This window comes from Cereibacter azotoformans (assembly GCF_021391315.1).
GTDB classification, from domain to species: domain Bacteria; phylum Pseudomonadota; class Alphaproteobacteria; order Rhodobacterales; family Rhodobacteraceae; genus Cereibacter_A; species Cereibacter_A azotoformans.
Window position 1 is genome coordinate 57,672 of the sequence record NZ_CP090022.1, and the last position, 56,397, is coordinate 114,068.

Annotated in this window: 54 protein-coding genes (2 of these 54 running past the window's edge); 31 read left to right on the plus strand and 23 right to left on the minus strand. The window is 68.7% G+C overall.

All coding sequences use genetic code 11. The features are described from left to right. On the plus strand, window positions 1–414 hold the 3' portion of the coding sequence (locus LV780_RS15360) for an RrF2 family transcriptional regulator (RefSeq protein WP_011910172.1). 21 nt of this gene lie to the left of the window's left edge; only the last 414 of its 435 coding nucleotides appear in the window; its start codon lies beyond the left edge, outside the window; its stop codon occupies window positions 412–414. Here LV780_RS15360 and rarD read toward each other — a convergent pair. Further along, on the minus strand, window positions 411–1,310 hold the full coding sequence (gene rarD, locus LV780_RS15365) for an EamA family transporter RarD (RefSeq protein WP_101341486.1): 900 nt from the start codon (window positions 1,308–1,310) through the stop codon (window positions 411–413). The two genes, LV780_RS15360 and rarD, sit on opposite strands and share 4 nt — an antisense overlap. Window positions 1,311–1,729: 419 nt before the next feature. Here rarD and bfr point away from each other — a divergent pair, with 419 nt between their 5' ends. From bfr to LV780_RS15460, 19 genes are all read left to right on the plus strand, one after another. Next, window positions 1,730–2,227, plus strand: coding sequence for a bacterioferritin (gene bfr, locus LV780_RS15370; protein WP_011910170.1), 498 nt, complete (start codon window positions 1,730–1,732; stop codon window positions 2,225–2,227). A gap of 389 nt (window positions 2,228–2,616) precedes the next feature. Then, on the plus strand, window positions 2,617–4,707 hold the full coding sequence (locus LV780_RS15375; protein ID WP_108220677.1) for a sensor histidine kinase: 2,091 nt from the start codon (window positions 2,617–2,619) through the stop codon (window positions 4,705–4,707). 30 nt (window positions 4,708–4,737) lie between these two features. Further along, the gene (locus LV780_RS15380) at window positions 4,738–5,844 is read left to right on the plus strand and encodes an NAD(P)/FAD-dependent oxidoreductase (RefSeq protein WP_108220678.1); all 1,107 of its coding nucleotides are present in this window, start codon (window positions 4,738–4,740) and stop codon (window positions 5,842–5,844) included. 268 nt (window positions 5,845–6,112) lie between these two features. Then, window positions 6,113–6,547 (plus strand): ferredoxin-type protein NapF, encoded by a 435-nt coding sequence (locus tag LV780_RS15385; protein WP_233864128.1) that lies wholly within the window; start codon window positions 6,113–6,115, stop codon window positions 6,545–6,547. Next, on the plus strand, window positions 6,541–6,795 hold the full coding sequence (locus tag LV780_RS15390) for a chaperone NapD (RefSeq protein ID WP_011910166.1): 255 nt from the start codon (window positions 6,541–6,543) through the stop codon (window positions 6,793–6,795). The genes LV780_RS15385 and LV780_RS15390 overlap by 7 nt, the downstream gene beginning before the upstream one ends. A 13-nt stretch (window positions 6,796–6,808) precedes the next feature. Continuing rightward, window positions 6,809–9,295, plus strand: coding sequence for a nitrate reductase catalytic subunit NapA (gene napA / locus LV780_RS15395; RefSeq protein WP_108220679.1), 2,487 nt, complete (start codon window positions 6,809–6,811; stop codon window positions 9,293–9,295). A gap of 1 nt (window position 9,296) precedes the next feature. Further along, window positions 9,297–10,088 (plus strand): ferredoxin-type protein NapG, encoded by a 792-nt coding sequence (napG, locus tag LV780_RS15400; RefSeq protein ID WP_108220680.1) that lies wholly within the window; start codon window positions 9,297–9,299, stop codon window positions 10,086–10,088. Continuing rightward, complete coding sequence (napH, locus tag LV780_RS15405) at window positions 10,085–10,993, plus strand: quinol dehydrogenase ferredoxin subunit NapH (RefSeq protein WP_108220681.1); 909 nt, start codon at window positions 10,085–10,087, stop codon at window positions 10,991–10,993. Before napG ends, napH begins: the two co-directional genes overlap by 4 nt. A gap of 17 nt (window positions 10,994–11,010) precedes the next feature. After that, on the plus strand, window positions 11,011–11,457 hold the full coding sequence (locus tag LV780_RS15410; protein WP_108220682.1) for a nitrate reductase cytochrome c-type subunit: 447 nt from the start codon (window positions 11,011–11,013) through the stop codon (window positions 11,455–11,457). A 12-nt stretch (window positions 11,458–11,469) separates the two neighbouring features. After that, window positions 11,470–12,174, plus strand: coding sequence for a NapC/NirT family cytochrome c (locus LV780_RS15415; RefSeq protein ID WP_108220683.1), 705 nt, complete (start codon window positions 11,470–11,472; stop codon window positions 12,172–12,174). A 290-nt stretch (window positions 12,175–12,464) separates the two neighbouring features. Next, a complete protein-coding gene (locus LV780_RS15420) occupies window positions 12,465–13,460 on the plus strand; it encodes an HlyD family secretion protein (RefSeq protein WP_108220734.1) in 996 nt (331 codons plus the stop codon). 3 nt (window positions 13,461–13,463) lie between these two features. Next, window positions 13,464–16,169 carry a ribosome-associated ATPase/putative transporter RbbA gene (gene rbbA, locus LV780_RS15425; RefSeq protein WP_108220684.1) on the plus strand — a complete coding sequence of 902 codons (2,706 nt, stop codon included), beginning with the start codon at window positions 13,464–13,466 and terminating at the stop codon, window positions 16,167–16,169. Window position 16,170: 1 nt separating this feature from the next. After that, window positions 16,171–17,295 (plus strand): ABC transporter permease, encoded by a 1,125-nt coding sequence (locus LV780_RS15430; protein ID WP_011910158.1) that lies wholly within the window; start codon window positions 16,171–16,173, stop codon window positions 17,293–17,295. 110 nt (window positions 17,296–17,405) lie between these two features. Further along, complete coding sequence (locus tag LV780_RS15435; protein WP_233864130.1) at window positions 17,406–19,004, plus strand: sensor histidine kinase; 1,599 nt, start codon at window positions 17,406–17,408, stop codon at window positions 19,002–19,004. Window positions 19,005–19,064: 60 nt separating this feature from the next. Continuing rightward, a complete protein-coding gene (locus tag LV780_RS15440) occupies window positions 19,065–19,757 on the plus strand; it encodes an NAD-dependent deacylase (protein WP_108220686.1) in 693 nt (230 codons plus the stop codon). 118 nt (window positions 19,758–19,875) lie between these two features. After that, entirely contained in the window at window positions 19,876–20,898 is a 1,023-nt protein-coding gene (locus tag LV780_RS15445; RefSeq protein WP_011910155.1) for a lysine-2,3-aminomutase-like protein, read from the plus strand. An 85-nt stretch (window positions 20,899–20,983) separates the two neighbouring features. Next, entirely contained in the window at window positions 20,984–21,184 is a 201-nt protein-coding gene (locus LV780_RS15450) for a hypothetical protein (RefSeq protein ID WP_101341226.1), read from the plus strand. A 96-nt stretch (window positions 21,185–21,280) separates the two neighbouring features. Further along, entirely contained in the window at window positions 21,281–21,832 is a 552-nt protein-coding gene (locus LV780_RS15455; RefSeq protein WP_108220687.1) for a hypothetical protein, read from the plus strand. Between the two features lie 147 nt (window positions 21,833–21,979). Beyond that, window positions 21,980–23,086, plus strand: a complete 1,107-nt coding sequence (locus tag LV780_RS15460) for an alpha/beta hydrolase (RefSeq protein WP_108220688.1) — start codon at window positions 21,980–21,982, stop codon at window positions 23,084–23,086. Between the two features lie 13 nt (window positions 23,087–23,099). Here LV780_RS15460 and LV780_RS15465 read toward each other — a convergent pair whose 3' ends face one another. Further along, entirely contained in the window at window positions 23,100–24,260 is a 1,161-nt protein-coding gene (locus LV780_RS15465) for a glycosyltransferase family protein (RefSeq protein WP_108220689.1), read from the minus strand. Window positions 24,261–24,618: 358 nt separating this feature from the next. On the opposite strand from LV780_RS15465, the gene hpbA reads away from it, so the two are divergent. Further along, window positions 24,619–26,655, plus strand: coding sequence for an N-methyl-L-proline N-demethylase HpbA (gene hpbA, locus LV780_RS15470; protein WP_108220690.1), 2,037 nt, complete (start codon window positions 24,619–24,621; stop codon window positions 26,653–26,655). Between the two features lie 200 nt (window positions 26,656–26,855). Here hpbA and LV780_RS15475 read toward each other — a convergent pair whose 3' ends face one another. From LV780_RS15475 to LV780_RS15485, 3 genes are read right to left on the minus strand one after another with little or no spacing between them, the layout of a single operon-like run. Further along, window positions 26,856–29,072 carry a xanthine dehydrogenase family protein molybdopterin-binding subunit gene (locus tag LV780_RS15475; RefSeq protein WP_108220691.1) on the minus strand — a complete coding sequence of 739 codons (2,217 nt, stop codon included), beginning with the start codon at window positions 29,070–29,072 and terminating at the stop codon, window positions 26,856–26,858. Continuing rightward, window positions 29,069–30,052: an FAD binding domain-containing protein gene (locus LV780_RS15480; RefSeq protein ID WP_108220692.1), complete on the minus strand. Its 984-nt coding sequence runs from the start codon at window positions 30,050–30,052 to the stop codon at window positions 29,069–29,071. Before LV780_RS15480 ends, LV780_RS15475 begins: the two co-directional genes overlap by 4 nt. After that, the gene (locus LV780_RS15485) at window positions 30,049–30,570 is read right to left on the minus strand and encodes a 2Fe-2S iron-sulfur cluster-binding protein (RefSeq protein ID WP_108220693.1); all 522 of its coding nucleotides are present in this window, start codon (window positions 30,568–30,570) and stop codon (window positions 30,049–30,051) included. Before LV780_RS15485 ends, LV780_RS15480 begins: the two co-directional genes overlap by 4 nt. Window positions 30,571–30,699: 129 nt before the next feature. On the opposite strand from LV780_RS15485, the gene LV780_RS15490 reads away from it, so the two are divergent. Together LV780_RS15490 and draG are read left to right on the plus strand one after the other, a co-directional pair. Then, window positions 30,700–31,497 carry an NAD(+)--dinitrogen-reductase ADP-D-ribosyltransferase gene (locus LV780_RS15490; protein ID WP_108220694.1) on the plus strand — a complete coding sequence of 266 codons (798 nt, stop codon included), beginning with the start codon at window positions 30,700–30,702 and terminating at the stop codon, window positions 31,495–31,497. Beyond that, on the plus strand, window positions 31,490–32,374 hold the full coding sequence (draG, locus tag LV780_RS15495; RefSeq protein WP_108220695.1) for an ADP-ribosyl-[dinitrogen reductase] hydrolase: 885 nt from the start codon (window positions 31,490–31,492) through the stop codon (window positions 32,372–32,374). Before LV780_RS15490 ends, draG begins: the two co-directional genes overlap by 8 nt. Here draG and LV780_RS15500 read toward each other — a convergent pair. From LV780_RS15500 to rsxA, 10 genes are read right to left on the minus strand one after another with little or no spacing between them, the layout of a single operon-like run. Next, window positions 32,371–33,093: a hypothetical protein gene (locus tag LV780_RS15500; RefSeq protein ID WP_108220696.1), complete on the minus strand. Its 723-nt coding sequence runs from the start codon at window positions 33,091–33,093 to the stop codon at window positions 32,371–32,373. The two genes, draG and LV780_RS15500, sit on opposite strands and share 4 nt — an antisense overlap. Before the next feature lie 12 nt (window positions 33,094–33,105). After that, window positions 33,106–33,672: a cyclin-dependent kinase inhibitor 3 family protein gene (locus LV780_RS15505; protein WP_108220697.1), complete on the minus strand. Its 567-nt coding sequence runs from the start codon at window positions 33,670–33,672 to the stop codon at window positions 33,106–33,108. 52 nt (window positions 33,673–33,724) lie between these two features. After that, on the minus strand, window positions 33,725–34,741 hold the full coding sequence (locus tag LV780_RS15510; RefSeq protein ID WP_108220698.1) for an FAD-dependent oxidoreductase: 1,017 nt from the start codon (window positions 34,739–34,741) through the stop codon (window positions 33,725–33,727). 48 nt (window positions 34,742–34,789) lie between these two features. Further along, window positions 34,790–35,047 (minus strand): RnfH family protein, encoded by a 258-nt coding sequence (locus LV780_RS15515; protein WP_108220699.1) that lies wholly within the window; start codon window positions 35,045–35,047, stop codon window positions 34,790–34,792. Further along, window positions 35,044–35,778, minus strand: a complete 735-nt coding sequence (locus tag LV780_RS15520) for an electron transport complex subunit E (protein WP_011910140.1) — start codon at window positions 35,776–35,778, stop codon at window positions 35,044–35,046. The genes LV780_RS15515 and LV780_RS15520 overlap by 4 nt, the downstream gene beginning before the upstream one ends. 14 nt (window positions 35,779–35,792) lie before the next feature. Continuing rightward, a complete protein-coding gene (gene rsxG, locus LV780_RS15525) occupies window positions 35,793–36,455 on the minus strand; it encodes an electron transport complex subunit RsxG (protein ID WP_108220700.1) in 663 nt (220 codons plus the stop codon). Then, window positions 36,452–37,534 carry an RnfABCDGE type electron transport complex subunit D gene (locus tag LV780_RS15530; RefSeq protein WP_108220701.1) on the minus strand — a complete coding sequence of 361 codons (1,083 nt, stop codon included), beginning with the start codon at window positions 37,532–37,534 and terminating at the stop codon, window positions 36,452–36,454. The genes rsxG and LV780_RS15530 overlap by 4 nt, the downstream gene beginning before the upstream one ends. Beyond that, window positions 37,531–39,090: an electron transport complex subunit RsxC gene (gene rsxC, locus LV780_RS15535; RefSeq protein WP_108220702.1), complete on the minus strand. Its 1,560-nt coding sequence runs from the start codon at window positions 39,088–39,090 to the stop codon at window positions 37,531–37,533. The genes LV780_RS15530 and rsxC overlap by 4 nt, the downstream gene beginning before the upstream one ends. Continuing rightward, window positions 39,087–39,653: an RnfABCDGE type electron transport complex subunit B gene (locus LV780_RS15540; RefSeq protein WP_101340888.1), complete on the minus strand. Its 567-nt coding sequence runs from the start codon at window positions 39,651–39,653 to the stop codon at window positions 39,087–39,089. Before LV780_RS15540 ends, rsxC begins: the two co-directional genes overlap by 4 nt. A gap of 15 nt (window positions 39,654–39,668) precedes the next feature. Further along, complete coding sequence (rsxA, locus tag LV780_RS15545; RefSeq protein WP_011910135.1) at window positions 39,669–40,250, minus strand: electron transport complex subunit RsxA; 582 nt, start codon at window positions 40,248–40,250, stop codon at window positions 39,669–39,671. Between the two features lie 353 nt (window positions 40,251–40,603). On the opposite strand from rsxA, the gene LV780_RS15550 reads away from it, so the two are divergent. The 7 genes from LV780_RS15550 to LV780_RS15580 all read left to right on the plus strand — a co-directional run bounded on the left by LV780_RS15550 (window position 40,604) and on the right by LV780_RS15580 (window position 46,502). Continuing rightward, the gene (locus LV780_RS15550) at window positions 40,604–41,899 is read left to right on the plus strand and encodes an FprA family A-type flavoprotein (RefSeq protein WP_108220703.1); all 1,296 of its coding nucleotides are present in this window, start codon (window positions 40,604–40,606) and stop codon (window positions 41,897–41,899) included. 17 nt (window positions 41,900–41,916) lie between these two features. After that, window positions 41,917–42,204: a ferredoxin FdxC gene (gene fdxC, locus LV780_RS15555; protein WP_011910133.1), complete on the plus strand. Its 288-nt coding sequence runs from the start codon at window positions 41,917–41,919 to the stop codon at window positions 42,202–42,204. Between the two features lie 54 nt (window positions 42,205–42,258). Beyond that, on the plus strand, window positions 42,259–42,456 hold the full coding sequence (locus tag LV780_RS15560) for a 4Fe-4S binding protein (protein WP_108220735.1): 198 nt from the start codon (window positions 42,259–42,261) through the stop codon (window positions 42,454–42,456). A 5-nt stretch (window positions 42,457–42,461) separates the two neighbouring features. Next, window positions 42,462–42,956, plus strand: coding sequence for a SoxR reducing system RseC family protein (locus tag LV780_RS15565; protein WP_108220704.1), 495 nt, complete (start codon window positions 42,462–42,464; stop codon window positions 42,954–42,956). Between the two features lie 74 nt (window positions 42,957–43,030). Continuing rightward, entirely contained in the window at window positions 43,031–44,050 is a 1,020-nt protein-coding gene (locus LV780_RS15570; protein ID WP_407647925.1) for an FAD:protein FMN transferase, read from the plus strand. Window positions 44,051–44,140: 90 nt separating this feature from the next. Further along, a complete protein-coding gene (locus LV780_RS15575; RefSeq protein ID WP_108220706.1) occupies window positions 44,141–44,683 on the plus strand; it encodes a flavodoxin in 543 nt (180 codons plus the stop codon). Window positions 44,684–44,906: 223 nt separating this feature from the next. Beyond that, complete coding sequence (locus LV780_RS15580) at window positions 44,907–46,502, plus strand: glucan biosynthesis protein (RefSeq protein WP_044249140.1); 1,596 nt, start codon at window positions 44,907–44,909, stop codon at window positions 46,500–46,502. A gap of 165 nt (window positions 46,503–46,667) precedes the next feature. On the opposite strand, the gene LV780_RS15585 is transcribed toward LV780_RS15580, so the two are convergent. The 5 genes from LV780_RS15585 to LV780_RS15605 all read right to left on the minus strand — a co-directional run bounded on the left by LV780_RS15585 (window position 46,668) and on the right by LV780_RS15605 (window position 52,708). Further along, window positions 46,668–48,578 (minus strand): heavy metal translocating P-type ATPase, encoded by a 1,911-nt coding sequence (locus tag LV780_RS15585; RefSeq protein WP_011910127.1) that lies wholly within the window; start codon window positions 48,576–48,578, stop codon window positions 46,668–46,670. A gap of 207 nt (window positions 48,579–48,785) precedes the next feature. Then, on the minus strand, window positions 48,786–49,208 hold the full coding sequence (locus LV780_RS15590) for a DUF4405 domain-containing protein (protein WP_044249137.1): 423 nt from the start codon (window positions 49,206–49,208) through the stop codon (window positions 48,786–48,788). Between the two features lie 239 nt (window positions 49,209–49,447). Continuing rightward, window positions 49,448–49,729, minus strand: a complete 282-nt coding sequence (locus LV780_RS15595; protein ID WP_101340897.1) for a glycine zipper 2TM domain-containing protein — start codon at window positions 49,727–49,729, stop codon at window positions 49,448–49,450. 72 nt (window positions 49,730–49,801) lie between these two features. After that, a complete protein-coding gene (locus tag LV780_RS15600; RefSeq protein WP_233864137.1) occupies window positions 49,802–51,901 on the minus strand; it encodes an alkyl/aryl-sulfatase in 2,100 nt (699 codons plus the stop codon). A gap of 150 nt (window positions 51,902–52,051) precedes the next feature. After that, the gene (locus LV780_RS15605; protein WP_233864138.1) at window positions 52,052–52,708 is read right to left on the minus strand and encodes a hypothetical protein; all 657 of its coding nucleotides are present in this window, start codon (window positions 52,706–52,708) and stop codon (window positions 52,052–52,054) included. Between the two features lie 369 nt (window positions 52,709–53,077). Here LV780_RS15605 and LV780_RS15610 point away from each other — a divergent pair, with 369 nt between their 5' ends. Next, complete coding sequence (locus LV780_RS15610) at window positions 53,078–53,731, plus strand: Crp/Fnr family transcriptional regulator (protein WP_233864139.1); 654 nt, start codon at window positions 53,078–53,080, stop codon at window positions 53,729–53,731. A 161-nt stretch (window positions 53,732–53,892) separates the two neighbouring features. Here LV780_RS15610 and doeB read toward each other — a convergent pair whose 3' ends face one another. The 3 genes in view from doeB to LV780_RS15625 are tightly spaced (at most 43 nt apart) and all read right to left on the minus strand, a layout consistent with a single transcriptional unit that may run on beyond the window. Continuing rightward, window positions 53,893–54,900, minus strand: a complete 1,008-nt coding sequence (doeB, locus tag LV780_RS15615; RefSeq protein WP_108220710.1) for a N(2)-acetyl-L-2,4-diaminobutanoate deacetylase DoeB — start codon at window positions 54,898–54,900, stop codon at window positions 53,893–53,895. A gap of 4 nt (window positions 54,901–54,904) precedes the next feature. Further along, window positions 54,905–56,086 carry an ectoine hydrolase DoeA gene (gene doeA / locus LV780_RS15620; RefSeq protein ID WP_108220711.1) on the minus strand — a complete coding sequence of 394 codons (1,182 nt, stop codon included), beginning with the start codon at window positions 56,084–56,086 and terminating at the stop codon, window positions 54,905–54,907. Window positions 56,087–56,129: 43 nt separating this feature from the next. Next, window positions 56,130–56,397, minus strand: partial view of a cyclodeaminase gene (locus LV780_RS15625; protein ID WP_108220712.1) — the final stretch only. Its footprint extends 716 nt past the window's final position; the window shows 268 of its 984 coding nt (coding positions 717–984); the start codon falls outside the window, past its right edge; its stop codon occupies window positions 56,130–56,132.

Sequence of the window (56,397 nt, forward strand, 5' to 3'; positions counted from 1 at the left end):
GACTATGCCCTGCGGGTCCTGCTCTATGCGGCCAGCATCGAGGACGGCCGGCTGGTGACGATCGGCGAGACCGCCTCGATCTATGGGATCTCGCAGGGGCACCTGAAGAAGGTGGTGATGAGCCTTATCCATGCGGGCTTCCTGCAGGGCACCCGCGGCCGCACGGGCGGCTTCCGTCTCGCCCGCCCCGCCAACGAGATCCGCCTCGGCGAGGTGCTGCGCGCCACAGAGACCGACTTTGCGCTGGTCGAGTGCTTCCAGCAGGGCAACGCCTGCTGCATCAGCCGGCCGTGCCGGCTGCCGCCGATCTTCGCCAAGGCGGTCAAGTCCTTCATGGACACGCTGGATCAGTTCACCATCGCCGATGTGATGATGGCCCCCGAGCAGTTCGGCCTCGAGGCGGAACGGGCCTAGCGCCGGCTTGTCCGCACCAGCGCGACGGTGAAGATCACCAGCGCGACCCAGATCATCGGGAAGGCGATGGCCTCGGCCCGCCCGAACGCCTCGCCGAAGACGAAGACCGCGGTGAGGAAAATCAGCGTCGGCGCCACATACTGCAGGAAGCCGATGGTCGAGAGCTTCAGCAGCTTGGCGCCGTTGGCATAGAGCATGAGCGGGGTGGCCGTGACGAGCCCCGTCCCGAAGAGAAGCGCCTGATCGGCGAGGCTGCCGTGCAGGAAGTGCCCCTCGCCGCGGCTCTCGACCCATCCCACCACGGCCAGCGCGGGCACAAGCAGGATCAGCACCTCGAGCAGGAACCCCTGGTTCGGACCGAGAGGCAGCGACTTCTTGAGGTAGGCGTAGCCGCCCCACGTCAGGGTGAGGCTGATGGCGACGAAGGGAAGCCGCCCGGCCTCGACCGTCAGGACCACCACCGCGGCCACGGCGAGTGCGATGGCCGCCAGTTGCAGCCGCCCGAGGCGCTCTCCCAGCAGGACGGCGCCGAGGAACACGCTGAAGAGCGGGTTGATGTAGTAGCCAAGGGCGGTATCCAGCGCGTGCCCCGCCCCGATCGCCCAGACATAGATCCCCCAGTTGACCGAGATGAGCGCCGCGGTGGCCGCCGCCATCAGCAGAAGCTTGGGCGACCGCAGCGCGGCCTGCAACTCGGACAGCCGACCCAGCGCCGCCAGCACCGCCAGCGCCACCGGCACCGACCAGATCACCCGATGCGCCACCACCTCATAGGCCGGCACATGCGCCAGAGCCTTCATGTAGATCGGCATGAAGCCCCAGAGCAGGTAGGCGGACAGGGCAAAGGCCATGCCGCGCGGGCTGTCCTCGTTGTGGGGAAGGGTCAGGTCGCTCATCGGCTCATCCTTGGGAATCCTTCCGCCATACAGGAGGCGCAACGCGGCGCCAATCCGTTATCGTGACCTCATCCATCGCATTTGCTGATGAGAGGAGGGCGACCCATCCCCGGCGCGACGCGCCATCTCGTCGCAGAGGCTTGACAGTCATTCCGCCAATCGCCGGCTTCGCAGCCGGGGAAATGGGCAGGTTGACGGTACCGCGCCCGACCGTTAGGCCCACCAATGCCGAGAGAAAAGATCAACCTTCTGATTTCCCGCGTATTATTGCCTTCCCGCTCGGTCAGGCCCATCATGGCTCGAGGCGGCGGCGACTCGTTGGCGCCGCCTGACGGGTGGTGAAAGCGGGTGCCGCTGCTGCCAGCCTGCCGACGGGCGGCATGAGGCCGAGAGCCTCAAGGGATCAGGAAAGGACGGACATGAAGGGCGACGACAAGGTCATAGACTATCTCAACCGGGCGCTGCGGTCGGAACTGACAGCGGTCAGCCAGTACTGGCTGCACTACCGTCTCCAGGAGGACTGGGGCTTTGGCGCCATCGCCGACAAGTCGCGCGAGGAGAGCATCGAAGAGATGCATCACGCCGACCGGCTGATCGCGCGGATCATCTTCCTCGAAGGCCACCCGAACCTGCAGGCTCTGGATCCGCTGCGCATCGGCCAGAACCTGCGCGAGACGATGGAGGCCGACCTCGCCGCGGAACATGACGCCCGGACCCTCTACATCGAGGCGCGCGACCACTGCGACAGCGTGGGCGACTACGTCTCGAAGGTGCTGTTCGAGGAGCTGATCGCCGACGAGGAAGGTCACATCGACTTCCTCGAAACGCAGCTCGGGCTGATGGACACGATCGGCGTGCAGAATTACGGCATGCTCAACGCCAAGCCTGCCGACAAGGCGGAAGGCGACGCGCACTGAGTTCCTGCGGGCAACCGCGGTCTCCGCGGTTGCCCCCGATCCCGGCAAGGCCCTTCACGCAGCGTCAGAGCCCGATGAAGGCCCGGGGATCCGTTATCGTCCTTCGTTCCGAACCGATGGCAGCAGCGATTTTCATGCGCGGCCAGGTGCTGAATTTTCGCAACAACGGAAAAGCCCTTGAATAAATCCCGCAATTCAAGGCAATATAATGCTGATCCATGTCATATTGAAAACGCGACCCATCCTGGCACCCCGCGGCGGCCAGTTCTTTCGTCTGTATTGGCCTATGCGAACGTCTGGTTCGCACTGCCTCTTGGGTGGGATTATTTACAGAATACCGCCATGCAGATAAGAGGAGCCGATTGTCTTTTGCTGTTTTCGGAGTGCCCATGGCACGGATTGCGACTGAGCCGGAATCTGAGCCGGTACCCCTGAGCAAGTGGCTCTGGCGCTCCTATCTGAAGGCGGCACTCGTCCCGCTCCTGCTGATCGAATTCGGCTTCATCGGGGTCTATCTCTTGACGAGCCAGGTGGTCTATGACCGCAGCGCCTCGGCGATCACGCGCATCTCGACGACGATGCTGCGCGACGACTCGATCCGCGAGGCCAACATCATCGCCCACCGCCTTCAGAGCATCAGTGCCGCCACCCAGATCTATGCCGATGAATCCGGCCGCGCCCTCGCCACTCCCGCTGACGTTCCCGAGTCGTTGAAGGCCATGCACGGCTATTCGCCGGATGGTGTCTTCTACACCAAGAAGGACACCGGCGGATCGGCGGTCTTCTATTCCGGTGTCGTCCCGATCGGCGAGGCGGAACAGGAAAAGGTCTGGCGCACCGTCCGGCTGGATCCGCTGATGAAATCCATCAAGGAGAGCGATTCGCTCATTTCGCAACTCTATCTCAATACCTGGGATTCCTATAACCGGATCTATCCCTACTTCGACGTGCTGAACATCTACGCGCCGAAGATGGATATCCCCACCTACAACTTCTACTACGAGGCCGACGACGTTCACAATCCGGCCCGAAAGCCGGTCTGGACCGACGCCTATGTCGACCCCGCGGGCGATGGCTGGATGGTCTCGTCGATCGCGCCCGTCCATGGCCCGGAAAAGCTCGAGGCCGTCGTGGGCATCGACGTCACGGTCAAGACGATCGTCGAGCAGGTGCTCAACATCAAGCTGCCCGGTGACGGCTTTGCCATCCTGATCGGTCGCGACGGCACGATCCTCGCCCTGCCGCCCGAGGGCGAGGACGATCTCGGCGTGAACGAGCTGATCGGCCACAGCTATGCCGAGGCGATCCTGCAGGACACGTTCAAGCCGGCCGAGTTCAACATCTTCCGCCGCCCGGACCTGTCGGCCATCGCGCTCGAGATGCAGTCGCAGCCATCGGGCGTCCAGCGCGTCGAGTTGCAGGAGCCGATGATCGCCGCCTGGTCCACCATCGCAGGCCCCAACTGGCGGCTCCTGCTGTTGAGCAGCGAGAAGAGCCTGCTGGCCGAAGCCACCAACCTGCGCAGCCAGCTCGGGTTCGTCAGCACGATCATGGTGGCGATCCTTGTCCTGTTCTATGCCGTCTTCTTTGCCTACCTCTGGCGGCGGTCCATCACGATGAGCGCCCGCGTCGCGCGGCCGCTTGCCGATCTCGAGCAGCGCATGGTGCTGATCAGCGAGGGCAACACCGTTCCGCCCTCGCCGCCCTTCGCGATCCGCGAGCTTCAGACGGTGGGCGAGCATCTGGCCACGATGGGCGACAAGCTCGACGCGGCGAACCGGGCCAAGTCGAACTTCCTCTCGGCCATGAGCCACGAGCTGAGGACCCCCCTGACGGCCATCATCGGCTATGCCGAGCTTCTGGAGGCGTCGGAGGGTCGCAAGCTCGAGGGAGAGCGGATGAACCATGTCCGGGCCATTTCCTCCTCGGGGTGGAGCCTGGTGAAGCTTGTCGATGCGGTGCTCGAACTCAGCCGCCTGGATCACAAGGATCTGCGGCTCTCCACCCGTTCGCTGGACCTTGCCCCCCTCGTGCGGGAAGCCTGCGAGCGTGCACGCCCCGATGCCGACCGGATGCAGGTCACGCTGCGAATCGACGAACCGGACGAGCCGCTGCCGTCGGTGATCGGCGATCCGGGAATGCTGCGGCGCATCCTCGATCAGCTCCTGTCGAACGCGGTGAAATACAACGTGCCGGGCGGCCGGGTCGATGTCGGTTTCGACCTCGCCTCTCCCGACAGCGTGGCGCTTGAGGTCCGCGACACGGGGCTGGGCATCGCGCAGGATCGGCAGTCGGATGTCTTCAAGGCCTTCCAGCGGCTGGGGCACGAGAACGGTGCGATCAGCGGCGCCGGCATCGGCATGACCATCGCCCAGCGACTGGCCGAAGTCACCGGCTGCAACCTGCACTTCGAGAGTGAGCCCGGCAAGGGGTCGACCTTCGTGTTGCGCATTCCCCGCACCCGGCAGGGCCGTGTCTGATGATGACGGCCCGGCCGCGCACGCCACCTCTTGCCAATCCGCACGGCGCGGGCCAGCCTGCGCCGCATGGACAGTGAATTTCTCATCATCGGCGGTGGCATAGCCGGCGTATCCGCGGCAGCCCGCCTCTCGGAGCTGGGCTCGGTGACGCTGCTCGAAGCCGAGGAGGCGCTCGCGCATCATGCGTCGGGCCGTTCAGCCGCCCTGTATGAGCCACGCTACGGCCGGCCGTCGGTGGTCGAACTCTCGCTCGCATCCGGTGACTTCTTCCACGGGGCCGAAGGCGTCCTTTCGCCCCGCGGCCTTCTCGTCGTGGGACGCGAGCACGAGCGCGCACGGTTCGAGGCCGAGGCGCAGGGGATGCACCTGGAACGCATCCCGGCCGAGGCGGCCAGGGCCGAGGTTCCGATCCTGCGCCCCGACATCACGCTGGCCGCCCGCGCGAGCCACGCCCATGACATCGACACCGACCTCCTGCTCCAGCGGTTCGCCCGCGAGGCGCGCGGACGGGGCGCGCAGATCCGCACGAAGGCGCGGGTGAGCGCCATCGCGCGCGACGGCACCGGCTGGCGCGTCAGCGCGGATCAGGAGTATCGCGGACGGATTCTCGTGAACGCCGCCGGCGCCTGGGCGGACCAGGTGGCCGCGATGGCCGGGGTGCGCCCGCTGGGGCTGGTCCCCTATCGCCGGTCGATGGCCCGGATCCCGGCGCCGGGCGGTCACGATGTCTCGCGCTGGCCCATGATCTTCGGCGTCGGCGAAAGCTGGTATGCCAAGCCCGACGCGGGCGCGCTCATCGTCTCACCCGCCGACGAGGACCCGCAGGAGCCGCACGACGCCTGGGCCGACGACATGGTGCTGGCCGAGGGGCTCGCCCGGTACGAGGAGATGGTGACCGAGCCTGTCACACGCCTGCTCGCCTCCTGGGCGGGGCTGCGGACCTTTGCCCCCGACCGTGTGCTCGTGATCGGAGAGGATCCGGCCGCGCCCGGTTTCTTCTGGCTGGCCGGGCAGGGCGGATATGGTTTCCAGACCTGCCCCGCCGCAAGCCGCCTTGTCGCGGACCTCGCGGGCGGGCGTCCGCCCGAGGTGTCGGCCGCGCTCGTGGCGGCCCTGTCGCCCGCACGCTTCGGCTAAGGCTGTGCCTTCCTGATTCCGTCGCCCGGCCATCCCGGCCGCGGTGAGCGATGAGACGCCTGCGCCGCGCCCGGCGGCCGCAGGTATGCCGGCTGCACAGAAAATGCGCCTGCAGCGAATCCGTTGATCCATATCAAGGCTGCGAGGGCACGGCGCCGATACTTCCCGGCAAAGAGGTAGAACGCCTCAACCTTTTATTTGCCAGGTCCGCATGCCCAGCAGCACAAGCCGCCGCGCCGTCCTCCGGGGCCGTTTCACCGAACGAGAGGTGCCACGTCCCCCCGGATCCGGCGCCAGCTTCGCCGAGGCCTGCACGGGCTGCGGCGACTGCGCGCGGGCCTGCCCCGAGGGCATCATCCGGCGCGACGCGGACGGGCTGCCGGTGGTCGATGTCCGCGAGGGCGCCTGCACCTTCTGCGGATCCTGCACCCGCGCCTGCGCGGCCGAGGCGCTGCAACCCGCATCCCCCTGGATGTGGCGCGCCGAGGCCGGCGCGGGTTGCCTCGACATGAACGGCATCCAGTGCCGCGCCTGCGAGGACTTCTGCGACAGCGCCTCGATCCGCTTTCGTCCGCTCACCGGCGGGCGGGCCCAGCCGGTCATCGACCGCGACAGCTGCACCGGCTGCGGCGCCTGCGTCGCCCCCTGCCCGGCCGGCACCCTTCATCTCACCCCCCTCACCCCGGAGACCCGGCCATGCTGAACATCTGCGGCTGCCTCGTCCAGACCATCGCCGAGTTCACGCCGGACGTGATCGCCGCCATCGAGGCCACCGAAGGCGGCGCCGTCCATGCCCACCAGCCCGGCCGCATCGTCGTGACCGTCGAGGACACGGCCACGCGCCGCGCCTCGGACCAGATCATGGACCTGCACCAGATCCCGGGCGTGCTCGGCGTGACCCTTGCCTACCACCATTTCGAGGCGCTCGACGCAGCGCCCGCGACCCTCTGACGGGAGACCCAGAATGACGCTTTCCTCTTCGCGCCGCTCGTTCCTGAAGGCCACCGCCGCGGCGGCGACGGCCTCGGCGGCCGGCATTCCGCTGGCCGGCCCGGCCCTGGCCGAAGCGGCCGACGGCATCCGCTGGGACAAGGCCGCCTGCCGCTTCTGCGGCACCGGCTGCTCGGTTCTGGTGGGCGTGAAGGACGGCCGCGTGGTGGCGACGCAGGGCGATCCCGAGGCGCCGGTGAACCGCGGCCTCAACTGCATCAAGGGCTATTTCCTGTCCAAGATCATGTATGGCAAGGATCGGCTGACCACGCCGCTCCTGCGCAAGACGAACGGCGTCTACGACAAGAACGGCGAGTTCGTCCCGGTCTCGTGGGACGAGGCCTTCGACATCATGGCCGAGAAGTGGAAGGCCACGCTGAAGGCCAAGGGGCCGGAAGCCATCGGCATGTTCGGCTCGGGCCAGTGGACGATCTGGGAGGGCTACGCCGCGGCCAAGCTGATGAAGGCGGGCTTCCGGTCGAACAACCTCGATCCGAACGCGCGGCACTGCATGGCCTCGGCGGTGGCGGCCTTCATGCGGACCTTCGGCATCGACGAGCCGATGGGCTGCTATGACGACCTCGAGGCCGCGGAAACGTTCGTGCTCTGGGGCTCGAACATGGCCGAGATGCACCCGATCCTTTGGTCGCGCATCACCGACACCCGCCTGACGAAGCCCGGCTGCGAAGTCCACGTCCTTTCGACCTTCGAGCACCGCTCGTTCGAGCTGGCCGACAACGGGATGATCTTCACGCCCCAGACCGACCTCGCGATCCTGAACTACATCGCGAACTACATCATCCAGAACGACGCCGTGAACTGGGACTTCGTGAACAGGCACACGACGTTCATGAAGACGAAGACCGACATCGGCTATGGCCTGCGCCCGACCCACGCGCTGGAAGACGGCGTCGATCCCAAGACCACCGGCGACATGGAGCCGATCACCTTCGAGGAGTTCAAGGCCGCCGTCGTCGACTACACGCTGGAGAAGGTCGCGGCGCTTTCGGGCGTGCCGGCCGAAAAGCTGGAACGGCTGGCGAAGCAGTACGCCGACCCGAACCGCAAGGTCATGTCGCTGTGGACGATGGGCTTCAACCAGCACACCCGCGGCTCGTGGGTGAACTCGAACTGCTACAACGTTCACCTGCTGGTCGGAAAGATCTCGGAGCCGGGCAACTCGCCCTTCTCGCTGACGGGCCAGCCGTCGGCCTGCGGCACCGCGCGCGAGGTCGGCACCTTCTCGCACCGGTTGCCCGCCGACATGGTGGTGACGAACCCCGAGCACCGCGCCCACACCGAGGAACTCTGGGGCCTGCCCGAGGGCACGATCCCGGAAAAGCCCGGTGCCCATGCGGTCCTGCAGAACCGGATGCTGAAGGACGGCAAGATCAACGCCTACTGGGTGCAGTGCAACAACAACATGCAGGCCGCGCCCAACATGAACGAGGAAGGCTGGCCGGGCTACCGCAACCCCGAGAACTTCATCGTCGTCTCCGACCCCTACCCGACCGTCACCACGATGGCCGCCGACCTGATCCTGCCCACCGCCATGTGGGTCGAGAAGGAAGGCGCCTACGGCAACGCCGAGCGCCGCACCCAGTTCTGGCGCCAGCAGGTGGAAGCCCCCGGCGAGGCGCGCTCGGACCTGTGGCAGCTGGTCGAGTTCTCGAAGCGTTTCACGGTCGATGAGGTCTGGCCGGCCGAGTTGCTGGACAAGAAACCCGAACTGCGCGGCAAGACGCTTTACGAGGTGCTCTATGCCAACGGCGTGGTGAACCGCTTCCCGCTCGAAGAGACGGCGGAGGGCTTCGGCAACCAGGAGAGCCGCGACTTCGGCTTCTACCTGCAGAAGGGCCTGTTCGAGGAATATGCGGCCTTCGGTCGCGATCATGGCCACGACCTCGCCGACTTCCAGACCTATCACCAGGCCCGCGGCCTGCGCTGGCCGGTCGTGGATGGCAAGGAAACGCTCTACCGCTTCCGCGAAGGCTATGACCCCTATGTGAAGCCCGGCGAGGGCGTGAAGTTCTACGGCAACAAGGACGGCAAGGCCAAGATCATCTTCGCCCCCTACGAGCCGCCGGCCGAGATCCCGGACGCCGAGTTCGACCTGTGGCTGGTCACGGGGCGGGTGCTGGAACACTGGCATTCGGGCTCGATGACGCGCCGGGTGCCGGAACTCCACCGCGCCTTCCCCTCGGCCGTGGTCTTCATGCACCCCGAGGATGCCGAGGCGCGGGGCCTCAAGCGCGGGCAGGAGATCGAGATCTCGACCCGCCGCGGCCGGATGCTGAGCCGCATCGAGACCCGCGGTCGCAACAAGATGCCGAAGGGTCTAGTGTTCGTCCCGTGGTTCGACGAGGGGCAGCTGATCAACCAGCTCACGCTCGATGCGACCTGCCCGATCTCGAAGGAGACCGACTACAAGAAATGCGCCTGCAAGGTGGAGCGCGCCTGACATGCCCGCCCGCCCCGCTTCCCCCATCGACCGACGGCGCTTCCTCACGGATGCGGCCCGCGCGGCGGCGGGTTGCGCGGTGGCGGGCACGCTTCTGGCGCTTTACGCCCGCGACGCGCGCGCGCTTCCGGCCGAGGCGCTGCGCCCGCCGGGGGCGCTGGCCGAGGACGACTTCCTCGGCGCCTGCATCCGCTGCGGCCTCTGCGTCCGGGCCTGCCCCTATGACACGCTCTCGCTGGCCGAACTGGGTGAGGGGCCGGCCACCGGCACGCCCTTCTTCACCGCGCGCCGGATCCCCTGCGAGATGTGCGACGACATTCCCTGCGTCGTGGCCTGCCCGACGGGCGCGCTCGATCCCGGCCTGACCGACATCGACCGGGCCAGGATGGGCATCGCGGTGCTGGTGGATCAGGAGAACTGCCTGAACCTGCTGGGGCTGCGGTGCGACGTCTGCTACCGCGTCTGTCCGGCGATCGACCGCGCGATCACGCTGGAAAGCCAGCACAATCCCCGCTCGGGCCACCACGCGATGTTCCTGCCCACCGTCCACGCCGACCATTGCACCGGCTGCGGCAAGTGCGAGCAGTCCTGCGTCCTGCCCGAGGCGGCGATCAAGGTCCTCCCCGCCCGTCTCGCGCGGGCGACACCGGCCGAGCACTACCGCCTCGGCTGGGAGGAGATGGAAAAGAAGGGCGCGCCGCTGGTCGAGGGGATCGTCGATCTGCCCGACCGGCTGCCCGAAGCGGTTCCCGACTTCCAGCCGCTGATGACATTGCCCGGAGGACAGCCATGAGCGGGCGATACCCCGGCCGCGAGGCCATCGCCCGCAAGGGCCGGCTCGGCGCCCACCGCTGGCTGATCCTGCGGCGGCTGTCGCAAACCGTCTTCCTCGGCCTGTTCCTCCTCGGACCCTGGGCCGGCATCTGGTGGGTGAAGGGCAATCTCGCCGGGTCGATGACGCTCGACCTGCTGCCCCTGACGGACCCGCTGGTGCTGCTTCAGGGGTTGGTCGCCGGGCACTGGCCCGAGATGACGGCGCTTGTCGGGGCGGCCCTCGTGGTTGCCGCCTATCTGCTCGTCGGCGGGCGGGCCTACTGCTCGTGGGTCTGCCCGGTGAACCCGGTGACGGATGCGGCCCACTGGCTTCATGTCCGCCTCGGGCTGCCGAAGGGCTGGCAACCCAAGGCCTCCACCCGGCTCTGGCTGCTCGGCACCGTCCTTGCCGTCTCGGCCCTGACCGGCACGACCGCGTGGGAGCTGGTCAACCCGGTCACGATGCTCCAGCGCGGGATCGCCTTCGGGATGGGCGCGGGCTGGACGCTGATCGGGGCCGTCTTCCTCTTCGATCTGCTCGTGGCGCGGCGCGGCTGGTGCGGGCGGCTCTGCCCCGTGGGTGCCTTCTACGGCCTGCTGGGCAGGACATCGCTCGTCCGCGTCTCGGCCACGAGGCGCGCGGACTGTGACGACTGCATGGACTGCTTCGCCGTCTGCCCCGAGATGGCTGTCATCACCCCCGCCCTGCGCGGCCAGACCGCCGACACGCCGATCATCCTCTCGGGCGACTGCACCAACTGCGGCCGCTGCATCGACGTCTGCGACCGCGACGTCTTCCGCTTCACACACCGTTTCGACACGCGCCCCGCCCCGGGCCGCGATGCTGCCCCCCCTTCCCCGGCCGGCCGCGACCGAGCCGCTTGAGATCACGGAGATCCGCCATGAAACCGCTTGCCTTCCTCGGCGCCCTGACCCTTCCCGTTGCCCTCGTGGCGGGCCTTGCCTTCGCGCAGTCGCAGGTGGGGACAGCCGCGGCGGTGGAGTCGCTCCGCGGCGCCGACCCGGACGTGGATGTCACGACCGCGCCCGTCTTCCACCAGAACAAGCAACGCTTCGTGCGCAACTATCGCCTTCAGCCGCCGCTGATCCCGCACTCGATCGACAAGTATCAGATCGACATGAAGGCGAACGAATGCCTCGCCTGCCACGAATGGCGCAAGTCGGGCGAGCGTGGCGCGCCCACGCTTTCGATGACGCACTACCAGGACCGCGATGGCCTGCAGACCGACACCGTCGCGAGCCGCCGCTGGTTCTGCAGCCAGTGCCACGTTCCGCAGGCCGACGCCCCCGCGCTGGTCGAGAACCTCTTCCAGTCTTCCGGCCAGTAAGGACGCACTCCGATGCCCAGCAACACTCCCCGCCCGGGTCTCCTGCGCCGGGTCTGGCACCTCCTTGTGTCTCCTTCCGGGATCCTGTCGGTCGGCCTCCTCCTGATCGCCGGCTTTGGCGCGGGCATCCTGTTCTGGGGCGGCTTTCACACTGCCCTCGAGATGACCAACAAGGAGAGCTTCTGCATCTCGTGCCACGAGATGAAGGACAATGTCTTTGCCGAGTATCAGGGCTCGGTGCACCAGAACAACGGCTCGGGCGTGCGCGCCACCTGCCCGGACTGCCACGTTCCCAAGGAATGGGGTCCGAAGATGCTGCGCAAGATCAAGGCCTCCAAGGAGCTGTACGGGCACTTCATCACCCATTCGATCTCGACCCCCGAAAAGTTCGAAGAGCGGCGGATCGAGCTTGCGGCAAACGAATGGGCCCGGATGAAGAAGAACGACAGTCAGGAATGCCGCAACTGCCACAGCTTCGGCTTCATGGATTTCACCATGCAGGAAAACCGCGCGGGCGCCGATCACCAGCGCGCGCTGGACGAGGGCAAAACCTGCATCGACTGCCATCAGGGCATCGCGCACGACCTGCCCGCGAACTACCTCGACCGCTACCAGGAAGTGGTGGACGATCTCGAGACCCGCGGCGTCCTGCCCGCGCGAAAGGCGCCCGAACTGGCCGACATCCGCAGCTTCCTTGGCACCGACACGGACGGCTGACCGACGAACTGGCCTTCCGGCACGGGGGCCGCCCATCCCGAGGCGACCGGCGGCGGCATCCATGAAAGGTGCCGCTTCTGCTTTTCCTGAAGTGCGGTTACGCCGTCCGGGCGACGCGACGCAATGCCGCGGGATGACAGGACCCGCTTCGCGTTGCATCTTCGGCCAAAGGGCCCAAGGTCCGAGGCATCCGGGTGCGTCCTGCCCGGAGGAAGCCTGCGCGGCAAGATCCGCCGCGCCGGTCTGGGGATTGATGCGGCCTTGTTCCGCGGATCAGGGAGACCCGGTTGATGATGCGCGTGCTGCTCTCCATTCTGATGGCGACCGCGGTGCTGTCGGGCCCCGCCCACGCCGAGACGCCGTTTGAAAGGCTGAAGGCGCGGTTCTTCGGCAGCGAGACCGAGGGCATCGCCCGCTCGAACGGGCGCATCGAGGCGCAGTCGATCGACGTGGCGGCCAAGGTGGCAGGCCGTGTGATCGAGGTGCCGGTGTCCGAGGGGCAGATCGTTTCGCCGGGCGACCTGGTGGCGCGGCTCGACGACCGCGACGCGCAGGCGCAGCTTCTGGCCGCCAAGGCGGCCCTGATGCGCGCCCACGCCGGCCTGAGCGTGGCCGAGGCGAGCGTCGCCCAGACCGAAAGCTCGCGGACGGTGGCCGAGACGAACCGGGATCGGGTCGTGAAGCTGCACGCGGACCGGCATGTGTCCGACGCGGTGCGCGACGATGCCGTCAACGCGGCCGTCGCCGCCGCGGCGGCGCTGAAGATGGCGAAGGCGCAGGTCTCGGAGGCCGAGGCGCTGATCGCCGCGGCCGAGGCCGATCTTGCCCGCGCCGAGATCGCGCTGGAGGATCTGACGATCACGGCCCCCGTCCGCGGCCGTGTCGTCTATCGGCTGCGCGAGCCGGGCGAGGTGGTGGCGGCGGGCGCGCCCATCGCCACGATCCTCGACCTCTCGGACGTCTACATGAACATCTATCTGCCCGCCGCCGATGTGGGGCCACTCGTCCTGAACGACGAGGCGCGCCTGATCCTCGACCCGGCGCCGCAATATGTGATCCCGGCCCATGTCACCTTCATCGCGCCCGAGGCGCAATTCACGCCAAAATCCGTCGAGACCGCCTCCGAGCGCGAGGATCTCGTCTTCCGGGTGAAGCTGCGCGTGCCAACGGAGCTGCTCGCCCGCTTCGAGGACCAGATCAAGACCGGCGTGCGCGGCATCGGCTTCGTGCGGACCGAGCCGGGGCGGGCCTGGCCGGCCGATCTGGCCGTGACGCTGCCGGACTGACGGATGCGACCGGCCGCCGAGATCGCGGGTGTCTCGCACCGCTACGGAGCCGCGGTCGCGCTCGATGAGGTGAGCCTTGCCATTCCCGCGGGCTGCATGGCGGGGCTGATCGGGCCGGACGGGGTGGGGAAATCGACGCTTCTTGCGCTGATCGCGGGGGTTCGGCGGCGGCAGCGGGGCCGCCTCTCGGTCCTCGGACATGACCTGAGCCGCCGCACGGAACGTCAGGCCCTGTTGCCGCGCATCGCCTACATGCCGCAAGGGCTCGGCCGGAACCTCTACCCGACGCTGACGGTGCGCGAGAACCTCGAGTTCTTCGGCCGGATCTTCGGGCAGAAGGCCGCCGAACGGCACCAACGGATCGACATGCTGCTGCGGGCGACCGGGCTCGATCCCTTCCCCGACCGGCCGGCGGGCAAGCTGTCGGGCGGAATGAAGCAGAAGCTCTCGCTCTGCTCGGCGCTGATCCATGACCCCGACCTGCTGATCCTCGACGAGCCGACGACCGGCGTCGATCCGCTGTCGCGCCGCCAGTTCTGGGAGCTGATCGGCGCGATCCGGGGCCACCTGCCGGGAATGAGCGTCCTCGTCGCCACCGCCTACATGGAAGAGGCCGACCGCTTCGACTGGCTGGCCGCCATGGATGCGGGGCGCGTGATCGCCACCGGCAGCCCGGACGATCTGCGCGCCCGCACCGGGGCCGACACGCTCGAGACCGCCTTCATCCGCCTGCTCCCGGAGGGCGCCGATGCCGCGCCGGTCGTGCTGCCGCCGCGCCATGCGCAGCCGGCCGCCACGCCCGCCATCGAGGCGCGCAACCTGACCAAGCGGTTCGGCGACTTCACCGCCGTCGATGACGTGAGCTTCACCATCCCCGAGGGGGAGATCTTCGGCTTCCTCGGCTCGAACGGCTGCGGCAAGTCCACCACGATGAAGATGCTGACCGGCCTGCAGGATGCGACCGAAGGCGAGACGCGGCTCTTCGGGGAACGGCTGGCGGCCTCGGACATGCAGAGCCGGATGCGGATCGGCTACATGTCGCAGAGCTTCTCGCTCTATGGCGAGCTGACGGTGCGCCAGAACCTGATGCTGCACGCGCAGCTTTATGCGCTGCCTGCGGCGCGGCGCGGGCCGCGGGTGGACGAGGTGATGGACGAGTTCGACCTTGCCGACGTGGCCGGGCAGATGCCCGAGAGCCTGCCGCTCGGCATCCGCCAGCGGCTGCAGCTTGCGGTGGCCACGATCCACGAGCCGCGCATCCTGATCCTTGATGAGCCCACCTCGGGCGTGGACCCGCTGGCGCGCGACGACTTCTGGCGCAAGCTCATCGTGCTCTCGCGCGAGCGTGGGGTCACGATCTTCATCACCACCCACTTCATGAACGAGGCCGAGCGATGCGACCGGATCTCGCTCATGCATGCGGGCAAGGTTCTGGAGGTGGGCGCCCCGGCCGAGATCGTGGCGCGCCGCGGCGCCGCAAGCCTCGAGGAAGCCTTCATCGGCTGCCTCGAGGACCAGCTTGGCCGCGACCCGGCCGCGGGCCCGGTGCTCTCCCTCGACGGACGGAGCGCCCCCGCAGGCCGGGTCCGTCGCGCCTTGACGCGGATGCAGGCCTACAGCTGGCGCGAGACGCTCGAGCTGATCCGCGATCCGATCCGGCTGTTCTTTGCCCTTGCCGCGCCCGTGATCCTGCTGCTGACCATGGGATACGGGATCTCGTTCGACGTGGACCGGCTGAGCTTTGCGGTCAATGATCAGGACCGCAGCGCGGAAAGCCGGGCGCTGATCGAGCAGTTTTCCAGCATCCGCCAGTTCGACCAGCAGGAGGATGTCGCCAGCCGGGCCGATCTCGACGCCCGGATGATGCGGGGCGAGCTGACCGTGGCGCTCGAGATACCCGACGGGTTCGGCCGCGACATCCGCCGCGGGTCGGTTCCCGAGGTCTCGTTCTGGATCGACGGGGCGATGCCCTTCCGCGCCGAGACCGCCCGTAGCTATGCGACGGGGGTGCTGCAGGCCTTTGCCTCCAGCCACCTGCGCGAGGAGGGACGCGCCACCGCCGCACCCGTGACGGTCGAATCCCGGTTCCTCTTCAATCAGGCCTTCCTTTCGGCCAATGCGATGGTGCCCTCGATCATCATGCTGATCCTGATGCTCGTGCCCGCGATCATGGCCGCGGTCTCGGTGGTGCGCGAGAAGGAGAGCGGCACGATCGCCAACTTCCGCTCGACCCCGGTCGGGCGCGCGGAGTTCCTGCTGGGCAAGCAGCTGCCCTACGCGGTGATCGCATGGGGCAGCTTCTGGATGCTGTTCGTCGTGGCCCGCACGCTCTTCGGCGTGCCCTTCAGCGGCAACCTCGGGGCGCTGGCCCTGATCTCGGCGCTTTATGTCGGTGCGGCGACCGGCTTCGGCCAGCTGCTGTCCTCCTTCACGCGGACGCAGGTGACGGCCGTCTTCGCCACGTCGATCATCACCATCATCCCGACCATCAACTTCTCCGGGCTGATCGTGCCGGTCTCGTCGCTCTCTCCGGCCGCACAGGCGGTCGGGCGCGCCTTCCCGGCCGCATGGTATCAGCCCGCCTCGGCCGGCAGTTTCGTCAAGGGCTTCGGCTGGGCCGAGCTCTGGCCGGTGGCGGCGGTGCTGGCGGGCTTCTGCGTCGGCTATCTCCTGCTGTCGGTGCTGGCGCTGCGCAAGCAGGAGGCGTGACATGGCCTTCCAGAGCCTCCGCAACATCCTGCGACTGACGATCAAGGAACTGCGCGCCATCCGCGGCGACCGGGTGATGATCCTGCTGATGGTCTATGTCTTCACCATCGCGACCTGGCTTGTTTCGGATGCGGCGAACACCGACATCCGCAATCTCTCGGTCGCAGTGGTGGACGAAGACCGCAGCCAGCTTTCGGGCCGGCTGGTCGGCGCGATCCGCGAGCCGCTCTTCACCCCGCCCGAGCTTCTGTCGGCGGCCGAGGCCGAGGCGGCGCAGAATGCGGGCCGCAAGGTGCTCGTGGTCTCGATCCCGCCCGGCTTCGAGCGGCACCTGCGGCGCGGAGACGGGGCCAGCCTGATGATCCTGATCGACGCCACGGCCGTGTCGCAGGCCGGCAACGGCGCAAGCTTCCTCAACCGGCTGCTGCTGGACGAGATCGCGGCCTACCTTCGCCCCGGAGAGCCCGCTTCGGCCCTCGTCTCGGTCGAGATCCGCAACCGCTTCAATGAGAACCTCGACGGCACCTGGTTCACCGCCGTCATGCAGCTGATGAACTCGGTCACCATTCTCACGCTGATCCTTGCCGGCTCGTCCATGATCCGCGAGCGCGAGCATGGCACGATCGAGCATGTGCTGGTGATGCCGGTCCATCCTCACGAGATTGTCTTCTCGAAGGTGCTGGCCACAACCGCCGTGATCCTCATGGCCTCGGTCCTCAGTCTGGTCTTCGTGATCAAGGGGGCGATGGGCGTGCCGATCGACGGGTCGCTGCTTCTCTATTCGGCGGGGGCCGCGCTCTATGTGGTGGCGGTGGCCAGCCTCGGGCTGCTGCTTGCCTCGTTCACGCACAACATGGGGCAGTTCGGGCTTCTGGTGCTGCCCGTCATCATCGTGATGTTCCAGCTTTCGGGCGGGATCACGCCGCTCGAATCCATGCCGGTCTGGCTGCAGATCACCATGCGCCTCATCAGCCCCTCGCCGCATTTCGTCTCGTTCGCCCAGTCGGTGCTTTACCGAGGGGCGGGGGTCGAGCTTGTCGTGGGCGAGATGGTGGCCATGGCGGCCATGTCCGGGGTGGCGTTGACGGTGGTCCTGCGGCGCTTCCGCCGGGTGCTTTCCGCCTGACGGCCGGTCTTTTGGAGCACGCCCGCGCCGACACGGCCGCTTGAGCCCGGAACACAGCCGGCGTAGGGTTCGGATATGTGCGTCCCGATCAAAATCCGACAGGCAAGCTCATGAAATCGGCACAGTTCGCGGCGCTGAGGCTGGGTGCCTGCATTCTTGCCGTCTGCGGCATGGCCGTGTGGGGCGTGTGGTCGTGGCGCGAGGAAATCACCACTCTCGAGGAGCAGGGTCTTGCGAAGTCCCGGCTGATTGCACTTTACACCGAGAGGTTGATCCAGACCCAGCTGATCCTGCAAGAGGCTCTCCTGCGCGACCTGTCGGGCCAGCCGGGCCAGCCGGGCGAGTTGCCCGGCTTCGAACGGTTCGGCAGTTTGCTCACGGATATCGAGACGCTGCATAACGCGTCCGGCGGTGTTGCCATTCTCGATACGGAGGGCCGAATCCGGGAAGCGGGCCCGCTCTATCCGCAGGACTACGTTTTCCCGATCGACGACTACCACGCCGCCAGCGCCCAGGGGACGACGGTCTATATCGGCCGGACGAACATGCCCGATGCCGTGTCCGACCGGCTCTACGTGGCCCGTGACTTTTCTGCGCCGGGCCTGGAAGGCATCTTCGTCTCGATGGTGACGCTGGACTCGGTCCGCGCCTTCCTGCAGCAGGTCGCACCCCAGCCCGATGAGGCCGCCTCTCTCCTGCGGGACGACGGATATCTCCTGCTGCGCCGGAATGTCTCGCGGCCGATGATGCTCGATCCCGCCGCTCCGGCGATGCAGGCGCTGCAGGGCCAGCTTGCGGGCAGCTACCGGGCCGTGGCCGTGTCCGACGGGGTGGACAGGCTCTATGCCTTCACCCGCCTGTCCGACCTGCCGCTGGTGGCCAATTACGGGATGCCGGTCTCGGCCGTGCGCGCCGGCTGGCTGTGGCGCGTCGGGCCGATCTGGATGTTCGTCGGGCTGCTCGCGCTCTTCATCTATGTTCTGGCGGGGCGGATCCGGCGCGCGATGGAACTGAATGTCGAGGCGCTCGAGACGCGGCAGAAGCTCGAGGCCACGCAGAAGGTGGCCGAGCAGCGCGCCCGCCTGATGCAGGAGCTGAGCCACCGGGTGAAGAACAACCTCGCGCTGGTTCTGGCGCTGATCGACCGGCAGATCCGCACGCGCGGCCGGATAGAGCCGGCCGAGCTGCGGGGACGGATCATGGCCATCGCCGAGGTCCATTCCATGCTCTTCGCCGCGGGCGACCGCTACGATCTGGACTTCGGGCGCCTCATCGATCGGCTGAGTTCGAGCGAGGCGCTGATCCCGCCGGAACGGGCGCTCACGGTCGAGCGCGACGTCGAGACGGGCATCCGCATCGGGCCGGACAGTGCCGTTCCGCTGGCGTTGGCCGCCACCGAACTGCTGACGAACGCGGTGAAACATGCCCACCCCGACGGCCGGCCCGGCCGCATCCATGTGGGCCTGCACCGGATCGATCCCGACTGTGCGCAACTGACGATCTCGGACGACGGGGTCGGGATCGTCACGGTCAAGGGCACGCGCCACTCAGGCCTCGGCATCGTCGAGGCGCTGGTGGGGCAGGCCGATGCCACGCTCGAGCGTCGGGATGGCGACGGCACCCGGTTCATCCTCACCTTTCCGATCCGCGGCCATGTGACCGTCGATCTGCCTGCCGGCAACGTGGTGCGCATCGCCGCGGCCTCGTGACCACCGGAACGGGCCCGGCGCAGGCTGGCACAGGCGCCGAGGCGCTGCTAGCCTCGCATCATGGACTCGATCTTCATCCTCACCGGGGCCGGCATATCGGCGGAAAGCGGGCTCGGCACCTTCCGCGACAAGGACGGGCTCTGGACGCGCTACGATCTTCGCCGGGTTGCCACGCCCGAAGGGTTCCGCGCCGATCCCGCGCTCGTGCATGACTTCTACAACATGCGTCGGCGAAACTGCCTCGAGGCCACGCCGAACGCCGCCCACGAGGCGCTGGCCCGGCTGCAGCGCCAGCGGCCGGGCCGCGTGACGCTGGTCACGCAGAATGTCGATGACCTGCACGAGCGCGCAGGGTCGCCCGAGGTGATCCACATGCACGGCGAGCTGCTGGGCGCCCTCTGCGCGGCCTGCGGCCACCGCTGGCACGCGCCCGAGCGGATGGCGGCCGATGACCCCTGCCCCGCCTGCGCCCGCCCCGCGACGCGGCCCGACATCGTCTGGTTCGGCGAGATCCCCTACCGCATGGACGAGATCCTCGAGCGGCTGTCCCGTGCCACGCTCTTTGCCGTCATCGGCAGCTCGGGCGAGGTCTATCCGGCGGCAGGCTTTGTCGAGGAAGCGGCTGCACGCGGCATCGCCACCATCGAGATCAATCTCGAACCCGGCAGCCGCAGGGATCTCTTCGATCGCGGCCTCCATGGCCCCGCAAGCGAGACAGTGCCGCGCTGGGTGGAGGAGCTGCTGCAGGCGTGACCCTGTGCCCCGGTCGGAATGAACAGGCAAAATCCTGCCGCATTTATTCAGGATTGCGCCTTGCACCCGGCGGCGGGTGCGACGATAAGGCGCCCTTTCCTGAAGGGAGGTTCCGTTGATGGACCGCGCGCTGGACAGTCTGGATGACCTCGCCACCCTTGGCCTTGTCGATCCGGCCGAGGAGCGGCTGGCCGAGGTGGCGCGCGCCTTCCGCATCCGCGTGACATCCCAGATGGCCGCCGCCGCCGCGGATCCTGCCGTCGCGCGCCAGTTCGTGCCCACGGTGGACGAGCTGGAGATCCGCCCGGAAGAGCTTGCCGATCCCATCGGAGACGAGGCGCGAAGCCCGGTGCCGGGCCTCACCCACCGATACACGGACCGCGTGATCCTGCATGTCACGCGCACCTGCGATGTCTATTGCCGCTTCTGCTTCCGCCGCGAGGTCGTGGGCAGCGAGGGCCTCCTGTCGGATGCGGACTTGACCGCCGCGCTCGACTACATCGAGGCCACACCCGCGGTTCGCGAGGTGATCCTGACGGGGGGCGACCCGTTGACCCTCTCTCCGCGGCGGCTGCGCGGAATCATCGAGCGGCTCGGGCAGATCGCTCACCTCGATCAGGTGCGCATTCACAGCCGCGTGCCGGTCGTGGCCCCGCAACGGGTGGACGAGGACATGATCCGCGCCCTGCTGGGGCCGGTGCCGGTCTGGATCGTGGTTCATGTCAACCACGCGGCCGAGCTGCGGCTCGACGCGCGCGCGGCGCTGGGGCGGCTTGCCGATCGTGGCGTGCCGCTGCTGTCGCAATCGGTTCTTCTGCGCGGCGTGAATGACAGCGCGGACACGCTCGAGGCGCTGTTTCGCGCGCTCCTCCGGCTGCGGGTCAAGCCCTACTACCTGCATCATTGCGACCTCGCCCGCGGGGCCGGCCACTTCCGCACCTCGATCGCGCAGGGGCGCGCGATCATGGCCGAGCTGCGGCGGAGGATCACGGGGATCGGCCTGCCGACCTATGTGCTCGACATCCCCGGAGGCTTCGGCAAGGTGCCGGTCACGCCCGACCATGTCATCCCCGACGGCCCCGGGCGCTGGCAGGTCCGCGACCCCCAGGGCGGCGTGCACCGCTACGAGGACCCTGCCTGAGCCGCGGACGGGCAAAGACCGGCAGCCGTCGATTATCGGCACGATTCCTGCAGGCAAGGGCCGGAACGACGAGAAAGGAACCGGCATGTCCTGCCCTGCCTGCCGCTTAGCCCGCCGTGGACTTCTGTCCGGCCTGCCCCTCTGCGTCCTGCTCTGGCAGCTGGGGCTGCACGAGGCGCAGGGCAACGCGGCGCTGGGGCTGGCGCTGTTCGCCGCGGGCGCGTTCCTGTTGCTTCTGTCGCTGATGATGCGCGCCCTCCGCACCGCGCGGCGTCAGCGCCCCTGACGGGCGGAGATCTGCGGGCCTGCATGGCACGGTGGCGGAACCGGCCGGAACGAAAGTGCATCCTCCCCGGTTTCCGCGCAAAGGAGGAGCCATCCGATGAACGAGATCCTGACCATCACCGCCTTCTTCGACCGGCGCGACGACGCGCGGCGTGCTTCTGACCGGCTTGTCGCGGCCGGTGTCCCCGCGGGCCGGGTAGAGCTGGCGTCGGGCCATCTCGACGAGGAGGGTCCGCAGGAAGGCGGCCGCAGCCTCGGCGACCTCGCCCTAGATTACGTGCTTCCGGCACCCGAGCGGGAAACCTATTCCGAAGGCATTGCGCGGGGTGGCACGCTCGTCTGCATCCGCGACCTGCCCCACGACCTGCACGAAACCGCCGTGGCGCTGCTTGAGGAGGAGGGGGCCGTCGATATCGACGAACGCGCCGTGGAATGGAGGCGCGGCGGCGAGGGGCCGGTGCCGCTGGAACTGCGCGGCACGACACGCGATGCGGCCTGGACGGATCCGCATCAGGACACTCTGCCCAAGGCCCCCGAAGAGGGTGCGTCGGTCGGAGCGAACCTCGGGCACGAGGCACGGCCGCAGCCCGCGGAGTCCGGCAGCCGTTCGGGCCGCCGTGTCCGCTCGTGGCTGCATACCGGGCCCTGAGGGCAGGACCGCTGACCCCGTTCGTGCGCTTTGAGCCAAGGCCCGGGCGCTGATACCATGCCGGAGCCGGAGGCCACGGGCCTTGGCCCCGGCAGAGGCCGGACGGCCCCTCTGAACTGGCCCGCGGTTCAGGGAGTGCGAGGGCCGATGCCAATCATCCATTTTGTCAGCAACAGGAACGTCCTGCACGAAAGCTCGGCCACGGGCCGGCTTCTGGGCGAGCGGTTCAACGCCGGGGGCCCCCAGATCTTTCGCGTCGGCACCGCCGACGTCTCGCTTGCCGGCGGCAACCCGAAGGACGATGACAACTGGCGCGTCGGCGCGACGAAGCTCTACGCCGAGACCCTCGACAGCCGTGCGGGGAAGGAAAAGCTCGGCTCCGCGCGCCTCTTCGAGGAGCTGCGCGTCGCGCTGAAGGACGAAGACCGCGACATCGTCATCTATATCCACGGCTTTGCGAACACGTTCGAGGATTCCGTCCGCCGCGCGGCCTCGCTCGAACATCTCTATTCGTCGGCGGGCCAGCAGGTGACGGTCGTCCTCTTCTCCTGGCCGTCGAACGGGCGGGTGCAGCCCGCCTGGGACTATTTCTCGGACCGGGAGGATGCCGAAGCCTCGGGGCTGGCCATGGGGCGGGCGCTGATGCGGCTGGTGGAGTTCCTCACCCGACTCCGGCAGGAGGATCAGCGCGTGGTGCTCGCCGCCCGCCGCGACGGGCAGGTGCCCGCAAAGGACGCGCTTCGGCAATGCACCCGGAGGCTGCACGTCGTGGCCCATTCCATGGGGGCCTGGGCCCTGCGCCATGCGCTGCGCAAGTTCTCGGAACTCAACGGCGGCCGGATCACGCGGGTGGTGGACTGCGTGTTCCTCATGGCGGCGGACGAGGACAACGACGCCCTTCATGTGCCGCTGAAGCTGCAGCCGCTGGACGGGCTGGCCAACCGGATCTTCGTCTATCACGCCGCCAATGACGTGGCGCTGACCATCTCGGACCGGACGAAGGGGATGCCCGACCGGCTTGGGTCGGACGGGCCGCAGAACCTGGACCGTCTGAGCGAGCGCGTCTTTGCCATCGACTGCCGCCAGGTCGCCGAGACCGAGCCGCTGCATGGCCGCCACCAGTATTTCCGCCTGCGCGACGAGGTGATCCGGGATGTGCATGCGACGCTCGCGGACCGTCCACAGGACGGACGCCCCGGGCGCGAGGTGCTGCGCCCGGGGCGCAGCTGGCGCCTCGCCCCCGACAGGCGGTGAACGCGAGGCCCGGTCAGCCGGCCGAGGTCAGCACCGTCGGCCGCACCCGGACGACCGGCTCGGCACGCTCGATATGGGCGGCCATCTCGTTGAGCTGCTGCAGACGCCGCTCATGCTCCGGCGTGGCCGCGAGGCCCAGTGTGTCCAATACCCTCTTCCAGCGGTGCGCCCAGTCGTGGCGACGCAGCGACTGGGCGATGTTCGTCCGCCGGATGCGCTCGACCCGCGCGGGATTGTCCTCAAGCTCGGCCAGAACCTCGCCGATGTCCCGGTCGAGGGGGATCAGCGCGTCGGGCCAGTCAAAGGCATCGTGATATTCCGGGCAGTCGGGCGCGCTGCCCAGAACCAGCGCCCCACCCGCGGCACCCTCGAAATAGCGCGTGGAAAGGGCCCGGTCGCCGTCGGCAAGTTCGCGCACGGCTGACGGATCACCCGGATCCCAGGCAAGGAAGCAATGGCTGTGGCGGATCAGATCGGCATTGTAACGGCGGACCGGGGCCCAGCCATCGCGCATCTCCTGGCCCTTCCACACGTCATAGACATAGACGAGGTCGCGTTCTGCCGCGAGGTCGAGCAGCCGCTCGTGCACCGCCCCATCCCGCCGCCCGATCACCGTGACGTCGATGGCGCGCTTGGGCAAATGCGGGAACGGGGCCGTCAGCATCGTATCCGTCGCCGTCGAAAGCTGGGTGATCGGCGCGCTCGTGTAGCGGGCCAGGGCCTCCATGCTGGAGCCGTTCAGCACGAATACATGATCGAACCGATCGAGGAGCCGCAGCTTGTCCTTCCACCGTTCGAAGGTCGAGGACCAGCTCTCCAGCAGGAAGATCGCCGCGATCCCCGACCGCTCCCGCCAGCGGCGGATCTGGTCAAGCTCCTCGATCTCATAGACGAACTGGCAGGTGTAGAGGGTGAGGTCGAAATCCTGATCGAGACCCGTGGGCTCCATCCGCGGGATGTAGCCCTGGCGGAACGTCCGGTATTTCAGCTCGAGCCGGTCGCGCAAGGACAGCCGCACCGGGCCCGCGCCGGGCCGGTAGAGCCGGTCGCGTGGCGCCAGGACCCGTGCCCCCTCCAGGCGCGAGACAACGTCCGACCACTCCCAGAGCACGCCGCTCCAGGGTCGGGCATCCATGTTGTGCGTTGAGACCAGCAATGTGCTGCGAATGCTCATGCAGACCGTCCTTGAACAATTTTATGCAGGACCGCTTCGGGAACGAGCGCCCGCCAATAAGAAGAAAAAAGATCTCCCTCAGCATGCCTGTTCGATCCGGGCGTGCAAGCAACGAGTGACGCAGCTCAACCGAAGGGAGTCGCTTGTGCCTTATCCGACGCATCATGCTCGCCCTGAGGTGGAGCAGCCGCATGACGAAACAGCATTTTTGCCCGACACCTGCGAGCTGAAGAAACGGCAGCGAATCGCTGCAGCGGGCCGGGATCGGTCACCGCCGCCGCCTGTTCCACATCGCACACTATCTTGACATCACTGAACATGCAGACCGATGATGCGCAGGCCCGCACGGAGTTTTGCCATGTCGAACGACCCGCTCCTCCAGCCCTACCGCCTGAAGCATCTTGTCCTTCGCAACCGCATCCTCATCACCAGCCACGAACCCGCCTACCCCGAGGACGGCATGCCCAAGGACCGTTACCGCGCCTATCACGTCGAACGGGCGCGGGCGGGCGTGGCGCTGACCATGACGGCGGGCTCGGCCAGCGTGTCGCGAGACAGCCCGCCCGTCTTCAACAACATCCTCGCCTGGAAGGACGAGGTCGTGGGCTGGATGAAAAGGCTTTCCGACGAATGCCACGACCACGGCGCGGCGGTGATGATCCAGCTCACCCACCTCGGTCGAAGGACGCGCTGGGACAAGGGCGACTGGCTGCCCGTGGTGGCGCCCAGCCATGAGCGTGAGGCCGCGCACCGCGCCTTTCCCAAGCGGATCGAGGAGTGGGACATTGCCCGCATCATCGGCGACTTCGCCGACGCCGCCGAGCGGATGAAGGAGGCCGGCCTCGACGGCATCGAACTCGAAGCCTACGGTCACCTGCTCGAGCAGTTCTGGTCCCCCTTGACCAACGATCTGGAGGAGCCCTGGGGCGGCAGCCTCGACAACCGCCTCCGCTTCACCTTCGAGGTGCTTCGGGCGATCCGCGAACGGGTGGGGCCGGACTTCATCGTGGGCGTGCGCTACACCGGCGATCAGGATCTGCACGGCGGGATGCGCGCGGCCGAGGGGCTCGAGGTCTCGCGCAAGCTTAAGGAAAGTGGCCTTGTGGACTTTCTCAATGTCGTCAGGGGGCATATCGACACCGATCCCGGCCTCACCGACCTGATCCCGATCCAGGGGATGCGCAGCGCGCCGCACCTCGACTTCGCCGGCGAGATCCGCGCGGCGACGAATTTCCCCACCTTCCACGCCGCCCGGATACCCGACGTGGCCACCGCCCGGCACGCCATTGCCAGCGGCAAGCTCGACATGGTGGGAATGACGCGCGCGCATCTGGCGGATCCGCATCTGGTGCGCAAGATCATCGAAGGCCGCGAGGCGGACATCCGACCCTGCGTCGGCGCCAACTACTGCCTCGACCGGATCTATCAGGGCGGCATGGCGCTCTGCCTGCACAACCCCTCGACCGGGCGCGAGATCGAGCAGCCGCACGAGATTGCGAAGGCCACGGTGAAAAAACGTATCACCATAATCGGCGCAGGCCCTAGCGGGTTGGAGGCCGCGCGCGTGGCGGCCGAACGGGGCCATGAGGTGACCGTGTTCGAGGCAGCGCCCGAACCGGGCGGTCAGGTGCGCCTGACGGCGTTGCAGGACCGGCGGCGCGAGATGATCTCCATCATCGACTGGCGCATGGAGCAATGCGGGAAACTTGGCGTGCACTTCCATTTCAGCACGGTGGTCGACGGCGCCGCGGTGCTGGCGACCGACCCGGAAGAGGTCATCCTGGCCACGGGCGGGCTGCCGCATACCGAGGTTCTGTCGCATGGCAATGATCTGGTCTGCTCGGCCTGGGACATCCTTTCGGGCGATGTGAAGCCGGGGGCGCAGGTCCTGATCTTCGACGACGCGGGCGACCATGCGGGCCTGCAGGCCGCCGATGCCATCGCCGGAACCGGAAGCGCGGTCGAGATCGTCACACCCGACCGCAGCTTTGCGCCGGAAGTGATGGCCATGAACCTCGTGCCCTACGTCCGCAGGCTCCAGACCCGCGATGTGACGTTTACCGTCACCTGGCGCCTGATCGAGGTGCACAGGGAAGGCAACCGGCTGCGGGCGGTGCTCGGCAGCGACTATGGCGGGGTCCGCCGCGAGCGGCTGGTCGATCAGGTCGTCGTGAACCACGGGACACGCCCGCTGGACGAGTTGTATTTCGAGTTGAAGCCGCTGTCGTCCAACCTCGGCGAGGTGGATTACGAGGCCCTCGCCACCTCCAGTCCTCAGGGCGTCAGCCGCAATCCGGCAGGGCGCTTCCGGTTGTTTCGGATCGGCGATGCGGTGTCGGCCCGCAACACCCATGCCGCGATCTACGACGCATTGAGGCTGGCCCGCGATCTCTGACCGCCTGTCGCAGCGGGCCGAGAAGCGTGCAACGGTCTGAGCCTGCTGCGGTCGGGCGCACCCCGTTCTCAGGGTCCGCGCCGTTCAGCCTGCGCGCCGGGGCACACAGTGTCACCCGGCGCCTCGCCGAGCGGGTGTCCGGGACGCGGTTGGTGCCTCGGATCCCGCCATGAGCCGAGGCACCATGTTGCACGGCTGGCTCAGCCCTGCATCCCGCACAGACCGGCGAGGATCTTGTCCGGCGTGGCGGGAAGTTCGCGGACCCGCACGCCGCAGGCATCATGGATCGCGTTGAGCACGGCCGCCCCCGCACCGCAGATCCCCAACTCGCCGATCCCCTTCGCCTGAAGGGTGCCTCCGTAGGCGTCGCGCTCGTGAAGGAAATGCACCTCGATCCTCGGCACATCGGCGTTGGTCGGGATGTGGTAGTTCGCCAGATCGCGGCTGACCACATGGCCGTGGCGGCCGTCATGGACCATCTCCTCCATCAGGGCCATGCCAAGACCAAAGGTCATCCCACCGATGCACTGCGACCGGGCGGTTTTTTCATTCAGGATGCGCCCCGCGGCGAAGACGCCGAGCATGCTGCGCACGCGCACTTCGCCCGTCACCTCGTTCACCGCCACTTCGGCAAAGTGCGCCCCCCAGGTCGAGCTGCGGACGCGCCCCATGGCCTTGCCCGGTTCGAAAAACCCTTCCGCAACGAGCGGCTCGTGGATGAGTTCGGCCAGATCGTGCGAGCGGTTGCCACACGTTGCGCGGCCGTCCTTGAGGGTAAGATCCTCCTCGGCGCAGCCCAGCCGGCTTGCCAGTTGCCGGCGGATCTCTTCGCAGGCGAGGTAGGTGGCCGAACCGTTCGAGGCCGCACCGATCGAACCGCCGGAGCCCGATCCTTCGGGCAGGTCCGTATCCCCGAGCCGGGTGGTCACGCGCTCGGGCGGGATGCCAAGCATCTCGGCGGCGATCTGGGTGAGGATCGTGTAGGTGCCCGTGCCGATGTCGGTCATGCTGCTCTCGATCGTCAGGCCCTCCGCGCTGAGCGCGACTCGGACCCGGGCCTTGTGCAGGAAGTTGACCCGCACGGCGGCGGCCATTCCGCAGCCGATCAGCCACTCGCCCTCGCGCTGCCGGCCGCGCTGACGGCGCGAGGTCCAGCCGAAGCGATCGGCCCCCTCGCGCAGCGCCTCGGCGAGCATATGCGACGAAAAGGGCTTCCCGCTCTCGGGATCGCACTCGGGAATGTTTCTCAATCTCAGCTCGACCGGGTCGATGCCCGCCTTTTCGGCCAGTTCGTCCATGGCGAGTTCCAGCACCGTGACGCCCACCGCCTCGCCCGGCGCCCGGACCGAGCCGGCACAGGTCAGGTTCACCCGCGCGACCTCGTGGCGGATGCTGCGGTGCTCTCCGCGGTAGGTGTAGTGGGTGGCCTGCTGCACCGGCTCGGAGAAGGTCTCTCCCGGCTGATTGGAAACGCGCGCCTCGTGCCCGATCCCCGTCAAGAGCCCGTCCGCGTCCAGCGCAAGGCGCACCCGCTGCTCGGTCTCGGACCTGCGATGGGCGATCTCGAACTCCTGCTGCCGGGTGAGCGGCACCATCACCGGCCGGCCAAGCCGCTCGGCCGCCACCGCCGCCGCAACCGCTTCGGGCGCAATCCCGAGCTTCGAGCCGAAACCGCCACCAATGTAAGGCGACAGCACCCGCACCTTCTCGGGCGCGATCCCGAGGGCATCCGCCAGTTCCTCGGCATTCTGCGACACCATCTGATAGGCGCCGCAGAGCGTCACCCGGTCACCCTCCCACCAGGCTAGGGCCGCGTGAGGCTCCATTGCCGCGGCCGCCATCGAGGGGGTCCGATAGGTGACATCGAGGGACACCGAGGCATCGCGCATCGCCGCATCGAGATCGCCCTGAGATGACTGCTTCTTCTCGGGCAGATCGGAGGGTGCCGATGCGGGATCGAGCTCTGCGGCGGCCGTCTCATAGTCCACACGGACGAGGCGGGCCGCCTCGCGCGCGGCCTCGAAGCTGTCGGCCACGACGAGGGCGATCGGCTGGCCGAAGCAGGCGACATCGGTTACCTCCTGCGGCGGGGCCTTGCGCGCCATCCCCTGGGCGGGATGGCGGACGAGGCGCGGGTCCTGCAGCACCTCGCGCACGCCGCTTACGGCCAAGGCATCGGCCGTGTCGAGGGACGTGACCCGCCCCCGGGCCACGGTCGCGCGGACGAGGATGCCGAAGAGGCAATCGGTGCGCTGTTCGGACCAGAGGCTCGTGGCCTGCTCGGCGGCATAGACCGCGCGGCCCGAGACCTTCAGCGCGCCCTCGGAGCGGTCGATGGGACGGCCGATGATGTCCTGCGCCATGCTGTCCAGACGGTTGCGATCATCCGGCTCGTCAAAGATGAGATGGGCGGTCATGCCGTGCCTCCGGTTGCCTCACGCAGCACGGAGACAAGCGTGCGCCGCGCCAATGGGATCTTGAAATCGTTGTCGCCCTGCCCTTGGGCTCGATGAAGAAGCCGGTCGGCCGCCATGTCAAAAAGGTCGTCGGACGGCCCCTGCCCCACGAGGCAGGCCTCCACATCCGGGTCCCGCCAGGGCCGTGGCGCAAGCCCGCCAAAGGCCAGCCGCGCCCCGGCGACCCGCCCGCCCTCCATCCGCAGGACGGCCGCGATCGACACCAGCGCGAAGGCATAGGAGGCACGATCGCGGATCTTGCGATAGATCTGTTGCTCGCCCGGCGGAGGCGGCAGCACGACCGCGGTAATGAGATCGCCCGGATCGAGGCAGGTCTCGATCTGCGGCGTCTCGCCCGGCAAGCGGTAGAAGTTCCCGATCGGCACATGGCGGCGCCCCCCGCGCGGGGCCTCGATCTCGACCACGGCCTCGAGCGCCGCCATGGCCACGGCCATGTCGCTCGGATGCGTGGCGATGCAATGATCCGACGCTCCGAGGATCGCGTGATTGCGGGTGAAGCCGCCCATGGCCGAACAGCCCGCGCCGGGCGTGCGCTTGTTGCAGGCCATGGCCGTGTCGTGGAAATAGGGGCATCGCGTGCGTTGCAGCAGGTTGCCGGCCGTGGTCGCCATGTTGCGAAGCTGCCCGCTCGCCCCCGCCAGCAGCGCCCGCGACAGGACCGGATAGGACCGCCGCACCCGTTCATCCGCCGCCAGATCGCTGTTGCGCACGGTGGCCCCGATGCGCAGCCCGCCGTCGCGCTCCTGGATGGTGCCCAGATCCAACCTGTTCACATCCACCAGCCGCGCGGGCGCCTCGATCCCCAGCTTCATCAGATCAAGCAGATTGGTGCCGCCGGCCAGGAAGGCCGTGGCCGGTTCCTGCGCCTCGGCCGTGGCTTCCTCGCAGGACGAGGCCCGGAGATAGACGAAATCCCTCATTGCGCCGCCTCGGCCAGACGGGCTTCGGCCACCAGGGCGATGGCATCGACGATGTTGGGATAGCAGGCGCAGCGGCAGAGATTTCCGCTCATCCGTTCGGCGATCTCCTCGCGGGTGGGCGCGGCCTTGCCCTCGAGGCTCTGCGACACCCAGCTCGGCCAGCCCCTCTCGATCTCCTCAAGCATGGCGGTTGCCGAGCAGATCTGGCCCGGCGTGCAGTAGCCGCACTGGAACCCGTCCTGCGACAGAAAGGCCGCCTGCAGGGCCGAGAGCCGGTCCGGCTCGCCCAGGCCCTCGATCGTGACCACCTCGGCGCCCTCGTGCATGCAGAGCAGCGTCAGGCAGGCGTTGATCCTGCGACCGTTCAGGATCACGGTGCAGGCGCCGCACTGGCCGTGATCGCAGCCTTTCTTGGTGCCGGTAAGCCCCAGGTCGTGCCTCAGGGCGTCGAGCAGCGTCACGCGCGCTCCGGCCTCGATCTCGCGGCGTTCGCCATTGATCGTGAGCGTGGTCTTCATGCGGGCCCTCCGGCTGGCTGTCCAGCCGGGCCAACAGACAAGGGCGCCCGAGGTTCCGCAGCCGGAGCGCCAACGGGTCGCTGTGCGCGGGCCTTCCCTTTCACCGACGGTCCCCGCATCCTGCCGGGGATGAAGGACAGGCGCCAGGACAGACCGCAGGGCATTGCCCGCTCGACCAATCGGGTGGGGCGCGCTTCGGACTGGCTTGGCAGCGCCGCCTTCAACGAGGCGCCGCAGCCCCTTCATATCTGGGGCATCTGCGAGACGAACCGCAGCCTGTTCGCGATGCTCGCGCGCGCGCGCGACCTGCCGGAAGCCGGAGAGGCCTTTCTCGGCTACATGACCGCGGTGTTCGGCATCGACCCCGAACAGCGGGAAGAAGCCAGCGGGCGGCGGCCCTTCCGCTCGTCCTTCCTGAGCCTGATCCAGGGCTGGTCCTTTGACAGCAATGGCCCCGAGGGCGCGGTGCTGAAAGGCTGGGTCGAGAGCCGCTTCGGCCTCGGCCCCACCTTCCACAAGGCGGTGATCGAGCGAGAGGCCGGCACCGCATGGCACGCCTATGTCGAGGAGAAGATGGCCAGCCGGTTCCACGACAACTCGATCTGGAGCCAGCTGGACCTGCTGTTCGAGTTCTGCCAGTGGGCGATCCGACGCTTTGCCTGGCCGGGCAGGTCCCATCTCACGCTCTACCGCGGGGCGAACGACATCGCAGACCGGCGCGCTTCCGTGGTCCGTCTCAACAACCTCGTCTCCTTCTCGTCCGAGCGGAGCGTGGCGGACTGTTTCGGCGATGCGATCCTGACGGCAGAGGTTCCGCTCTGCAAGCTCGTCTGCTTCAGCGGGCTTCTGCCCTCGCGCCTTTTCCGCACCGAGCGGGAGTTTCTGGTCATCGGAGGGGATTATCGGGTGAGTGTGGATTATGTCTGATCATCAGGAGATGGCCAACCGGGCCCTTGCGGCCTATCTGGGGCTTGCGGTCGGGGATGCGCTCGGCGCCACCGTCGAATTCATGACCCGAGGCGAGATTGCGGCGCTGCACGGCACGCACCGCGAGATCACCGGCGGCGGTTGGCTGAAGCTGCGGCCCGGACAGGTGACGGACGATACCGAGATGTCGCTGGCGCTCGGCCGGACATTGCTTCGGCGGCAAGGGCTCGATCCGGCCGGGCTTTGCACCGAATTCGCGGCATGGCTGAAAGGCGGCCCCGTGGATGTGGGCAACACCTGCCGCCGGGGCATCCGCCGGTTCCTGACGGACGGAACGGTCGAGGCGCCCTTCTCCGACGGTGACGCGGGGAACGGTGCGGCCATGCGCGTCCTGCCGGTTGCGCTGGCGACGCTCGGCGCGCCGCAACGGGCCGAGGAATGGACGCTCGCCCAGGCGCGCACCACCCACTGCCACCCGCTCTCGGATGCGGCCTGCCTCGCGCTGGTGCGGATGGTGCATCGGCTGATTGCCGGCGAAGGGCCCGAAGCCGTGCGCCATGAGGCCCTGACGCTCGTCTCGCGCGAGCGTGCCTTCCGGTTCGAACCCTATCCGGGGCAAAGCTCGGCCTATGTCGTCGATACGATGCAGACCGTCCTGCACCATTATCTTGCCTCGGACGGGTTCGAGACCTGCCTTGTCCGCACCGTGAACCAGGGCGGTGACGCCGACACGACCGGGGCGCTGGCCGGAATGCTCGCCGGCGCCACCTGGGGTCTGGAGGCGATCCCGCGGCGCTGGCTGGAGCGGCTCGACCCCGAGGTGGCCGAGACGATCCGGGCGCAGGTGCCCGACCTGCTGGCCCTTGCGCGCGGCTAGCGCCGATCAGCCCGTTGCCCAAGCCGCGCCGCCATGTCGGCCTTGCGCGCGACCAGCTTGTCGGCCAGCGCCGCCGCGCCGCCCTCCTCCGCCACCACCTGACGAATGCGGTCATCGGCCAGGCGCGTCACCACGCGGATCGCGTCCCGGACAGCGCCCTCGGCCATGTCACCGAAAAGCCGCACCGCATGGGGATTGTCGGGATCGTTCCGCAAGCTGTCGAGTTCGCGCACCTTCGGACCGAAGGCCCGCCCCTTGGGGTCGCCCTGCGCCCGAAATTCGAGGGCGCCGCCCAGGTCGAGCGTCAGCACGGTGCCTCCAGCCACTCCCTGATTGTCCCCGTCATGGCCGGCGGCATCCCAGTTGGCCGTCCAGGCGTGAACCCCCAGCCAGTGCTGCGCCGCCCTGCGCTCGGCCTCGGAAAAGCGCGAAAGGCGGCGCTTTTCGAGCGTGACGAACAGGGTGGCCACCTGGGCGGGATCCTGCGTCGGAAGATAGAGAAGCGTCGGCGCACCCGCGAGCCGGTAGAGGCGCGCGGCCAGACGCTCGTTCCGCGCGATGTCGGGGCTCTCGAGACTCTTGACGTAGAAGGACCGGCCCTCATCGTCGCGGTAGATCCCGCCCGGATTGCTGCCCAGCCGGCCCCCGATCCGTTCCATGCGCGAGATGTCGATCACAGGGCCAAGCGGGCTTCCGGCGCGTGGGTCAGATGCGCTCAAGACCGGCTCTCCTCATCCGGTCGCCTCCTCGGGGATCGCTCGTGTCCTTCGCACCAGCGCGAGTTGGGCGGGCGTCTCTATGGCGCCCCGGCGCACGCCGCGCACGTCGCGGATGGCCTGCTCGGGATCGCGGCCAAGCTCGACCAGCAGGCGGGCGGCGATCATCCCCGCCCGGCCCAGCCCGCCCCGGCAATGAACCAGCACATCGCCGCCCGACCGCAGCAGGGCCCGGATGGCCCGCCCCTCGACCTGCCATTGCTCCTCGAACGAGGGCGCGGGCACGGAATAATCGGCAATCGGCAGATGGCGCCACTCCATTCCCCGCCGCCGCACCTCGGCGCCAAGATCCCCCACCCGCAGGGCGAAAAGCTCGGCCGGCTCGACCAGCGTCACCACGAGCCGGGCGCCCCAGTCCGCGATCACATCGAGATCGGCGCCAAGATCTCGCGCCCAGGCACCTGTTGCCGCCGCAACATCCTGCTTGCCAGGGCAGAAGGTGATGCCGATCCGCCCTTGCGAGCAGCCCACGGCCAGCTCGGCGATCTGCAGCGGATGGGTCGCGCTCGTGCGTGGCGTCATCGTTCCTTCCCCAGCCTCGCGCCGGCCGCCGCCTGCGCATCGCGTCAGAGGATCAGGCGAGGGCACCCGTGGCAAGCCGCGCCGACTGCAACGCGCCCGCCACGGTGCGCAGCGCCTCCTTCCTCGCATCCCCGAGCACCGTGGCTTCCGCTCGAAGATGCGAGCGCCCGCTGTCGTCGCACGGGCACCAGCCGCTGTCGTCGGCCAGCCCCGCCGCCCGGGCGATCGCGCCGGCCTCGAGCCTCGGCACGAAGTTCACCACATCCGCGCGGATCGCACCTGCATCGGTTTCAAGCACCCCAGCCCTTGCATCGACCGCACGGACAAGGCCGCCCCGGTCCGCCCCGATCCACGCAACCCGATCGCGCTGCCGGGCGGGCACTGCGGCGGCGAAGGCGCGCGCAAGCCGGTGGTCGGGGGTGCCGTCGAGCACCGTCAGCCGCGCCCCCGGCCGGGACGCGACAAGGCCGGCCAGGGCCAGCGCGCGGGAGACGGCCGCCGTCGGATGGGCCGCCTCGCCCGCAGGCAGCCGCAGGACCACATGACCGCGCTCGGGCAGTGCCTCGAGCCGTGCCATCAACCGGCGCGCCTCGCGCTCGCTGCCCCAGGCGGCCGGCCAGGCATGGCGAGCGGCCGCGTCGAGGCCGGGGATGGCCTCGTCGCGCGCGGCCGTGCCGGGCGCAAGGAGCAGCCGGTCGAAGGCGAGAGTCCGGCCCGAGAAGAGGGTCAGCCGCCCGCCGGACCAGTCGATGCCGGTCACATCGTCGAGAACCAGTTCGACGCCGGCGGCTTTCAGCGCCGCAAGACCCGCGCCCGCGCGCGGGCGCAGGAACGGGGCGCCGGCCCCTCCCTCGCCGCGCGCGAGCCGGGTCGGGTCGCGCTCGACCAGCAGCACCGAGGCGGCCGGGTGAGCCGCCCGCAGGGCGAGGGCGGCCTCCGCCCCGGCGGGGCCGCCGCCGACGATCACGGCACGCGTTCCGGGGCGCAGCGACAGGGCAAGCCCGCCCGTCGCCGCCAGCGAGGCTGCGGCAAGGCCCAGGGTGAAACGGCGGCGGCTGAGGCTCTGCATCTTCGGATCTCCTTGCGGGCGGGCTCCGGTCGGCCGGAGCACCTGGGGTCAGCTTTTCTTTTCCAGCAGTTCGGCCTCGGGATGGATCGGGCGGTAGATCTCGACCCGGTCCCCTTCCTTCACGGTCCGGTCGAGTGGGCAGATCGCGCCGAAAATGCCCACCTTGTTCACCGCAAGGTCGATCTCGGGGAACTGCGCGAGCAGCCCGGAACGCTCGATCGCATCGCGCGCCGTTGCACCCTCGGGCACATCGACATGCTTCCAGACCTGAACCGTCGGCTTGGCATAGGCGACACCGACAATCATTCGTCATCCTCCGCGGCCTGCAGCCTGGGTTTCAGCACACCCGCGGCCGTGAAGACGCGCTCGACGCGCATCTCCTTGATCTCCTGCTCGAGGCTCTTCCCGCGGCTGTCGATGAGCGACTTGAGCGCGAGCAGGATCCCCACGAGGATGAACCCGCCGGGCGGCAGGATCGCCAGCAGGAAGCCCGGATAATCGGGGAAGAGCGTAAGCTCCAGGAAGGCGAACTGCGATCCGAGCAGCACCGAGGCCTGCGCGAACAGCGTGCCGGAGCCCAGGATCTCGCGCAGCGCCCCCACCAGCATCAGCGCCAGCGTGAAGCCCGCGCCCATCGTCAGCCCGTCGAAGGCCGAGACTGCCACCCCCTTGCGCGAGGCGAAGGCCTCGGCTCGGCCCAGGATGGCGCAGTTCGTCACGATCAGCGCGATGAACAGGCCCAGGACCTTGTGCAGGTCATGCACCCAGGCGTTGAGGGCGAGATCCACCACCGTCACGATGCAGGCGATGATGAGGACGAAGACCGGGATCCGTATCTCGGGCGCGATGACGCGGCGCAGCGCCGAGATGGCCACGTTCGACACGATCAGCACGGCGGTGGTGGCAAGCCCCATCCCGAGGCCGTTCGTCGCCGTGCCGGTGATGGCCAGCGCCGGGCAGAGCGCGAGCATCTGTCCGAAGACGATGTTCTTGTCCCAGAGCCCGTCGCGGGCGATCTTGCCGTAGCTGTCGGACATGGCCGTCTCCTCCCTCAGGACCTTGCTGGAAGCGGTGCGAGAAGCTCCGCGCGGTGACGCTCGAACAGGTCAAGGCCGCGGCGGATCGTGGCCACCACGGCGCGCGGGGTGATCGTCGCGCCGGAGAACTGGTCGAACACGCCGCCGTCGCGCCGGACCTTCCAGCCGTCCGGGCCGGGGTCTGCGAGCGAGCGGCCCGAGAAACCCGCGATCCAGTCGCTCTTGCCGATCTCGATCTTGTCGCCCAGGCCGGGCGTCTCGGCGTGCGACAGCACCCGCACCCCGAGGATCGTGCCGTCGGGCGCAAGGGCCATCAGCACGCGGATGGCCCCGCTGTAGCCGTAGCCGGTCAACTCGTAGGCAAGCCCCGTCACCTCGCCCGCGCGGGCGGCGACATGGACCCGCACCCGCCCTTCCTCGGCATCCGAAAGCAGCCGGATGTCGGCGGTCGGATCATTGTCATGCAACTCCCCCGGCAGCACCTGCGCGAGCGAGGCCAGCAGATCCTCGGCCGCACGGGCGGCGATGGGCGCGCGGGTCACGTCACTGGCAAAGGCGAGCAGCAGCGCCGAGAAGAGCGAGAAGAACCCGAGCATCAGGCCCAGGACGATGGGCGAGGTCTTCCACCCGGAGGTCCCGGCCTTGGAAGGGGGCGCGGCAGGGTCGGCCTGGCTCATTTCCGTCCTCCCTTCGGCGACTTGACGGACAGGGGCTTGCCCGTCCGGGTGCGTCCGAAGACGCGGGGACGCACATAGGTCTCGATCAGCGGTGTGCAGGCGTTCATCAGAAGGACGGCAAAGGCCACCCCTTCGGGGAACGAGCCCCAGGTGCGGATCACGAACACCAGCGCGCCGATCGCCACGCCATAGACCAGCTTGCCCATCGCCGTGACCGGAGAGGTCACATAGTCGGTCGCGATGAAGAAGGCGCAGAGCATGGTCGAGCCCGCCGTGAGATGCAGGATCGGCGGCGGGAACCTGTCCGGTGCAAGGAACGAGCAGAAGCCGGACAGCGCCGCGATCGTGCCGAGCACCGCGAGCGGAATGACCGGTGTGATGATGCGCAGCGCCATCAGCGCCACCCCGCCGAGGAGGAGAAGGGCCGCGCTCGTCTCACCCAGGCTGCCGGGAACGAAGCCGAGGAACCGCGCCTCGAGATCGGCGAGGTCCGGCAGGATCTGCGACATGGTCGCGCCCGCGCCGATCTGGCTCTTGATGTGGCTGAGGGTCGAGGCGCCCGAGATCGTGTCATAGGCGGTCGAACCGGCGAAGGTGATGGAGAGGCTGTCAAGGAAGCCCGGCCCCTCGAGCAGTCCGACGGGCGCCACCCATGTCGTCATGTGAACGGGCAGCGCGATCAGCAGCATGGCCCGCGCGACCATCGCCGGATTGAAGAGGTTCTGCCCGAGACCGCCGAAGAGATGCTTGGCGATCACGATGGCGATCCCGGCGCCGAGCACCCCCACCCACCAGGGCGCATAGGGCGGCAGGGTCATCGCGACGAGCCATCCCGACAGGATGGCGGACCCGTCGCCCGCAAACCGCGCCACCGGCTTGCCCGCGATCCAGAGGCAGAGCACCTCGAACAGCCAGGCCGAGACCACCGTCACGAGAAAGAGGAAGATCGCCGGCCAGCCGAACTGCCAGAGCCCGAAGACCGTGGCCGGCGCGAGCGCCGCGCTCACCGTCAGCATCGTGCGCGAGACGGTGAAGAGCGTGTGGGTGTGCGGCCCCGAGATGATGAGCGGAGCGGTCATTGCGCGGCACCTCCCTGCGTGGCCGGCTGCGGCTCGGGCGGTGGGGGGGCCGCGCGCGCCGCCTCGGCTTCGCGCTTCTTCTTGGCCTCCATCTCGGCCTTGCGCTTGGCCATCATCTGCCGCTTGGCCTCGGCCGCGGCCTCCTCGCGCGCCTTCCGGGCGGCGGCGAGGCGCTTCGTTTCCTCCTGCTGATGCTTGCGTCCCTCCGCCTCGGCCAGCTTGCCCTTGGCGTAGTGGATCGTCTGCACGAGGGGGATATTGGCCGGGCAGGTAAAGGCGCAGCAGCCGCAGGTGATGCAGTCCAGCAGCCCGATCCGCCCTGCCCCCTCCAGATCGTCGGCCTGGATGCGGGCGTTGAGTTCGAAGGGCGTGAGGCCCACCGGGCAGGCTTGCGAGCAGCGCCCGCAGCGGATGCAGGGCATGGTCTCGCAGCCGGGCGTCTCGGATGTCGTCAACGCGAGGATCCCGCTCGTGCCCTTGACCACGGGCACCCTCAGATTCTGGATGGGCTGGCCCATCATCGGCCCGCCCAGAAGCAGCCGATCGGGTTCTTCGGTCAGGCCACCGCAATGGGCGATCACTTCGGCCACCGGCGTGCCGATCAGGACGCGGACGTTCGCCGGGCGCCGGATGCCGCGGCCCGACACGGTCACCACCCGCGACAGGAGCGGCTCGCCATAGCGCACAGCCAGATGGACGGCATGGGCGGTCGCGGCATTGTGGACGACGACGCCCAGATCCGCCGTCAGGGCGCGGGCGGGCGTCTCGCGTCCGGTGAGGATCTTCACCAGGTGTTTCTCGGACCCCATCGGATACTGCGTCGGCACCACCTGCACCCGCATCGGCAGATCGAGGGCCCGGTCGAACCGCTGCATGGCCGAGATCGCCTCGGCCTTGTTGGACTCGATCGCCACCACGATCTGCCGCACGCCGAGCGCCCGCGCCATGATGCCGATGCCGTCCGCAATCTCCTCGGCACGCTCGCGCATCAGCCGGTCGTCGCAGGTCAGGTAGGGCTCGCATTCCGCCCCATTGATGACCAGCGTGTGAAGGTCGTAGCGCGCACGCAGGTTCAGCTTGACCGCCGAGGGGAACGTGGCGCCCCCCATGCCGACGATGCCCGCCTCGGCCACCTTGGCCGCGATCTCCTCGGGCGTGGCATTCTCGGGCCGCAGGCGGCCGAGGCGCGGGCCCCAGCTGTCCTGCCCGTCGGTGCGGATGGTGATGGTCGGGATCGGCAGCCCCGAAGGATGGGGCGCCGCGAAATGGCCCACGGCGATCACTCGACCGGAGGTGGGCGCATGGATGTTGGCCGAGACCGGCCCGCGCGCCCGACCGATCAGCTGGCCCTTCATCACGAGATCGTCGCGCTTGACCAGAGGCTCGGCCTCGGCGCCGATATGCTGCTGGAGCGGCACCCTGACCAGCGTGGGGACCGGCATGTCCTCGATGGCGCTTTCGGCGCTCAGGTGCTTGCGCGTCTCGGGGTGGACGCCCCCGCGGATGCCGAAGAACTGCGACGGCCGGAAGAGGGCCGCAAAATGGGGAAAGCTCATGCGGCATGCTCCCTGCTGTCCGCGCCGGCATCGGGAAGGGGCTTGTCCCAGTACCAGCTCTTGAGGGTCTTCGGCTTGACGCGCGCCACGATCGCCTCGGTGGGGCAGGCCTCGATGCAGGCGTTGCAGCCGATGCAGGCATCGGTCACGACCGTGTGGATCTGCTTGTTGGCGCCGATGATCGCGTCGGTCGGGCACCGCTTGAAGCAGCGCATGCAGCCGGTGCAGTGATCCTCGAAGATGAAGGCCACCATCGGCTCGGCCTCGGCCATGCCCGGAACGGCCGCTCCGCCTCCGCCGGGCTCCACGATGGCGGCGAGCGCCAGCGCCACGTCGCGGCCTCCGGGCGTGCAGGCGGTCACGGGCGCGCTTCCCTCGGCCATGGCCTCGGCCAGGCCCCGGCAGCCCGGATAGCCGCAGGCGCCGCAATTGGTGCCCGGAAGGATGCCGTCGATCGCATCCACGACGGGCGGCGTCTCGACATGGAACTTCCGCGCGGCAACGCCCAGCAGCAGCCCGAGCCCGAGCCCGAGGGCAGACATGGAGAGGGCGGCTTCGATCATGTCGGGCTCCGGTTCTCAGTTCGGGGTCAGGCCGGCAAAGCCCATGAAGGCCATCGACAGCAGACCGGCAGAGACGAAGGCGATCGGGACACCCGCAAACGGCCCCGGCACCGAGAGCTGCGCCAGGCGCTCGCGCATGCCGGCGAAGATCACCAGAACGAGGGTGAAGCCCGCGGCCGAGCCGAACCCGTAGAGCAGGCTCGAGGCGAGCCCGTGCCCCTCCTGGATGTTCAGCAGCGCCACGCCCAGCACGGCGCAGTTGGTGGTGATCAGCGGCAGGTAGATCCCGAGCGCCTTGTGCAAGGCCGGCGAGACCTTGCGCATCACCACCTCGATGAACTGCACGATGGCGGCGATGACGAGGATCAGGCTCAGGATCCGCAGGAAGGCGAGGTCCAGCGGTTCGAGGATCAGCGTCTCGACCATCCAGCTCGACCCGGCGGCGAGCGTCAGCACGAAGGTCGTGGCAAGCCCCATGCCGATCGCCGCATCCGTCTTGCGCGAGACGCCCATGAACGGGCAGAGGCCGAGAAACTTGACCAGCACCACGTTGTTCACGAGGGCGGTGCTCAGCAGGATGAAGAAGAATTCGCCCATTCGTCGTTCCGTCTGGCTCGGGCCGTCCCGCCGCGCCGGTCGCGGCGGCCCTCGGCGCGTTCGCACAACTGTCACGGAGAGGAAGCACCTACCGTGCCAACCGCCCTTCAGGTGAGCCGGCGACAGGTGGGGCCGTCGTCCCTGCGGAAGAGCCGAGCCATTCGCCCTGCGCCGAACCAAGGCTCTTGTCGCATTTCCTACAGTTGTGTCGGGAACCCTGACCAATTCGGACAAAGCGCCGCGGCACGCACCCTCACCGCGGCGCAAGGGCCGCCTGCCGGCGCCAGCGCGACAGGACTTGGCACGGCCCGTGCTTCTCCATGGTCGCGCAGAGGAAGCCGAAGGAGTGTCCCTTGTCCGCCGCCGCAGTGACCAGCATCCGCCCCCAGCCTCTCCCGCCGGAGGGGCCGGTCGGGATCGTGCCCGGCGTTCACTGGATCGGCGCCTTCGATCCCGGCCTGCGCAGCTTCGACACGCTGATGAAGACGGCCAACGGCACGAGCTACAACGCCTATGCCGTGCGCGGCTCCGAGGGCATGGCGGTGATCGACACGGTGGATGCCGCCCATGCGGACAGCTTCTTCGCCCGGCTCGAGGCGGTGGCGCGCTATGACGAGATCACGCGGATCGTGCTCAACCATCTCGAGCCCGACCATTCCGGCGCCCTGCCCGAACTGCTCCGCCGCGCGCCGCAGGCCGAGGTGCATCTGTCGCCGCGCGGCCTCCAGATCCTGCGCGCGCTGCTTGGCGGCGACTTCGACCGCTACCGCATCGTGCCGGTCACGACCGGGGCCGAGGTCACGCTCGGAGACCGGACGCTGCGTTTCCTCACCACCCCGAACGTGCACTGGCCCGACACGCAATGCACCTTCCTCGTCGAGGACGGGCTGCTCTTCACCTGCGATCTCTTCGGCAGCCACTATTGCGACGAGCGGCTCTTCGACGACCAGGTGGGCGACTTCCGCTTCGCGCTGGACCATTACTTCGACCGGCTGATGAGGCCCTTCCGCAGTTCGGTCCGCACCGCGCTGGACCTGATCGAGCCGCTTGACGTCGCCATCATCGCGCCCTCGCACGGGCCGATCCTGCGCACCGATCCCCGCGCCTATCTGCGCCACTACCGCCGGCTCGCGGGGCCTCGCTTCTCCTTCGGGACGGACAGGACGCTCGCCATCCTCTACATCTCGGCCCACGGCGCGACCGGCCGCCTCGCCCGGGCGATCCGCGACGGCGCCGCAGAAGAGCCCGGCGTCCGCGTCTCGCTGTTCGATCTCGAAGGCGGCGAGCTTCACCCGTTCATCGACCTGATCGAGGAGGTGGATGGGATCGCGCTCGGCACGCCGACCATCAACGGCGATGCCGTGCGCGCGGTCTGGGAACTGCTCGCCCAACTGGTGGACATCGAGACCAGGGGCAAGCTCGGCGCGGCCTTCGGCTCCTACGGCTGGTCGGGCGAGGCCGTGCGGCAGGTCGAGACCCGGCTCCAGGGCCTCGGGATGCGGCTGCCCGAGCCCGGACTGCGGGTGAAGTTCGAGCCCTCCGACGCCGATCTTGACGAGGCCAGGGCCTTCGGCCGGCGCCTCGCCGCCCATCTCGCCGGCCGCGCGGTCCCGCGCGAGATCGACCTCGCCGAGCTGGCCGCCCGATGACACAGGAAGGATCCGCGATGGAAAAGGCCACACTGACGTTCACCGATGTCTCCATCACGGTCAACGTGCCCCCCGGAACGCGCATCATCGAGATGTCCGAGAAGGTCGGGTCGGGCATCACCTACGGCTGCCGCGAGGGCGAGTGCGGCACCTGCCTCACCCATGTGATCGAGGGCAGCGAGCATCTTTCGGAGCCCTCGGCGCTCGAGCTTCGCGTGCTCTCGGAGAACATGGCCGGCAAGGACGACCGCCTTGCCTGCCAGTGCCGCGTCCTGACCGGCGCCGTCAAGGTGCGCCCCGGCTGACCCGCCGCGCGCGTCCGTCGGCAGGCTGAACCCCCACCAGAAAGGAACCAACCCATGTCCATGACCATCTCGGCCGACCTCTGCACCGCCTGCGGCGACTGCGAGCCGGTGTGCCCGACCAACGCGATTATCCCGCGCAAGGGCATCTATTTCATCAAGGCCGACGTCTGCACCGAATGCGACGGCGAGTTCGACATGCCCCAATGCATGAACGTCTGCACCGCCGACAGCATCGTTCCTCTCGAGGCTTGAGGCGGATGGAGGAGTGCGGCGACGGCCCGGCGGGCGCCCGCGTCCTCCGCGAGCGGCTGAAGGTCCTGGCCGTGGCCGGAGACCGTCTGCAGCTTGCGGCGGACCGCGCCGCCGGCTGCTCCTGCTGCGCGATGCGCAGGACCTGCGGGGCCGCCGAACTCGCGGCGGCCGCACGACCCGAACGGATCGAGGTCGCCCGCCCCCCCGGACTGATCGTGGCCCAGGGCGACGAGGTCGAGGTCACCCTGCCCGCGAGCCGCTTTCTCACCGTGGCGGGTCTGGCCTATCTGCTGCCCACGCTCGCCGTGGTCGGGACCGCCGGGGCCGGCATGGCGCTGCAGCTCTCGGACCTCTGGGTGGGGCTGCTCTGCCTGCCCGCCCTGGCCCTCGCCCTGATCCCGCTCGCGCGGGCGGGGCGCGGGGACGGGTTGGCCGGCGATTTCACGATCGAGGCGGTGCATCCCGGCGCCGGCCCGGTGTCCGGCCGGTGCGCCCCATGACCGTCCCGCGCCAGGCCCTGATTGCCGCCGCCGTGGCACTCTGCACGGCGGGCGGGGCCATCGGCGCCACCCTCATGCGCGGCCCGGCCGAGGTGCGCGAGACCTTCTATCTCTTCGGGACGCTGGTCGAGATCGAGGCCCGCGGCGCCCCCGAAAGGGTGGCCCGCGAGGCCATCGCCCGTGTTGGCCAGCGGCTGCAGGCCGCCCACAAGGACTGGCACGCCTGGCGCCCGGGCGAACTCGAGAGCCTCAACGCCGCCCTCGCCGCAGGCGAAAGCCGCAAGGTCGAGGCCGGGCTCGCGGCCCTTCTGCGGGAGGGACGGGCGCTGTCCTGCGCGAGCGGCGGCCTCTTCGATCCGGCGATCGGCCGGCTGATCGAGGCCTGGGGCTTTCACGCGGATGTTCCGCCCGACGGCGCGCCACCGCCCGCTGCGGCCATCGCGGCCCTCGTGGCGCGTCATCCGCGCATGACCGATCTGACGATCACGGGCGACGAGGTGCGCTCGGACAACCCGGCCGTTCAACTCGACCTCGGAGCCTTCGCGAAGGGGGCGGCGCTCGACCTCGCCGCCGAGGATCTGCGCGCCGCGGGGGTGCAGGATGCGGTGCTGAATGCGGGCGGCGGCGTGAAGGTCATCGGGCGGCATGGCGCGCGGCCCTGGCGGGTCGCGATCCGCGACCCGTTCCAGTGGGGCGTGGTGGCGGCGGTGTCGCTGCGCCCCGGCGAGGCGCTGCACACGTCCGGCAACTACGAACGCTATTTCGACGAGGGCGGCGTCCGCTTCTCGCACATCATCGACCCGCGAAGCGGGCGGCCGATGCAAGGGATCGTTTCGGTTTCGGTTCTGGACCCGAGTGGCGCGCGCGCGGATGCGGCCGCCACCGCCCTCGCCGTGGCGGGCCCCGTCGAGTGGCCGCAGGTCGCCGCCGCCATGGGGGTGAGGGCGGTGCTGATGATCACCGACGACGGCTCCATCCTCGCAACGCAGGCGATGCACGAGCGGCTCGAGCCGGTGCCGGGGGGCTTCCCCGCCCCCGTTCGGATCGTCGCCCTGCCAGAGGCCACTCCCCCGCCCGCCTGCTCCAACGGGTGATCGCCGCCCTCTGCGTCGGCCTGGCACGCCGCCTGCTTCGTCCTTTCCTGCGGGCCGCGCTGTGCCCGGGCAGAGACAGAGGGATGCAGAATGACCAGGATCGGGCTCTTCTTCGGCACGGATACCGGCAAGACGCGCAAGGTCGCGCGACAGATCAAGGCCCTGTTCGACGACGGGCTGATGGCCAAGCCGGTCAACGTCAACCGCGCCGAGGTCGAAACCTTCATGAGCTATGACTATCTGATCCTGGGCACGCCGACGATGGGCGAGGGCCAGCTTCCGGGCGCCAGCGCCGACTGTGCCGAGGAAAGCTGGGAGGAGTTCCTGCCCAGGCTCGAGGATCGGGACTTCACCGGCAAGACCATCGCGATCTTCGGCCTCGGCGATCAGGTCACCTATCCGCTGGAGTTCGTGAACGCCATCTTCATCCTGGCCGACTTCTTCGAGAGCCGCGGCGCCACGATCGTGGGCCGCTGGCCGGTCGAGGGCTATGAGTTCGAGGAGTCGCTTGCGGTGGTGGACGGCGCGTTTCTGGGGCTCGCCCTCGATCTCGACAACCAGTCCGATCAGACCGAGGCCCGGCTCGCGGGATGGCTGAAGAGCATCTCGGACAGCTTCGGCCTGCCCGTCTGATCCATTCCCCCGTCCGTCCCCGCCGAGGGTCCGCGACATGGGGTTTCGACCTTGACGGTTCAACCGGGGCTGCCGGAACCGGCAGCCTTCCGCGGCCTGCGGCGGCCGCACCTGCGATCCTTGAGCGCGGGCCCGCTGAGGGCGCGCGTTCCACTCAAGTTTGGCTTGATCAGGATCCGATTCGGTCACATCGCAGCGCACGGGCTTCCACGTCGGAAGCATAATGGAGCAGATCTTGTCCTTGCCGTCCTTCAGACTGACCGCACTCGGCCTCATGGCCGCACTGTCGCTCTCCGGTGCCGCAGCCGCACAGGAGGCGTCCGCGCCCGCCGGCCAGTTGTCCGCGCCGGTGTTCTCGGCGCCGCAAGCCTTTTCCCATGACCTGCTGGCCGAGCGCGCCGCGACCCTCGCGCGCCAGCCCCATGTTCCGGCCCCGGTCCGGAATCCCGAGGTGCTCGAGAAGATCGACTATGACGCGCACTGGCGCATCCGTTTCCGCGACGAGGCGTCCGTCAGGATCGGCGACACGCCGGCGCAGTTCTTTCACCTCGGCACCTACTTCCGCCAGCCGGTCAAGGTCTTCGCCGTCGAGGGGGGCGAGGCGCGCGAGATCGTCTACAGCCCCGACTATTTCGAGATGCCCGAGGACAGCGTGGCGAAGGGTCTGGACCCCGAAGCGGGATTTGCGGGCTTCCGCCTCATGCGCGACGACATGAAGAGCGACTGGATCTCGTTCCTTGGTGCCGCCTACTTCCGCAGCGACGGCGCGCTGCGTCAATACGGGCTCTCGGCGCGCGCGGTGGCGCTGAACACCGGCCTTCCGGTCCCCGAGGAATTTCCGCGCTTCACGGAATTCTATCTGGAGGAAGGCCCCGAGGGCGCGACGGTCGTCCATGCGCTGATGGACGGGCCCAGCATGACCGGCGCCTACCGCATGGTGATGCGCGACCAGCCCGGCAAGGGGCAGGTCATGGACATCTCGAGCCGCCTCTTCTTCCGCGCGCCCGTCGAGCGGCTGGGTGTGGCGCCGCTCACCTCGATGTTCTGGTATTCCGAGAGCAACCGCTTCCAGTCCTCCGACTGGCGCCCCGAGGTGCATGACACGGACGGTCTCATGATCCACACCGGCACGGGCGAGCATATCTGGCGTCCGCTGAACAACCCCGATCGCGTGGCGACCTCGAGCTACCTCGACCGGAACATCAAGGGCTTCGGCCTGATCCAGCGCGACCGGAACTTCGACCATTATCAGGATGATGGCGTCTTCTACGAGAAGCGCCCGGCCGTCTGGATCGAGCCCACCTCGGACTGGGGGGCAGGCGCCGTGCAGCTGGTCGAGATCCCGACCGACGACGAGATCTACGACAATATCGTGGCTTTCTGGAATCCCGAGAGCCCACCGCAGGCCGGCGAGGAGCGGCGCTTCGACTACCGGATGCACTGGGTCGCAAGCCCGCCGATCGACATGCCCCTGGCGCAAACGGTCGCGACGCAGGTCGGCAACGGCGGCGTTCCGGGCCAGCCGCGGCCCGAAGATGTGATCAAGGTGGTCCTCGATTTCGAGGGGGCGGCGCTGGACGGGCACGAGCTGGACGAGGACATCCAGCCGCGGGTTTCGGCACCCGAGGGGGTGGAGGTCATCAATCCCTTCGTGGTCCGGGTGGTCGGCACCGACCGCTGGCGCCTCACATTCGATCTCAAGGCCGCTCCCGGAACGGATACGGTCGATCTGCGCGCCTACATCGCGCATGAGGACGCACCCCTGACCGAGACCTGGCTCGGCCAGTTCCACCTCGCCCAGATCAACCGGCTTCGCTAAGGGACCCGCCGGGGCGCAAGCCCCGGCCGGTTCATCCCGGTCGGCCGTGGGTGAGGGCGACGCTAGAGGCGGCGGCCCGCCGCGCGCTCGGGCAAACCCCGCCCGCCTGGGTCACCGGGCGAGCCCGGCCCCTACGGGACCACGAACGGCATGGCCGAAGCCGTCTCAGCGCGGCCTGGCGGTCGAGAGCCGGATCGGATCGGCGAGCAGCCGAAGGCCGTTCAGAACCACCAGCACCGTGCCGCCCTCGTGGCCGATGACCGCGAGCGGCAGGGGCAGGTTGAAGAAGAGGCTGCTTACCACCAGCGTCACCATCGCGCCCATGGCGAAGACGAGGTTCTGCCGGATGATCCCCGCCGTCCGGCGCGCGAGACGGTGCGCCTCGGCCAGCCGCGAGATGTCCTCGGACAGAAGCGCCACGTCTGCGGCCTGAAGCGCGACCTCGGAACCCGCCGCTCCCATGGCGATGCCGACGTCGGCGCGCGCCAGCGCCGCCGCGTCGTTCACGCCGTCGCCCACGAAGGCCACCCGACCCTTCGCCGCAAACTCGGCCACCAGCCGCACCTTGTCCTCGGGCAACAGGTCCGCATGGATCTCGGCCGGCCGGATTCCGAGCCCGGCGCCGATCCTCTCGGCCACCGCGCGGCGGTCGCCGGTCAGCATCTCGACCCGCTCGACCCCCGACAGGCGCAGCGCCTCGATCCCGGCCGCCGAACTCTCCCGCGGCCGGTCGGCCACCGTCAGCGCCCCCAGCAGCTTGGCGCCCCGCCCCAGAAGCACCAGCGTCTCGGCCCCGGCATGCAGCGCAAGGATCTCTTCGGGATGCGCGACCGGCGCACTCTTTGCGCCCATCCGCGCCGCGAGCCGGGCGTTTCCGGCCCAGATCATGCCCTGGTCATCCAGCCCCACCATGCCCTCGCCGGGCACGGCGCGCGCCTCGCGGACCGGGAATGGCGTCAGGCCCCGCGCCGCGGCCGTGCGGCGTATCGCGTCGGCGATCGGATGTTCGGAGTAGGCCTCCAGCCCCGCAAGCCGGGTCAGGAACTCTTCCTCGTCCCCGTCGCAGACGATCTCGACCACCTCCGGCTTGCCGGTCGTGAGCGTCCCGGTCTTGTCGAAGGCGAAGGTGCGAACCCCAGCCAGCGTCTCCAGCGCCGCGCCGCCCTTGAAGAGCACGCCGCCACGCGCCGAGGCCGAAAGCGCCGACAGGATCGCCGCCGGAACCGAGATCACGATGGCGCAGGGGCTGGCCGCCACCAGGAGCGTCGCCGCACGGTAAAGCGCCTCGTGCCAGCCCTGATCGAGGCCGAGGAACACGAGGAAGGCAAGAACCGATCCGCCGAGCACCGCGACGGTGTAGCGTTGGCCGAACCATTCGCTGAACCGCTCGGACGGCGAGCGCGCCGCCTGCGCCTCGGTCACAAGCTGGATCATCCGGGCCACGGTGCTTTCGGCCAGCGGCTTGCGGACCTCGATGGCGAGGATGCCATGCAGGTTGACGGTCGCCTCGAACACCGGCGCGCCCGCGGTCTTGTGGACCGGGGTGGACTCGCCGGTGACGGTGCTCTCGTCGATCTGGCCCTCACCCTCGACCACCACCGCGTCCACCGGAACCCGCGCGCCGGGGCGCAGGATGACGACGTCGCCGGGCGAGAGATCCTCGACCGCCACCTCCTCGGTGCCGTTCGCGGTCCGCCGCAGGGTGCGGTCGGGCCTCAGATCCATCAGCGCCTCGATGGCCCGGCGGGCGCGGCCCATGGCGGAATGCTCGAGCGTGGTGGACACCGAGAAGAGCGTCAGCAGCACGGCGCCTTCCAGCGCCGCCCCCACTGCCGCCGCGGCGAGCGCCGCGACGACCATCAGGAGGTCGATGTCCAGCTCGCGCTCGTGCCAAAGCGTGGTCAGGGCCCGGATGGCGGCAGGCACGCCCCCCGCGGCGAACACGACGACAGTCGCGCCCATCCCGATCCAGCTCCAGACGGGCGTTGCGGGCAGAAGGTAGTGGGCCACGCCCGCAATCACCATTGCCACAACCGTCAGCCCCGTCAGAAGGCCGTTCCGTCGTTCATCGTTCATGCGGGTTTCCCTCGTGGTCGATTCCGTCTGCGCCGCTCGCCGCAAAACATCAAGACCTTCGCGCTGCAGCAAACGCCGCAGGCAAGCCGAGATCGGGGCTGAGGGAGTTACGAGGGCAGAACAGGGGCGTCGCGCCACGGCGCTCGCTTCGAAACCTGTCTCGCCGGTGGGCGGCGGCGCCGGTCCTGCGGCCTGCGCGGCCGCTGGCTACCAGAATTCCCGCCGCATGTAGCCCATCAGCGCGCCGAGCCAGCTCGCCGGCGGCAGGTCGAGCACCGCAAGGGTCGCGACCAGTCCGACAAGTGCGACAGCGACGAGCAACTCGCGCCGGTGGCTCACCGAATGGCCCGCGGCGTTCCACACGAGGTTCTTCACCATGCTCGCATGCAGCAGCAGGTGCCAGAGCACGACGGCGACAAACAGGACCGAACCGGCAAGATGCAGAACTTCCCACCCGCTTCGGTCGAGGCCCCAGAGCCTCCAGGCAATGTCACGGGCGATCCGTCCGCTCGGCGCGGCGACGAGCACGAGACCCGAGACGAGCATCAGCGCGGACGAGAGCGCGATCGTGAAGACGGCGGCGGCGCGCCAGGAAAAGCGCCGCCCGGGAGACGAGGTCTGGATGGACATGGCGAATCCTCCTTGTCCGCGCCATTCTGGCGCGGTCGGGCAGGTTGCGCGATGCGCGGGGTCAATGACGGCGCGAAAGCGGCACCGAGAGGTGGATCTCCATGGCGGCATGGACAATCCGCTCCTCGGGCCAAGACCACCGGCAGCGGCGCACGGCCATGTCCGTGCCCCGCCTGATCAGGAGCGCTCCCGCCTTCGGGGAGCGCGCGTGGCGGGCGGGCCAGCTCCCGGAGCCTGTCTCAGTTCGGACAGGGCGCCTGCCAGGTCTCGCCGGTCTGGGCGTTGCGATACATGCACATCCTCGGCTGCGGGCTTGTCGCCACGTTCCCGCCGATGGCCGTGCCGAGCGCGGCCCCGGCAAGCGTGGCGGCGGTGCGGCCGCTGCCCTGGCCGATCTGGCTGCCCACTGCGGCACCGGCCAGGCCCCCCGTGGCGGCGTTGATGCCCTGATTGTCGGTGCAGGCGGTCAGGGCGATCAGGGCGGCGACCGCGCTGGCGGCCGCAAGGTGGTGAAACAGCATGCGATGCTCCTTTTCGTTCAGGGGGTCGTCGAGGGTGCAGGACGCCGGCAGGTCGCGCCCTCCGGCGCGAGATCACTCCGCGATCGGCGCCCCGATGTCGCATTCGAAGGGCTGGGCCGCCGCAAGCTCGGTGCGCTTTGCCGTGCCGGGCATGATCTCGAAGCGGGGGTCGAACTCGACCATGAGACCCGCAAGCCGTTCGAGGATCGCGACATCGCCCTCGGCCTGCGCGGTGCCGTCGGCCAGCAGCGCGTCCAGCCCGCTCTGTCCCGCCATGACGCGCTCGAGGTCGGCACGGTTCACCTTCAGGGTCAGGTCGGCTGCGTCCGCGCGGAAGCCTGCGATGTTCGTGAGCGTCTCGTTGGCAAGCTCGACCACGAAGGTCTCACCCGTATCCGGAGTCTCGAGATTCATGACGAAGGCAAGACCGGCGGCGCGGCGGCCATCCATGCGGATGGCAAGGAAGTTCAGGAACAGTTCGGTGGACATGCCGCGAATGACGTCGGGGCTGGAACTGCTGACCATCGCCCCCTGCGGGATGCCCGAGCGCAGCTCATAGGCCGCCGCGAGGAAGCTGTTCCGGAGCCCCGGATTCTCCTGCTGATACCCGATCTGCTCGAAGGCGTCGGCGAGCGCATCCCTGGCCTCGCCGTTGCCCGGTTCGGCCTGAACCAGCTTGTCGAGGATCTCGGTCGCGCGGAAATAGTCGCCCGCTTCGTGCAGTTCGCCCGCCTTCGCGAGGATCGCCGCTCCGCCGCCCATCATCTCGACATGGAGCGGCGCCGAGTCGGCGGGCGAAAGCGGGATCAGCGTGGTCGGGTTGCAGTCCCAGAAGCCGAGGTAACGCTGGATCACGCCGCGCGCATTGTGCTGGGGAGAGCCGTGGTAGCCCCGGCAGTGCCATTTGGCCTGCAGGCTCTCGGGCATCCGATAGACGTTGTGGACCTGGTTGATGGTGACGCCCTGGTTGGCGTAGTGCAGAACCTGGTTGTTCATGTTGGCGTAAAGGTCGCGCTGGTCGCGCAGGATCTCGCGGATGCGCTCGTTGCCCCAGCGCGGCCAGTGGTGCGAGGCGAACATCACCTCCGCCTCCTGCCCGAAACGGTAGAGCGCCTCGTTGATGTATTTCGACCAGTTGAGAGGGTCGCGGACCGGCGCGCCGCGCAGCGTGTAGATGTTGTGGAGCTGGGCGGTCACGTTCTCGGCCATCCACAGCGCCTTGAGGTCGGGGATGTAGGTGTTCATCTCGCGCGGGGCTTCGGTGTTCGGCGTGTTCTGGAAGATCATCCGCACGCCATCGACCTCGAACTCCTCGATCGGTTCCGAAACCAGGCGGGTGGGCGGGATCAGCCCGTTCACGCCCGCCGGAACCCGGTGCCCCAAACCCTGGGTGACGAAGCCGTGGGGCGCGACCGGCAGAAGCAACCCATACTGATAGAACAGCCGCCGGTTCATCGCGTTGCCGGCAAAGACGTTCTCCGAGATCAGGAACTGCATGAAGCCGTCGGGCGCGATGATCTCCACCCGGCCCGCGGCCACATCCTCCTCGGCGACGAGGCTGCGAACGCCGCCCCAGTGGTCCGCGTGGGTGTGGGAGTAGATCACCGCGGTGACCGGCAGCCCCTCGCCCCTGTGCTCCTGGAACAGCTCCCATGCGGCGCGTGCGGTCTCTGTCGTGGTCAGCGTGTCGAAGACGATCCAGCCGGTCTTGCCGCGGACGAAGCTCATGTGGGAAAGATCCAGGCCGCGCACCTGGTAGATGCCGGGGATCACCTCATAGATCCCGAAGTGGTTGTTCAGCCGCGCGATGCGCGTCATCGACGGATGGATGCTGTCGAAGTCATCGTTCCCGTCGAGGAAGTCGTATTCGCTGCGGTCGAAGGCCACGTTGCCCGCGTCGCCCATGATCTGACGGGCGGCACGCTCGGCGATCAGCCCGCGCGCCTGCTCTTCGATGTCACGGCGATCCGAGAAGGGCAGCCCCTTGCGCGCCTCTGCCAGCACCTTCATCGTATGCGCGGAGGGCGCCTTGCCCTTCGGGTGGAAATGTCCCTCGAGGGGCGCGCGCACGCCCTGCGCCCGCGCCGTGCCTTCTTCGAGGAAGTTGCCGCCAAGCGCGAAGGCCGCGCCAGTGACGGGAAGCGTCGTGAGGATCTGTCGTCTGGTGGTCATCATCTCACTCCCGTAAGGATCCCATGCCCCGAGTGGATCGGGAAGCGCCTCGGCCCATCCGGGTGCTGCAACCCGGACCGGAGGGTCGTGACCCAAAGCCTCGGATCGGTCGTCTGGCGGACAGCGTGCTTCCCTTCGAACGTCTTCCGATCAGAAGCGGGCGGTGAGGCCGAGCACCGGCCCCCCGAGGTCGAGCTCGACATCGCGCCCGTCCATCTCCCGGTCGATCGACAGCTGGCGCCATCCGCCCTGCACCGACCAGCGGTCGTTGATCTGGTAGCCCAGGGTTGCCACCGCCTGCCATGTGCGGTCGGAGCCGCCGACGGATCCCCCGAAGTCGGCCATGGCCGTGGCGAACCACCGCTCGTTCAGCGCAAGGCGGAGGCGGCCGCCGACCACGGGATCGACCCAGCTGTCGCCGGGCGAAAAGCTTCGGCCGGGCAGCGCACCCGTTGCGAGCGTCACGTCAAGATCCGCACGCACCGCCCGGAAGCCGCCCAGAAGATCGACCGCCACGCGCTCCTCCTGATGCACGCGGTAGGCGGCATAGCCGCTGGCGATCCTCAGCTCCGTCTCGACCGTTCCGCGCGAGAAGAGGCCATCCAGTGGCGCGTCCGCACGCTCCGAAAGGTCAGCGAGGACGAAATCGGCGATCAGGCCCCAGCGGCCCTTCCGGGCCTCCATCACGCCCATCAGGGCGAAATCGGTCGCGGACAGGACGTCGTTTACACTTGCATCGGCCTCGAGCGGCCCGAAGGCCGTCTCGACCGACGTCGAAATGCCCGGCGCCCACAGGTAGGGAGACACGGTAAACTCCCACCCGACGTCCTGAGCGGCTGCAGCACCAGCCAGGGGCACGACCGCAAGGGCTGCGGCAAGACGTTCCCTCCACTCCCCCATCGGCAGATCCCCCATCTGCGGCCCGGACCGCTTCCCCCGTCGCACCCTCCCCGACCGGGCGCCGCCTTCCGTCTGGCCGTCCCGATCATGCCAAGCCCGCGCCGTGGCGGCGCGATTCTCGGCACGGTTCCGCCGACGACCCGCCACCCGCCGATCGCTGTTGATCACCATCAACAACATCCCCGGCCACGACGCGCTTTCCTCGTCTCGATACCTACCCACGTCGCAGCGAGGAGATTGCGACAGATGGAGCAATCTTGCCGGAAATGTTCCGATGTGCTGCGCGGTCTGGCTTCGGTGGGCTGGCTGGCAGAGCAGCCAGACGCGTTTCAGACACGGATGGCGAGGGCCGGCCGATGGAGCACGGTTCCTCGCGGCGGCCTTCTCTACGCGGTGGGGGACGTGCCGAACGCCATCTTCGGCCTGGGCGAGGGTCTGCTTGAGGTATCCATCCCGATCACCGGCGAGGAGGAAGTCACCATCTACCGCGCACGCCCCGGCTTCTGGATCGGCGACTCGGCCCTTCTGGCGGAAACGACGCGGTCAATCACCGTCTCGGCAGCCGTCGAGTCCCGCATCTTCCGTGTCCCGATCGGCGCCGTGCGTCGCAACCTGGCCGAGCATGCCGAGGACTGGATCTGCTTTTTCCGGCTCAATCACGCGAATGCCACGCTCGCGGTGCGGATACTTGCCGAAGTTCTGGCTCTTACGCCACGCGCGCGTTTCGCCCGCATGCTGCTTCGGCTGGCGGATCCCGACGGTTCGGTCCGCGCGACGCAGGAGGATCTGTGCCGGATGGCCGGCATGAGCCGCGCCGCCTTCCGGCGCGCGTTCAAGGGGCTGATCGACGCCGGCTCGGTGCGCACCGAGTATGGCGTGCTTTGGATTGTCGACCGGGCGGCGCTCCAGCTCGCGTCGGAAGAGGCCTGAGGCAACGGCGCGGGAACTCGACGACCCGAAGGGCCCGACATCAACAGTCGCCGGGGCGGGCGGCTGTCCCCGTGTGCAGCCCGCCTCAGCGAAACCTTCCGTCACCCGGCCTGGACAGATGCCGCACCTGGACAGGCCCCCGCTTCGCCGCCGGAGGCGTGTCAGCCCTCCACTTCGTCGGCGATCACGGCCACGCAATCGCCGGGCTTGACGAGGCCGGGGAAGTGGCGGGCCGTGAAGAGGCCCGATCGCCGGGCGGTCAGCACCGTGGGATCTGACCCCGTCCGCGCGACCGGATAGATCAGTGCGATGGTCTGGCCCTTCTCGACCCGCTCGCCCAGATCGGCGCAGAAGCGGATCAGGCCGCCGTCCTCGGCGAAGGTGAAGCAGTCGCCGTCGGGCATGTCGAGCCACTGCGTCGGCTGCGGCTCGGCCTCGCCCCGGAGGATGCCGGCCGCGATCAGCAGGTTGCGGCAGCCGCGCATCGCGATGCCGGTGGTGCGCGCGCTGGCGGTGCCGCCGCCGCCCAGTTCGGTCGTCACGAACACCTTGCCCATCGCCTCGGCGGCGGTGTCATACATGCCCACCGCGTCGATCTCGAGCATCTTCACCGAGAAGGGCGCCCCGAAGGCGCGGACCAGATCGAAGGCACGCGCCTCCTGCGCCTTGTCGGGCAGGACATGCGCGGCGCAGAAGGGCAGGAAGTCGAGCGTCCGGCCCCCCGAATGGAAGTCCAGCACCACGTCTGCCCTCGGCAGCAGCACGCGCTGGAAATAGTCCGCGATCTTCTCGGTCACCGTCCCGTCGTGGCGGCCGGGAAAGCTGCGGTTCAGGTTGCCGCGGTCGATGGGCGAGGTGCGGGTGCCCGCCGCGAAGGCGGGTTGGTTCATCGCGGGCAGGATGATCACCCGGCCCGTCACCTCCTCGGGGCGAAGCGACCGGGCCAGTTCGAAGAGCGCGATCGGCCCCTCGTATTCGTCGCCGTGGTTGGCGCCGGTCAGCAGCGCCGTGGGGCCGGTGCCGTTCGCCACCACCGCGACCGGGATCATGACCGACCCCCAGGCCGCATCGTCGCGGCTGTAGGGCAGCCGCAGGAAGCCGTGCTGCACGCCCGGCGCGTCGAAATCCACCGTCGCCGAGATCGGCGACGGCCGCAGGTCCGCGGTCATGGTCTCAGTCCTTCACGAACAGCTGGCGCGGGACATTGGCAAGGCACTCCACCCCCGTCTCGGTGATCAGGATCGACTCGGTGATCTCGAGGCCCATGTCCTCGAGCCAGAGGCCGGTCATGAAATGGAAGGTCATGCCGGGGCGAAGCTCGGTCCGGTCGCCGGGGCGCAGGCTCATGGTGCGCTCGCCCCAGTCGGGCGGATAGCTCACGCCGATCGGATAGCCGGTGCGATTGTCCTTGAGGATGCCGTATTTCGCCAGCACGTCGAAGAAGCCGCGGGCGATGTCCTCGCAGGTGGCGCCGGGCCGCGCGGCGGCAAGGCCCGCCTCCATCCCTTCCAGCGTCGCCTTCTCGGCATCCAGGAAGGCCTGCGTGGGCTTGCCGAGGAAGACGGTCCGCGACAGCGGCACATGATAGCGGTGATAGCAGCCGGCGATCTCGAAGAAGGTGCCCTCGCCCGCCTTCATCGGCCGGTCGTCCCAGGTCAGGTGCGGCGCGCTCGCCTCGCGCCCCGAGGGCAGAAGCGGCACGATCGCCGGATAGTCGCCGCCAAAGCCGTCGGCGCCGCGGATGCCCGCGTCATGGATCTCGGCGACAAGGTCGCACTTGCGCATCCCCACCTCGACCGTGTCGAGGATGCGCGCATGCATCGCCTCGACGATGCGGGCGGCGCGGCGCATGTAGGTGATCTCCTGCGGCGACTTCACCGCGCGCTGCCAGTTCACCAGCGCCGTGCAGTCGGTGAAGCGGGCATTCGGCAGGTGGCGCGTGAGGCTGGCAAAGGCGGCGGCCGAGAAATAGTAGTTGTCCATCTCGACGCCGATCCGCAGGCTGCCCCAGCCGCGGTCGGTCATCAGCGCCGACAGGTAGTCCATCGGGTGCCGCTCAGTCGATTGCACATAGTGGTCGGGATAGCCGATGATGTTCCCGTGCGCGAGGCAGGCGGTCAGCTTCGCCCCGTTCGCGTCCTGCCCGCGGCCATACCAGATCGGCTCGCCGTCGGGCGGCACGATCACGCACTGGTGGACATAGAAGGACCAGCCGTCATAGCCGGTCAGCCAGTTCATGTTGCTGGGGTCGGTGACGATCAGAAGGTCCACCCCCTTCGCCTCCATCGCTCGCCGCGTCTTGTCCAGACGCTGGGCGAACTCGTCGCGGCTGAACCGCAGCTCGACTTCTGTCATCGGGGATGGTCCTCCTTCGGGCGGATGCGGCCCGGGTCTCTTGTCAGACGGTAAAGCTCTGGCCGGCCTGCGCGGCGGTCGCGCGGGCGACGGCGAGGGCGGCGATGGCGGTGTCCTGGATGCCGGTGCCGGTCAGGTCGGCCAGCGTGATCTGGTCGGGCGCGGTCCGGCCGGGGCGAAGCCCCGCCACCACCTGCCCCAGTTCCGGGAAGTCCCGGTCGGCGGGCACGAGGCCCGCGGCGAGGGCATGGTGCAGCTCGCCCAGACGGCGGGTCTGGGACAGCCGGTCGGCGACATAGGTGGCGCGCGCG

Coding starts and splice junctions, on each gene's coding strand:
- LV780_RS15465 (WP_108220689.1), bottom strand. CDS start 24,260: ATGAGCATTCGCAGCACATTGCTGGTCTCAACGCACAACATGGATGCC.
- LV780_RS15570 (WP_407647925.1), top strand. CDS start 43,031: ATGCGCGGCCCGGCCGAGGTGCGCGAGACCTTCTATCTCTTCGGGACG.
- rarD (WP_101341486.1), bottom strand. CDS start 1,310: ATGAGCGACCTGACCCTTCCCCACAACGAGGACAGCCCGCGCGGCATG.
- LV780_RS15480 (WP_108220692.1), bottom strand. CDS start 30,052: ATGAGGGATTTCGTCTATCTCCGGGCCTCGTCCTGCGAGGAAGCCACG.
- LV780_RS15575 (WP_108220706.1), top strand. CDS start 44,141: ATGACCAGGATCGGGCTCTTCTTCGGCACGGATACCGGCAAGACGCGC.
- LV780_RS15440 (WP_108220686.1), top strand. CDS start 19,065: ATGGACTCGATCTTCATCCTCACCGGGGCCGGCATATCGGCGGAAAGC.
- LV780_RS15415 (WP_108220683.1), top strand. CDS start 11,470: ATGCCCAGCAACACTCCCCGCCCGGGTCTCCTGCGCCGGGTCTGGCAC.
- LV780_RS15510 (WP_108220698.1), bottom strand. CDS start 34,741: ATGCAGAGCCTCAGCCGCCGCCGTTTCACCCTGGGCCTTGCCGCAGCC.
- fdxC (WP_011910133.1), top strand. CDS start 41,917: ATGGAAAAGGCCACACTGACGTTCACCGATGTCTCCATCACGGTCAAC.
- doeA (WP_108220711.1), bottom strand. CDS start 56,086: ATGACAGAAGTCGAGCTGCGGTTCAGCCGCGACGAGTTCGCCCAGCGT.
- LV780_RS15530 (WP_108220701.1), bottom strand. CDS start 37,534: ATGACCGCTCCGCTCATCATCTCGGGGCCGCACACCCACACGCTCTTC.
- rsxA (WP_011910135.1), bottom strand. CDS start 40,250: ATGGGCGAATTCTTCTTCATCCTGCTGAGCACCGCCCTCGTGAACAAC.
- LV780_RS15450 (WP_101341226.1), top strand. CDS start 20,984: ATGTCCTGCCCTGCCTGCCGCTTAGCCCGCCGTGGACTTCTGTCCGGC.
- napH (WP_108220681.1), top strand. CDS start 10,085: ATGAGCGGGCGATACCCCGGCCGCGAGGCCATCGCCCGCAAGGGCCGG.
- LV780_RS15600 (WP_233864137.1), bottom strand. CDS start 51,901: ATGACCACCAGACGACAGATCCTCACGACGCTTCCCGTCACTGGCGCG.
- LV780_RS15540 (WP_101340888.1), bottom strand. CDS start 39,653: ATGATCGAAGCCGCCCTCTCCATGTCTGCCCTCGGGCTCGGGCTCGGG.
- LV780_RS15390 (WP_011910166.1), top strand. CDS start 6,541: ATGCTGAACATCTGCGGCTGCCTCGTCCAGACCATCGCCGAGTTCACG.
- LV780_RS15430 (WP_011910158.1), top strand. CDS start 16,171: ATGGCCTTCCAGAGCCTCCGCAACATCCTGCGACTGACGATCAAGGAA.
- LV780_RS15485 (WP_108220693.1), bottom strand. CDS start 30,570: ATGAAGACCACGCTCACGATCAATGGCGAACGCCGCGAGATCGAGGCC.
- LV780_RS15420 (WP_108220734.1), top strand. CDS start 12,465: ATGATGCGCGTGCTGCTCTCCATTCTGATGGCGACCGCGGTGCTGTCG.
- rbbA (WP_108220684.1), top strand. CDS start 13,464: ATGCGACCGGCCGCCGAGATCGCGGGTGTCTCGCACCGCTACGGAGCC.
- LV780_RS15375 (WP_108220677.1), top strand. CDS start 2,617: ATGGCACGGATTGCGACTGAGCCGGAATCTGAGCCGGTACCCCTGAGC.
- napA (WP_108220679.1), top strand. CDS start 6,809: ATGACGCTTTCCTCTTCGCGCCGCTCGTTCCTGAAGGCCACCGCCGCG.
- LV780_RS15505 (WP_108220697.1), bottom strand. CDS start 33,672: ATGACGCCACGCACGAGCGCGACCCATCCGCTGCAGATCGCCGAGCTG.
- LV780_RS15410 (WP_108220682.1), top strand. CDS start 11,011: ATGAAACCGCTTGCCTTCCTCGGCGCCCTGACCCTTCCCGTTGCCCTC.
- LV780_RS15590 (WP_044249137.1), bottom strand. CDS start 49,208: ATGTCCATCCAGACCTCGTCTCCCGGGCGGCGCTTTTCCTGGCGCGCC.
- LV780_RS15585 (WP_011910127.1), bottom strand. CDS start 48,578: ATGAACGATGAACGACGGAACGGCCTTCTGACGGGGCTGACGGTTGTG.
- LV780_RS15515 (WP_108220699.1), bottom strand. CDS start 35,047: ATGATTGTCGGTGTCGCCTATGCCAAGCCGACGGTTCAGGTCTGGAAG.
- hpbA (WP_108220690.1), top strand. CDS start 24,619: ATGTCGAACGACCCGCTCCTCCAGCCCTACCGCCTGAAGCATCTTGTC.
- bfr (WP_011910170.1), top strand. CDS start 1,730: ATGAAGGGCGACGACAAGGTCATAGACTATCTCAACCGGGCGCTGCGG.
- LV780_RS15560 (WP_108220735.1), top strand. CDS start 42,259: ATGTCCATGACCATCTCGGCCGACCTCTGCACCGCCTGCGGCGACTGC.
- LV780_RS15580 (WP_044249140.1), top strand. CDS start 44,907: ATGGAGCAGATCTTGTCCTTGCCGTCCTTCAGACTGACCGCACTCGGC.
- LV780_RS15520 (WP_011910140.1), bottom strand. CDS start 35,778: ATGTCCGACAGCTACGGCAAGATCGCCCGCGACGGGCTCTGGGACAAG.
- LV780_RS15455 (WP_108220687.1), top strand. CDS start 21,281: ATGAACGAGATCCTGACCATCACCGCCTTCTTCGACCGGCGCGACGAC.
- napG (WP_108220680.1), top strand. CDS start 9,297: ATGCCCGCCCGCCCCGCTTCCCCCATCGACCGACGGCGCTTCCTCACG.
- LV780_RS15460 (WP_108220688.1), top strand. CDS start 21,980: ATGCCAATCATCCATTTTGTCAGCAACAGGAACGTCCTGCACGAAAGC.
- LV780_RS15475 (WP_108220691.1), bottom strand. CDS start 29,072: ATGACCGCCCATCTCATCTTTGACGAGCCGGATGATCGCAACCGTCTG.
- LV780_RS15445 (WP_011910155.1), top strand. CDS start 19,876: ATGGACCGCGCGCTGGACAGTCTGGATGACCTCGCCACCCTTGGCCTT.
- rsxG (WP_108220700.1), bottom strand. CDS start 36,455: ATGAGCCAGGCCGACCCTGCCGCGCCCCCTTCCAAGGCCGGGACCTCC.
- LV780_RS15595 (WP_101340897.1), bottom strand. CDS start 49,729: ATGCTGTTTCACCACCTTGCGGCCGCCAGCGCGGTCGCCGCCCTGATC.
- rsxC (WP_108220702.1), bottom strand. CDS start 39,090: ATGAGCTTTCCCCATTTTGCGGCCCTCTTCCGGCCGTCGCAGTTCTTC.
- doeB (WP_108220710.1), bottom strand. CDS start 54,900: ATGACCGCGGACCTGCGGCCGTCGCCGATCTCGGCGACGGTGGATTTC.
- LV780_RS15490 (WP_108220694.1), top strand. CDS start 30,700: ATGAAGGACAGGCGCCAGGACAGACCGCAGGGCATTGCCCGCTCGACC.
- LV780_RS15435 (WP_233864130.1), top strand. CDS start 17,406: ATGAAATCGGCACAGTTCGCGGCGCTGAGGCTGGGTGCCTGCATTCTT.
- draG (WP_108220695.1), top strand. CDS start 31,490: ATGTCTGATCATCAGGAGATGGCCAACCGGGCCCTTGCGGCCTATCTG.
- LV780_RS15565 (WP_108220704.1), top strand. CDS start 42,462: ATGGAGGAGTGCGGCGACGGCCCGGCGGGCGCCCGCGTCCTCCGCGAG.